The 56,189-nt window shown below is 67.0% G+C and carries 53 protein-coding genes (2 of these 53 running past the window's edge); 19 read left to right on the forward strand and 34 right to left on the reverse strand.

From position 1 onward, the window contains the following. Positions 1–842: the 5' portion of a type II toxin-antitoxin system HipA family toxin gene (locus LXT13_RS10850; protein ID WP_233371931.1), read on the reverse strand. Its footprint begins 481 nt before the window's first position; 842 of the gene's 1,323 nt are visible here — the first part of the coding sequence; its start codon is at positions 840–842; its stop codon lies beyond the left edge, outside the window. An 11-nt stretch (positions 843–853) separates the two neighbouring features. Next, positions 854–1,141 (reverse strand): helix-turn-helix domain-containing protein, encoded by a 288-nt coding sequence (locus tag LXT13_RS10855; protein WP_233371932.1) that lies wholly within the window; start codon positions 1,139–1,141, stop codon positions 854–856. 768 nt (positions 1,142–1,909) lie between these two features. Here LXT13_RS10855 and LXT13_RS10865 point away from each other — a divergent pair. The 3 genes from LXT13_RS10865 (at position 1,910) to trmL (ending at position 3,147) form a co-directional block, all read left to right on the forward strand. Next, positions 1,910–2,164: a FitA-like ribbon-helix-helix domain-containing protein gene (locus tag LXT13_RS10865; protein WP_233371933.1), complete on the forward strand. Its 255-nt coding sequence runs from the start codon at positions 1,910–1,912 to the stop codon at positions 2,162–2,164. Continuing rightward, entirely contained in the window at positions 2,161–2,580 is a 420-nt protein-coding gene (locus tag LXT13_RS10870; protein ID WP_233371934.1) for a type II toxin-antitoxin system VapC family toxin, read from the forward strand. The genes LXT13_RS10865 and LXT13_RS10870 overlap by 4 nt, the downstream gene beginning before the upstream one ends. Before the next feature lie 96 nt (positions 2,581–2,676). Beyond that, complete coding sequence (gene trmL, locus LXT13_RS10875) at positions 2,677–3,147, forward strand: tRNA (uridine(34)/cytosine(34)/5-carboxymethylaminomethyluridine(34)-2'-O)-methyltransferase TrmL (RefSeq protein ID WP_233371935.1); 471 nt, start codon at positions 2,677–2,679, stop codon at positions 3,145–3,147. Positions 3,148–3,208: 61 nt separating this feature from the next. Here the strand turns inward: trmL and LXT13_RS10880 are convergent, their stop codons facing one another. The 4 genes from LXT13_RS10880 to LXT13_RS10895 form a co-directional block, all read right to left on the reverse strand. Further along, positions 3,209–4,207: an NAD(P)H-dependent glycerol-3-phosphate dehydrogenase gene (locus LXT13_RS10880; RefSeq protein ID WP_233372000.1), complete on the reverse strand. Its 999-nt coding sequence runs from the start codon at positions 4,205–4,207 to the stop codon at positions 3,209–3,211. Between the two features lie 75 nt (positions 4,208–4,282). Further along, on the reverse strand, positions 4,283–4,759 hold the full coding sequence (secB, locus tag LXT13_RS10885) for a protein-export chaperone SecB (RefSeq protein ID WP_233371936.1): 477 nt from the start codon (positions 4,757–4,759) through the stop codon (positions 4,283–4,285). A 109-nt stretch (positions 4,760–4,868) separates the two neighbouring features. Then, positions 4,869–5,126: a glutaredoxin 3 gene (gene grxC / locus LXT13_RS10890; RefSeq protein WP_233371937.1), complete on the reverse strand. Its 258-nt coding sequence runs from the start codon at positions 5,124–5,126 to the stop codon at positions 4,869–4,871. A gap of 37 nt (positions 5,127–5,163) precedes the next feature. Beyond that, entirely contained in the window at positions 5,164–5,583 is a 420-nt protein-coding gene (locus LXT13_RS10895; RefSeq protein WP_233371938.1) for a rhodanese-like domain-containing protein, read from the reverse strand. An 88-nt stretch (positions 5,584–5,671) separates the two neighbouring features. Between LXT13_RS10895 and gpmA the strand changes: the two genes are divergently transcribed. Both gpmA and LXT13_RS10905 read left to right on the forward strand, forming a co-directional pair. Beyond that, positions 5,672–6,415, forward strand: coding sequence for a 2,3-diphosphoglycerate-dependent phosphoglycerate mutase (gene gpmA / locus LXT13_RS10900; RefSeq protein WP_233371939.1), 744 nt, complete (start codon positions 5,672–5,674; stop codon positions 6,413–6,415). A gap of 44 nt (positions 6,416–6,459) precedes the next feature. Beyond that, complete coding sequence (locus LXT13_RS10905) at positions 6,460–7,212, forward strand: hydroxypyruvate isomerase family protein (RefSeq protein WP_233371940.1); 753 nt, start codon at positions 6,460–6,462, stop codon at positions 7,210–7,212. A gap of 6 nt (positions 7,213–7,218) precedes the next feature. Here LXT13_RS10905 and LXT13_RS10910 read toward each other — a convergent pair whose 3' ends face one another. The 7 genes from LXT13_RS10910 to LXT13_RS10940 all read right to left on the reverse strand — a co-directional run bounded on the left by LXT13_RS10910 (position 7,219) and on the right by LXT13_RS10940 (position 13,354). Beyond that, positions 7,219–8,760 (reverse strand): methyl-accepting chemotaxis protein, encoded by a 1,542-nt coding sequence (locus tag LXT13_RS10910; protein ID WP_233371941.1) that lies wholly within the window; start codon positions 8,758–8,760, stop codon positions 7,219–7,221. A 134-nt stretch (positions 8,761–8,894) separates the two neighbouring features. After that, on the reverse strand, positions 8,895–9,626 hold the full coding sequence (locus tag LXT13_RS10915; RefSeq protein WP_233371942.1) for a lysophospholipid acyltransferase family protein: 732 nt from the start codon (positions 9,624–9,626) through the stop codon (positions 8,895–8,897). Beyond that, the gene (locus LXT13_RS10920) at positions 9,623–10,927 is read right to left on the reverse strand and encodes a dihydroorotase (RefSeq protein WP_233371943.1); all 1,305 of its coding nucleotides are present in this window, start codon (positions 10,925–10,927) and stop codon (positions 9,623–9,625) included. Before LXT13_RS10920 ends, LXT13_RS10915 begins: the two co-directional genes overlap by 4 nt. Before the next feature lie 3 nt (positions 10,928–10,930). Next, complete coding sequence (locus LXT13_RS10925) at positions 10,931–11,893, reverse strand: aspartate carbamoyltransferase catalytic subunit (protein WP_233371944.1); 963 nt, start codon at positions 11,891–11,893, stop codon at positions 10,931–10,933. After that, on the reverse strand, positions 11,893–12,381 hold the full coding sequence (pyrR, locus tag LXT13_RS10930) for a bifunctional pyr operon transcriptional regulator/uracil phosphoribosyltransferase PyrR (RefSeq protein ID WP_233371945.1): 489 nt from the start codon (positions 12,379–12,381) through the stop codon (positions 11,893–11,895). Before pyrR ends, LXT13_RS10925 begins: the two co-directional genes overlap by 1 nt. Then, positions 12,378–12,779, reverse strand: a complete 402-nt coding sequence (gene ruvX, locus LXT13_RS10935; protein ID WP_233371946.1) for a Holliday junction resolvase RuvX — start codon at positions 12,777–12,779, stop codon at positions 12,378–12,380. Before ruvX ends, pyrR begins: the two co-directional genes overlap by 4 nt. Continuing rightward, positions 12,776–13,354: a YqgE/AlgH family protein gene (locus LXT13_RS10940; RefSeq protein ID WP_233371947.1), complete on the reverse strand. Its 579-nt coding sequence runs from the start codon at positions 13,352–13,354 to the stop codon at positions 12,776–12,778. Before LXT13_RS10940 ends, ruvX begins: the two co-directional genes overlap by 4 nt. Before the next feature lie 24 nt (positions 13,355–13,378). On the opposite strand from LXT13_RS10940, the gene LXT13_RS10945 reads away from it, so the two are divergent. After that, positions 13,379–14,815 carry a cryptochrome/photolyase family protein gene (locus LXT13_RS10945; RefSeq protein WP_233371948.1) on the forward strand — a complete coding sequence of 479 codons (1,437 nt, stop codon included), beginning with the start codon at positions 13,379–13,381 and terminating at the stop codon, positions 14,813–14,815. Positions 14,816–15,046: 231 nt separating this feature from the next. On the opposite strand, the gene LXT13_RS10950 is transcribed toward LXT13_RS10945, so the two are convergent. From LXT13_RS10950 to LXT13_RS10995, 10 genes are all read right to left on the reverse strand, one after another. Then, positions 15,047–15,886, reverse strand: coding sequence for a response regulator (locus LXT13_RS10950; RefSeq protein ID WP_233371949.1), 840 nt, complete (start codon positions 15,884–15,886; stop codon positions 15,047–15,049). A gap of 109 nt (positions 15,887–15,995) precedes the next feature. Further along, positions 15,996–16,631: a response regulator gene (locus LXT13_RS10955; protein ID WP_233371950.1), complete on the reverse strand. Its 636-nt coding sequence runs from the start codon at positions 16,629–16,631 to the stop codon at positions 15,996–15,998. Further along, a complete protein-coding gene (locus LXT13_RS10960) occupies positions 16,628–18,025 on the reverse strand; it encodes a CHASE3 domain-containing protein (RefSeq protein WP_233371951.1) in 1,398 nt (465 codons plus the stop codon). Before LXT13_RS10960 ends, LXT13_RS10955 begins: the two co-directional genes overlap by 4 nt. Positions 18,026–18,186: 161 nt before the next feature. Continuing rightward, positions 18,187–19,224: a GGDEF domain-containing protein gene (locus LXT13_RS10965; protein ID WP_233371952.1), complete on the reverse strand. Its 1,038-nt coding sequence runs from the start codon at positions 19,222–19,224 to the stop codon at positions 18,187–18,189. A gap of 7 nt (positions 19,225–19,231) precedes the next feature. Then, entirely contained in the window at positions 19,232–25,417 is a 6,186-nt protein-coding gene (locus tag LXT13_RS10970) for a hybrid sensor histidine kinase/response regulator (RefSeq protein ID WP_233371953.1), read from the reverse strand. A gap of 11 nt (positions 25,418–25,428) precedes the next feature. Continuing rightward, the gene (locus tag LXT13_RS10975; protein WP_233371954.1) at positions 25,429–27,810 is read right to left on the reverse strand and encodes a methyl-accepting chemotaxis protein; all 2,382 of its coding nucleotides are present in this window, start codon (positions 27,808–27,810) and stop codon (positions 25,429–25,431) included. 69 nt (positions 27,811–27,879) lie between these two features. After that, positions 27,880–28,413, reverse strand: coding sequence for a chemotaxis protein CheW (locus tag LXT13_RS10980; RefSeq protein WP_233371955.1), 534 nt, complete (start codon positions 28,411–28,413; stop codon positions 27,880–27,882). Between the two features lie 8 nt (positions 28,414–28,421). Continuing rightward, positions 28,422–28,787, reverse strand: a complete 366-nt coding sequence (locus LXT13_RS10985; protein WP_255719364.1) for a response regulator transcription factor — start codon at positions 28,785–28,787, stop codon at positions 28,422–28,424. 23 nt (positions 28,788–28,810) lie between these two features. After that, complete coding sequence (locus tag LXT13_RS10990; protein WP_233371956.1) at positions 28,811–29,200, reverse strand: response regulator; 390 nt, start codon at positions 29,198–29,200, stop codon at positions 28,811–28,813. Positions 29,201–29,248: 48 nt separating this feature from the next. After that, the gene (locus LXT13_RS10995) at positions 29,249–29,401 is read right to left on the reverse strand and encodes a rubredoxin (RefSeq protein ID WP_255719422.1); all 153 of its coding nucleotides are present in this window, start codon (positions 29,399–29,401) and stop codon (positions 29,249–29,251) included. A 180-nt stretch (positions 29,402–29,581) separates the two neighbouring features. On the opposite strand from LXT13_RS10995, the gene thiD reads away from it, so the two are divergent. The 3 genes from thiD to mpl are packed head-to-tail and all read left to right on the forward strand — an operon-like array spanning position 29,582 to position 33,232. Then, on the forward strand, positions 29,582–30,523 hold the full coding sequence (thiD, locus tag LXT13_RS11000; RefSeq protein WP_233371958.1) for a bifunctional hydroxymethylpyrimidine kinase/phosphomethylpyrimidine kinase: 942 nt from the start codon (positions 29,582–29,584) through the stop codon (positions 30,521–30,523). A gap of 22 nt (positions 30,524–30,545) precedes the next feature. After that, positions 30,546–31,832 carry a glutamate-1-semialdehyde 2,1-aminomutase gene (gene hemL, locus LXT13_RS11005; RefSeq protein ID WP_233371959.1) on the forward strand — a complete coding sequence of 429 codons (1,287 nt, stop codon included), beginning with the start codon at positions 30,546–30,548 and terminating at the stop codon, positions 31,830–31,832. A 32-nt stretch (positions 31,833–31,864) separates the two neighbouring features. Continuing rightward, entirely contained in the window at positions 31,865–33,232 is a 1,368-nt protein-coding gene (mpl, locus tag LXT13_RS11010) for a UDP-N-acetylmuramate:L-alanyl-gamma-D-glutamyl-meso-diaminopimelate ligase (protein ID WP_233371960.1), read from the forward strand. Between the two features lie 193 nt (positions 33,233–33,425). On the opposite strand, the gene LXT13_RS11015 is transcribed toward mpl, so the two are convergent. Then, a complete protein-coding gene (locus LXT13_RS11015; RefSeq protein ID WP_233371961.1) occupies positions 33,426–33,887 on the reverse strand; it encodes a hypothetical protein in 462 nt (153 codons plus the stop codon). 210 nt (positions 33,888–34,097) lie between these two features. Between LXT13_RS11015 and LXT13_RS28950 the strand changes: the two genes are divergently transcribed. Further along, the gene (locus tag LXT13_RS28950; protein ID WP_419964664.1) at positions 34,098–34,271 is read left to right on the forward strand and encodes a helix-turn-helix domain-containing protein; all 174 of its coding nucleotides are present in this window, start codon (positions 34,098–34,100) and stop codon (positions 34,269–34,271) included. Positions 34,272–34,490: 219 nt separating this feature from the next. Here LXT13_RS28950 and LXT13_RS11025 read toward each other — a convergent pair whose 3' ends face one another. Continuing rightward, positions 34,491–35,636 carry an IS630 family transposase gene (locus tag LXT13_RS11025; RefSeq protein WP_233372002.1) on the reverse strand — a complete coding sequence of 382 codons (1,146 nt, stop codon included), beginning with the start codon at positions 35,634–35,636 and terminating at the stop codon, positions 34,491–34,493. Between the two features lie 456 nt (positions 35,637–36,092). Between LXT13_RS11025 and LXT13_RS11030 the strand changes: the two genes are divergently transcribed. Further along, the gene (locus LXT13_RS11030) at positions 36,093–37,544 is read left to right on the forward strand and encodes a serine hydrolase domain-containing protein (protein WP_233371963.1); all 1,452 of its coding nucleotides are present in this window, start codon (positions 36,093–36,095) and stop codon (positions 37,542–37,544) included. Positions 37,545–37,747: 203 nt separating this feature from the next. On the opposite strand, the gene aspS is transcribed toward LXT13_RS11030, so the two are convergent. The 6 genes from aspS to LXT13_RS11060 all read right to left on the reverse strand — a co-directional run bounded on the left by aspS (position 37,748) and on the right by LXT13_RS11060 (position 44,347). Beyond that, positions 37,748–39,538, reverse strand: coding sequence for an aspartate--tRNA ligase (gene aspS, locus LXT13_RS11035; RefSeq protein WP_233371964.1), 1,791 nt, complete (start codon positions 39,536–39,538; stop codon positions 37,748–37,750). 97 nt (positions 39,539–39,635) lie between these two features. Then, positions 39,636–40,307, reverse strand: coding sequence for a DUF502 domain-containing protein (locus tag LXT13_RS11040; RefSeq protein WP_233371965.1), 672 nt, complete (start codon positions 40,305–40,307; stop codon positions 39,636–39,638). An 11-nt stretch (positions 40,308–40,318) separates the two neighbouring features. Continuing rightward, positions 40,319–40,669 carry an FmdB family zinc ribbon protein gene (locus LXT13_RS11045; protein WP_233371966.1) on the reverse strand — a complete coding sequence of 117 codons (351 nt, stop codon included), beginning with the start codon at positions 40,667–40,669 and terminating at the stop codon, positions 40,319–40,321. Positions 40,670–40,736: 67 nt separating this feature from the next. Then, positions 40,737–42,200 (reverse strand): high affinity choline transporter 1, encoded by a 1,464-nt coding sequence (locus tag LXT13_RS11050; protein WP_233371967.1) that lies wholly within the window; start codon positions 42,198–42,200, stop codon positions 40,737–40,739. A 66-nt stretch (positions 42,201–42,266) separates the two neighbouring features. Next, positions 42,267–43,832 (reverse strand): ubiquinone biosynthesis regulatory protein kinase UbiB, encoded by a 1,566-nt coding sequence (ubiB, locus tag LXT13_RS11055; RefSeq protein ID WP_233371968.1) that lies wholly within the window; start codon positions 43,830–43,832, stop codon positions 42,267–42,269. Continuing rightward, entirely contained in the window at positions 43,829–44,347 is a 519-nt protein-coding gene (locus tag LXT13_RS11060; protein WP_233371969.1) for a hypothetical protein, read from the reverse strand. Before LXT13_RS11060 ends, ubiB begins: the two co-directional genes overlap by 4 nt. A 145-nt stretch (positions 44,348–44,492) precedes the next feature. Here LXT13_RS11060 and LXT13_RS11065 point away from each other — a divergent pair, with 145 nt between their 5' ends. From LXT13_RS11065 to rfbC, 8 genes are read left to right on the forward strand one after another with little or no spacing between them, the layout of a single operon-like run. Then, positions 44,493–45,881: an undecaprenyl-phosphate glucose phosphotransferase gene (locus tag LXT13_RS11065; RefSeq protein ID WP_233371970.1), complete on the forward strand. Its 1,389-nt coding sequence runs from the start codon at positions 44,493–44,495 to the stop codon at positions 45,879–45,881. A gap of 22 nt (positions 45,882–45,903) precedes the next feature. Next, entirely contained in the window at positions 45,904–47,133 is a 1,230-nt protein-coding gene (locus tag LXT13_RS11070) for a hypothetical protein (RefSeq protein WP_233371971.1), read from the forward strand. Then, complete coding sequence (galE, locus tag LXT13_RS11075; RefSeq protein WP_233372003.1) at positions 47,130–48,146, forward strand: UDP-glucose 4-epimerase GalE; 1,017 nt, start codon at positions 47,130–47,132, stop codon at positions 48,144–48,146. The genes LXT13_RS11070 and galE overlap by 4 nt, the downstream gene beginning before the upstream one ends. Positions 48,147–48,163: 17 nt before the next feature. Then, entirely contained in the window at positions 48,164–49,609 is a 1,446-nt protein-coding gene (locus tag LXT13_RS11080; protein WP_233371972.1) for a mannose-1-phosphate guanylyltransferase/mannose-6-phosphate isomerase, read from the forward strand. 3 nt (positions 49,610–49,612) lie between these two features. After that, the gene (gene rfbB, locus LXT13_RS11085; RefSeq protein ID WP_233371973.1) at positions 49,613–50,671 is read left to right on the forward strand and encodes a dTDP-glucose 4,6-dehydratase; all 1,059 of its coding nucleotides are present in this window, start codon (positions 49,613–49,615) and stop codon (positions 50,669–50,671) included. A 3-nt stretch (positions 50,672–50,674) separates the two neighbouring features. Next, on the forward strand, positions 50,675–51,556 hold the full coding sequence (gene rfbD, locus LXT13_RS11090; RefSeq protein WP_233371974.1) for a dTDP-4-dehydrorhamnose reductase: 882 nt from the start codon (positions 50,675–50,677) through the stop codon (positions 51,554–51,556). Positions 51,557–51,566: 10 nt separating this feature from the next. After that, positions 51,567–52,451: a glucose-1-phosphate thymidylyltransferase RfbA gene (gene rfbA / locus LXT13_RS11095; RefSeq protein WP_233371975.1), complete on the forward strand. Its 885-nt coding sequence runs from the start codon at positions 51,567–51,569 to the stop codon at positions 52,449–52,451. Position 52,452: 1 nt separating this feature from the next. Beyond that, positions 52,453–53,019: a dTDP-4-dehydrorhamnose 3,5-epimerase gene (rfbC, locus tag LXT13_RS11100; RefSeq protein ID WP_233371976.1), complete on the forward strand. Its 567-nt coding sequence runs from the start codon at positions 52,453–52,455 to the stop codon at positions 53,017–53,019. 65 nt (positions 53,020–53,084) lie between these two features. Here the strand turns inward: rfbC and LXT13_RS11105 are convergent, their stop codons facing one another. From LXT13_RS11105 to LXT13_RS11115, 3 genes are all read right to left on the reverse strand, one after another. Continuing rightward, a complete protein-coding gene (locus tag LXT13_RS11105) occupies positions 53,085–54,188 on the reverse strand; it encodes a nucleotidyltransferase family protein (protein WP_233371977.1) in 1,104 nt (367 codons plus the stop codon). 65 nt (positions 54,189–54,253) lie between these two features. After that, positions 54,254–55,588: a UDP-glucose dehydrogenase family protein gene (locus LXT13_RS11110; protein ID WP_233371978.1), complete on the reverse strand. Its 1,335-nt coding sequence runs from the start codon at positions 55,586–55,588 to the stop codon at positions 54,254–54,256. A gap of 65 nt (positions 55,589–55,653) precedes the next feature. Beyond that, on the reverse strand, positions 55,654–56,189 hold the 3' portion of the coding sequence (locus tag LXT13_RS11115) for an NAD-dependent epimerase (protein WP_349254833.1). The gene runs 472 nt beyond the window's last position; the window shows 536 of its 1,008 coding nt (coding positions 473–1,008); the start codon falls outside the window, past its right edge; it ends in the stop codon at positions 55,654–55,656.

The raw sequence follows: 56,189 nt of genomic DNA on the forward strand, positions 1-56,189 counted from the left end.
GCGTTGCGGAGCGCGTAGGTCAGCAGCAGCAGGTCCGCGAGGTGCGAGAGCGCTGCATTCTGTTGTTCGGCCTGAGGCGTGACGTCCTTGATGCGGCCGACAACGCGTTCCCAGGTCGATTCGTACTTCTGCTCCGGGCGTAGCGCAAGCAGACTGCACAAGTCTTCCATGCCCTTGCGCGTCATGCCGTCTGCTTCGAAATCGAACCGATGCACCACCAGTGCTTGGCCGTCGTCGGAGACCTCGGTCACGGCCGTCGGCAGCCCGGCATGGCGCGATACCTCCATGCACAGATGCTCATTGAGGGCGACACCGGGTAGCCGAGCTGTCGTGCCTTTGATGATGTAGCGCTCTGTGACCAGGGCGCCCTTGACGTGTTCCCCGAATGTGTTCGGCGAAAGGAACTTCGGAACAACGCCGGACACCCCCGACACTGCATGTCGGCGCACCAGCCCAACGAAGGCCTCTTGCGAGTTGTCTCCCCTCAGGATGCCGTTCAAATCGAAGGGAACTGGCGGTTGCGTGGGGTCTGCACCTGGCGTGGCCACCTTGACTCGGCCGATGGCGTTGCGCCCGACGACCGATAGCAGGTTCAGTGGCGATGCGCCGACATGCGGACCGAGCTGCTCCTGGAGGATCGAGAGCAGGAAGCCCTCAGGCAGGTTCATCCGGAACAGCGGATGGAGCTCCGGGTAGGCATAGGACTCCGTGCGCACAGGCATGAGCAGCGAGACGAACTGCTCTGGCCGGACGTCAGGGTGATACGCCATCACATGCCGGAAGCCATCCGTCGACTCCAGCGTTGCAACGGCTTGGTCCTGAACGTAGACGTGGAGCTTCATCGCCTCGTACCCTACCGCGGAGCACCGGGCTCACTCGACTCCTGAGCCTGCCGCTGCCGCTGCGCCAGCGCGTCGTCCAGCGTGAAGCTGCTGTTTTTGGGTGTGAACGACAGCTCGTGCCCCAGGACCTCAAGGAGGCGAAGCAGCTTTCGCGAGCCGAACTCTGCAACGCCGCCTGTCTCAAAGCGGGCAAGGGTTGACTGGCCCAAGCCCGTCAGAGCCGCAAGCTGCTTCTGGGTCATGCCGCGCTCTTGCCTGAGCCGCGCGATGGCTCGACCAACGGAATAGAGGCTGTCCATGTGCTGTATATGCTATCTATTTGGTGGGCAGAAAAACCTACCACCTATTGGAAAGTGAGAATTTTCCACTTAGTCAATATAGCAAATACAGCATTACACAAGACTCTGCGCACGAAAACAGGAGCTTGGCCTCCTTGATGTCAGCACGCGCAGACAACGGCGGCGGCCACCTTCCGCAGCCGCGCGTGGTAGCCGGCGACGCCCGACGATCAGGCGATCGCAGCCGCCGTGGCCGCCCGCGCCGATCTCATCGTATCGGGTGACCGCCGGCATTTGCTGCCTATCGGCAGCCATCAGAGCATAGCCATCGTCGAGGCTTCCGAGGCTTTGCGGCGCCTGGCTCTGACGCCCGCCGCGCCCGCCCAGGACGTCTCTTAACCCCCAGCCTTCAGCGGCTGTAGCGGGGTGGATGGGGTGTTTTTGTTGCTCCATAGACCTTCACGGCCGCCGCCATGATGCGGGGGAACTGCGGCTGGACTGCCGGTGTGGCCTGGCCCTGGCTGGCCGCCTATTGGGCCTCGCACTCGTCCTCGCTACGCGCGCGCATTCGGCAGCTTGCGCCCCGGCCGTAAGCCGTAGGAGAACCCGAGGAAGTCGGCCTCGTAGACCGCGCTCATCACCTCGGCCACCGCACCCTGGACGATTTTTGTTCCACAAGGGAATTTAGTTTGCCCCCCCCTGACGGCGTCTCAACCGCGATAAGCCAGCTCTGCCATTTGCATGCATCTCTGTAAAATGCATGCATCGCTTGCAATCGAAATGACCGCCATGGCCATGCTGACAGTTCGGAACCTTCCGGATGAAGTTCATCGTGCTTTGCGAGTCCGCGCTGCCCAGCACGGCCAGAGCATGGAGGCTGAAGTGCGCGAAATCCTGGAGGCGGCAACTAGTCCCAAGGGGCGCGTGAAACTGGGTTCGCTGATGGCAGACATCGGCCGCCAGGCGAAGCTGAGCAATGAGGAGTTTGCGGTGTTCGAGCAGGTGCGTGACAGGACGCCCGCGCGCCCGGTGAGTTTTGAATGATTCTGCTCGACACAAATGTGATGTCGGAGCCGTGGCGTCACACGCCTGAGCCGCGGGTGATCGCATGGATCGACGCCCAGCCCATGGAAACGCTGTTTCTTTCCGCGATCACCGTCGCGGAATTGCGGGCCGGGGTAGCGCTGTTGCCTGCTGGCAAGCGGCGAGCGGGCCTACAAGAAAACCTGGAAAAGCGCGTGCTGCCCTTGTTCGCCGGGCGCGTGCTGCCGTTTGACCTGGCCTGCACCCAGGCATACGCGGCGTTGATGGCTAAGGCGCGCAGTGCGGGCCTTGCTATCCCTACGGCGGATGGCTACATCGCCGCCATCGCCGCGGCCAACGGGTTTGCCGTCGCCACCCGGGATACCAGTCCCTTCGAGGCCACAGGTACGGCTGTCATCAACCCGTGGCAGTTCTGAGCGTGGGCAGGCCGTGCTCACAAGAGCGACCCGTCCGCGCTGCGTGGCAATGGGCCATGCACGACTGACCAAAGACAGGCGCGGGATACTGCGGCGATGTTCAACATCGTCCTAGTCCATCCGGAAATCCCACCCAACACGGGCAACGTCATCCGGCTGGCAGCCAACACCGGCTGCAGCCTGCACCTGATCGAGCCCCTCGGCTTCTCGATGGAAGACCGGCTGCTGCAGCGCGCGGGGCTGGACTATCACGAGTACGCGCGCGTGCAGCGGCATGCCGACTGGGCCGCTTTTCTCGCAGCGGAGTCGCCGGATCTGCAGCGGATGTTCGCCTTCACCACGCGCGGCAGCCGGCCCTTTGCCGACGTGGCGTGGCAGCCGGGGGACTGGCTCGTCTTCGGCAGCGAGACGGCCGGCCTGCCGCCCCTGCTGCGTGACGGTTTCGCCAGCGAGCAGCGCGTGCGCCTGCCGATGCGCGAAGGCCAGCGCAGCCTGAACCTGAGCAACAGCGTCGCCGTGGCCGTCTTCGAGGCCTGGCGACAAAACGGCTACGCCGGCGGCGGCTGACCCACACCTGTCCCCTCCCCCCCGGCGACTCCGGCCGTGACTCCGGCCGTGATTCCGACCGCTACTCCGGCCGTGCGTCGCGGCTCATCAGCAGTTCCACGACCTGCGTCGCCGTCACGCGGCCGTCCAGCAAGGCCACCATCGCCTCAGTGATGGGCATCTCCACGCCTGCGGCCCGCGCCCGGGCCAGCACGGTGGGCGCGCTGTAGACACCCTCGGCCACATGACCCAGCTGCTGGAGGATCTGGGGCAGCGCCCGGCCCTGCGCCAGCAGCAGCCCGACACGGCGGTTGCGGGACAGGTCGCCCGTGGCCGTCAGCACCAGGTCACCGAGGCCCGACAGGCCCATGAAGGTCTCGGCGCGCGCCCCGAGCGCCAGCCCCAGCCGCATCATTTCCGCCAGGCCGCGCGTGATGAGCGCGGCGCGGGCGTTGAGGCCCGGTGCATCCGGCGCCGCGTCGGACAGTCCGTCACACACGCCGACGGCGATCGCCAGCACGTTCTTCACCGCGCCACCCACTTCCACACCCACCGGGTCGCAAGAGGTGTAGATGCGCAGCCGCTCGCCGTGGAACGCCTCCACGGCCGCGTGCGCCAGTTCATCGTTCTCGCTGGCGGCCACCAGGGCCGTCGGCCGACCGGCCGCGACCTCCTGCGCGAAGCTCGGACCGGACAGCACGCCGACCGCCATCGACGGCTGCAGTTCGCGCGCGATCTCGTGCCCGAGCCGTCCGCTGCCCGCCTCGAATCCCTTGCACAGCCACAGCGTGCGGTGGGTGACCGGCAGCGCGGCCAGCGTCTCGCGCAGGCCGGACATCGGCGTTGCCACGATGGTGAGGCCGCCAGCCGCATGGGCAACTGCCGCGGCGCGGTCGGCGGTCAGCGCGAGCGCGGCGGGCAGTTCGCTGTCGGGCAGGTAAGCGGCATTGCGCCGGCTGGCGCGCATGGCCTCGATGGCCGCGGCGTCACGCCCCCACAGGCAGACCTCGTGCCCGGCGCGGGAAGCCTGCACCGCCAGCGCGGTGCCCCAGGCCCCGGCGCCCAGCACGCTGATTCTCATCGTCGTCATGCGGAGAAGTGTCCCTGAAAGCAAGCGCCCCGCTCGGGGCGGGGCGCCGTCAGGACGTGGGCGAGTTCAGTTGACGGCCGTGCTGCCCTGGGCCGCGCGCTGCGCCTGCTGGGCCTCGAACATGGCCTGGAAGTTCACTTCGGTCAGCAGCACGGGCGGGAAGCCGGCGCGCGTGCAGACGTCGGACACGATGGCGCGCAGGTAGGGGTAGACCATCTGCGGGCAGACGATGCCGAGGATGCCCTCGACCTGGTCCTGCGGCACGTTGCGGATCTCGAAGATGCCGGCCTGCTTGGCCTCCACCAGGAACAGCGTCTTGTCGCCCAGCTTGGTGTTGACGGTGGCCGTCACGCAGACTTCGAAGATGCCGTCGGTGACGCTCTCGGCCGACAGCGTCAGGTTGATGTCGACCTGCGGCTGCACCTGCGCCTCAACCAGGATCTGGGGGGCGTTGGGCTGCTCCAGCGACAGGTCCTTCAGGTACATGCGCTGGATCTGGAACACGGGCGTGCCGGCTTCGGCGGATTGGATGTCGTCGGCCATGAGGGCGGTGCTTTCAAACAAGAAGCCCGCAAGCGGCGTGCTGCGGGCGGCAAGGCGGATTATCAGCGGACAGCCGTGACAGCCCGATGGGGCTTGCCCGGCCTTGAAATCAGACGTCCAGCAAAGGGCGCAGGCCGCCGCGCTGGTCCAGCGCGATGAGGTCGTCGCAACCGCCGACATGGGTGTCGCCGATGAAGATCTGCGGCACGGTGCGCCGGCCGGTCCTGGCCATCATCGCCTCACGCTCGGCGGGGTTCAGATCGACGCGGATCTCCTCGATCTGCTCGACGCCACGCTGCTTCAGCAGCATCTTGGCGCGGATGCAGTACGGGCAGACCAGGGTCGTGTACATCTTGACGGCGGCCATCCAGCAATCTCCTCAGGCGTTGCAGTCCGGTGGGGGGTCAGTTCGCCGCGGCGGACTTCTCGACCGGCAGGTTGGCGTCCCGCCAGGCCTTGAGGCCACCGGTTACGGCCTGGGCCTTTTCATAGCCCAGCTTGCGCAGCATGCCTGCGGCGCGGCCGGCGCGTGCGCCGGTCGGACACACCAGCACGAGCGGCAGGGCCTTGTTGCTGGGCAGGGACTTGTGGCCCTCGATCTGGCCGAACGGGATGTTGCGCGCACCCGCCGCATGGCCCTGCGCGAATTCCTGCGGCTCGCTCACGTCGATGAGCACGCCCTTCTCGCGGTTGATCAGCCGCACCGCCTCGGCCGTGCTGAGCGCGGTGCCCTGCGCACCCGACGCCACGAGAGGCCACAGCAGCATGCCGCCCGACACGAGCGCGGCGAGGATGAGATACCAGTTCTGGAGCAGGAAGTTCAAGCAAGCATCCCGTGTAATTCAACGAAGCCCATGATTATCGCCGGGTCCGATAATCCCTGGCCTTCCACCAACCTGTGCGCTGCTGCCCATGTACAAGCTCGTCCTCATCCGCCACGGCGAATCGACCTGGAACCTGGAAAACCGCTTCACCGGCTGGACCGACGTGGACCTGACGCCCACCGGTGTCGAGCAGGCCAAGCAGTCCGGCCGACTGCTGAAGGAGGCCGGCTACGACTTCGACATCGCGTTCACGTCGGTGCTCAAGCGCGCCGTCTGGACGCTCTGGTACAGCCTGGACCAGATGGACCGCACCTGGCTGCCGGTGCGCCATAGCTGGCGCCTGAATGAGCGCCACTACGGGGCGCTGCAGGGCCTCAACAAGGCCGACATGGCCAAGCAGTACGGCGACGAGCAGGTGCTGATCTGGCGCCGGAGCTACGACACGCCGCCGCCGGCGCTGGAGGCGACCGACCCGCGCAGCGAACGCGCTGACCGCCGCTATGCCGGCCTGCAGGACGGCGAGGTGCCGCTGACCGAATGCCTGAAAGACACCGTCGCCCGCGTGCTGCCGTTCTGGAACGACACCATCGCGCCGACGATCAAGAGTGGCCAGCGCGTGCTGATCGCCGCGCACGGCAACAGCATCCGCGCGCTGGTGAAGTACCTCGACAACATCGCGGATGACGCCATCGTCGGCGTCAACATCCCCAACGGCATCCCGCTCGTCTATGAACTCGACGAGAACCTGAAGCCGATCAAGAGCTACTACCTCGGCGACCCCGAGGCCGCCGCCAAGGCGGCCGCCGCGGTGGCTAACCAGGGCAAGGCCTGAACGGCTGACCGGCTGACCGTGGGGCGGCAGGCGCGGGGCATCCGATGATTCCCGCGCACCTCGCCGCCAACCTCGACTGGCTCTACACCGAGCGGCCCTACCTGGGCCGCCCCGACGCGGCCCGGGCCGACGGTTTCTCGGCCGTCGAACTGCAGCAGCCGCACCTGCACGACACCGCGTCGCTGCAGGCGGCGCTGGCCGGCTTGCGGGTCGCCCTCATCAACGCGCCGGCAGGCGACTGGGCGGCCGGCGAGCGCGGCTTCGCCGCCCTGCCCGGCCGGGAGGCGGATTTTCGCGAGGCGACGCTGCGCGGGCTGGATCTGGCCGCGCGGCTGGGCGCCGGCCGCGTGCACCTGCTGTCAGGCCTGGCCGACGACACGCCGGCTCACCGCGCCACCTGGCTGGCCAACCTCCGCTGGGCCGCAGAGCAATCATCCCTGCCGCTGGTTGTCGAGCCGATCAACCGGCGCGACATGCCCGGCTACTTCCTGCATCGCCAGGCCCAGGCACTGGATCTGCTGGCGCAGCTGGCGAGTCCGCGCGTGACGCTGCAGCTGGACCTCTACCACTGCCGCATCGCGGAGGGCGAGTCGCTGAGCCACCTGACGCGCGCGCTGGACCTGGGTGTGCTGGGCCATGTGCAGCTGGCCGGTGTCGACGGCCGCCACGAGCCCGAGGCGGACGAGTACGCGCGGGAGCTGACGCTGCTGGCGTCGCGCGCATGGGTCGGCCACGTCGGCCTGGAATACCGCCCGCGCACCGTCACGAGCGCAGGCCTTGCATGGCTGCGCTGCTGACGACGGTCAGAGCCTGAACCGCTGCATCGCCTCGACGAGGCTCTGCGCCTGCCCTTGCAGGCTCGAGGCAGCGGCGGCGATTTCCTCCACCATGGCCGCGTTCTGCTGCGTGGAGCTGTCGATCTGCGACACCGACGACGACACCTGCGACACGCCCTGCGCCTGCTCGGCGCACGCGGCGCTGATGTCGCTCACGAGCGCACTGACACGGCGAATCGCGGCGACCACCTCATCCATCGTCGAGCCGGCATTGCTGACCAGCGCCGTGCCCGCCTCCACCTGATCCACGCTCGCGGCAATGAGCTGCTTGATCTCCCGCGCCGCCTCGGCGCTGCGCGAGGCCAGCGAACGCACCTCACCGGCCACGACCGCGAAGCCGCGCCCCTGCTCGCCGGCACGCGCCGCCTCGACAGCCGCATTCAGCGCCAGGATGTTGGTCTGGAAGGCGATGCCATCGATGACGCCGATGATGTCGGCGATGCGGCGCGAACTGCTGTGGATGCCGGTCATCGTCTTGACCACATCGGCCACGACGGCCCCGCCGCGCTCGGCAATGTCGGCCGCCGAGACGGCCAGGCGATTCGCCTCGCTGGCTGAATGGGCCGTGTTGCCGACGGTGCCATTGAGCTCGTCCATGACGCTGGCCGCGCCCTGCACACTGGAGGCGGTCTGCTCGGTGCGCTGGCTGAGGTCCTGGTTGCCGGCCGCGACTTCACGGCAGGACAGCTGGATGCTGTCCGACGAGTCGCGCACCTGAGAGATGGCGCCCTGCAGGCTCACGCGCATCTGTTCGAGCGACTCCAGCATGCCGGCGATCTCATCGCGTCCTTCCACGTCAACGCGCACGGTCAGGTCGCCGGCGGCAATGGCGCCCACCAGGCGCGACGCCTGCGACACCGGGCCGGTGACGGAACGGGTCAGGATCCACGCGCCCACGGTACCCACGGCCAAGGCCAGCGCGCCGAGCAGCGCGATCCGCCACTGCGCCGCTTCCGTGGCGTGGTCCACCCCCTTGGCCATGTCGTCGAGGATCTGGCGCTGCTGCTGCCAGTAGACCTTCATCTGGTCAAGCAGCGCCTCGGCGGGCAGGCGGAACTCGCTGTCGAAGACCTCGGCAATGCGTTTCTCGTCGCCCGCCTTCTTCAACGCCGCGATCTTGTCGCGGGCGGCCTGGTAGCGCGCGCGAGCTTCGGTCAGTTCCTTGACAACCCGCTTCTCTTCGTCGGACTTGGGCAGGCCATCCAGCGTCTTGATGATCTCGCTGCCCCGCGCACTGGCCACCTTGACGTCATTGGCGAAGTAGTCGGCCAGGCTCGGGTCGGTGCTCTTGGCGATGGCCGTGTAGCGCTTCACGCCCACCAGCGTCAGCATGTACCACTCGCTGACGAGGCGCTCCTTCTGCAGCGGCGTGGCCATCATCTCGCGGGTGTCCGCGGCTGCACGACTGAGGCTGTAGCAGCCGATGCCCATCATCAATGCGAGCAACAGCAGCACGGCGCCAAAACCGCCGGCGAGCCGGGCTGAGAGCTTGAAATCATTCAGACGCATCGGAATCCTCGGCTCGATGACAGCAACAGCAGCTGACTGTGCCGTCTGACGTGACCGCATGGCGCGTGAGAAATGATCAGGCCCGTGCAACATTCAGCAAAACGCGCGCTCGGGCGCGGTTGCCGATGCGGGCTTCACAACAACTGATGCGCGATCTCGGTGCGCAGCCGCTCAGCCAGGTCGCGGCGCTCCGCGCCAGCGGCCGTCACGGGCGGCAGGAGCTTCACCTCAATGCCAAGGCCGCGCGCCGCGGCAATGCGCCACAGGCTCTGCACCAGCGTCGTGTCGCCGATGAACTGAGCCGCGGAGCTGAAGCGCTCACCCGGCTCGTGCCAGCGCAGCGCGACGGGCAGCACCGGTGCGTCGATCGAAATCGCCGCCTGCAGCAGGTTGGCATGGAAAGGTAGCAACGCCGGGCCGGCGCCCGTCGTGCCTTCCGGAAAGACCGCGACGCAGTCGCCGGCCTGCAAGGCGGCCGCCGTCTGGTGCACCACGCGCAACGCGTCGCGCTTGCTGCTGCGCTCGATGAACAAAGTGCCCACGCCTTCGACCAGCGTGCCGACGAGCGGCCAGTGCCTCACGTCCGACTTGGACACGAAGCGCGCCTGCGGCAGCACGGCATGCACGGCGGCGATATCCAGCCACGACACATGGTTGGCCACCAGCAAGTGACCGGCGGGCAGGGCCTGGCCCTGCACCCGCTGCGTGATGCCGAGCAGCCGCAGCGTCTTCTGCGACCACCACTGGACGAGCGCCTGGCGCTCAGCGGCGCTGAGCAGCTCGAAGCGCCGCTTGACGATCCACAGGCCGTGCAGCACATGCGGCGCCAGGCGGGCGAGCCGCCAGACGGCGACCGCAGCCCTCATTGAGCCTCGTAGGCCACGTGGCCGGCCACCAACGTGCAGCGCACGCGCGCCGGGAGTTCGAAGCCGCTGGACGCATACGCGAACGGCGTGTGCTTGCCCTGGCTGGCGAGCTTGTCGGGCGTGACGGCCCAGCTGGCGCCCGCGTCGAAGACGCAGACATCCGCCACGCCTCCTTCGACAAGACGGCCGGCGCTCGCCGACAGCGACCCGAGCGCGCTACCCAGCACGCGCACCGGCTCCGCCGTGACGACCGCCAGCGCCCGCGCCAGCGGCAAGCCAGAGTCCTGCGCCCAGCGCAGCGCCAGGCTCAGCAGCAGCTCCAGCCCCGTCGCGCCCGGCGTCGCCTCGGCGAAGGGCACGGCCTTCTCGTCGGTCGTCACGGGCATGTGGTCGGACACCAGCGCATCCAGCGTGCCGTCGGCCAGGCCGGCGCGCAGCGCATCGCGGTCGCGTCCCTGGCGCAGCGGCGGCGTCAGGCGCATCGCGGAGTCGAAGTAGCCGATGTCCACGTCGCTCAGGTGCAGCGAGTTGATGGACACGTCGGCCGTGAGCGGCAGACCTTCCTGCTTGGCCGCGCGCACGAGCGCCACGCCCGCGGCGCTGGACAGCCGGCACAGGTGCACGCGGGCGCCCGTCGCTCGAACCAGCTCGAAGATCGTGTGCAGCGCGACCGTCTCGGCGCTGACCGGCACACCCGACAGCCCCAGCCGCGTGGCGACCGAGCCGCTGGCCGCCACGCCGCCGCCGAGCCACGCATCCTGCGGGCGCAGCCAGACGGTGTAGCCGTAGGTGGCCGCGTATTGCAGCGCGCGGTGCAGCACCTGCGTGTCCTTGATCGCCACCTCGGCCTGAGAGAAGCCGATGCAGCCGGCCTCGGTCAGCTCGGCCATCTCGGTGAGCGCAGCGCCATCCAGCTGGCGCGTCAGCGCGCCGAGCGGGAACAGCCGGCAGCGGCTCAGCTTGCGGGCACGGAACTTCAGCATCTCCACCAGCCCGGGCTCGTCCAGCACGGGGTCGGTGTCGGGCGGGCAGACGAGGCTGGTGACGCCACCGGCCGCCGCAGCGGCGAGTTCGCTTTCGAGCAGACCTTCGTGCTCATGGCCCGGCTCGCGCAGGCGGGCGCACAAGTCGACGAGGCCCGGCGCGACGATGAGGCCGGCGGCATCGATGGTGCGGTCGGCGCCGAAGTCCGACACGTCGCCCAGGTGGACGATGCGACCGTTGGCGATGGCGACATCGCCGACACGGTCGAGGTTGGAGGCCGGGTCGATGAGGCGGCCGTTCTTGATCAGGATCTTCATGTGTCAGGCCTCATTCCCAGCCAGGATCGCCATCACCGCCATGCGCACCGCGATGCCGAAGGTGACCTGCGGCAGGATCACGCTGCTCTTGCCGTCCGCCACTTCGGACGCGATTTCCACGCCGCGGTTGATGGGGCCGGGGTGCATGACGATGGCGTCGGGCTTGGCCAGCGCGAGCTTCTCCGGCGTCAGCCCGAAGTGCTTGAAGAACTCCCCGCTGCTCGGCAGCATGCCGCCGTTCATGCGCTCGTTCTGCAGGCGCAGCATGATGACGACGTCGGCGTCCTTCACGCCCTCGGCCATGTCGTGGCAGACGCGCACGCCCATCTCGCGCAGGTCGCCGGGCACCAGCGTCTTGGGGCCGACGGCGCGGATCTCGGGCACGCCGAGGATGTTCAGCGCGTGGATGTCCGAGCGCGCCACGCGCGAATGGACGATGTCGCCGACGATCGCCACGGTCAGGTTGCGGAAGTCCTTCTTGAAGTGCCGGATCGTGTACATGTCCAGCAGGCCCTGCGTCGGGTGCGCATGGCGGCCGTCGCCGGCGTTGACGACATGCACATGCGGCGCACAGTGCTGGGCGATCAGGTGCGGCGCGCCACTTTCGCTGTGGCGCACGACGAACATGTCGGCGTGCATGGCGCTGAGGTTGGCCACCGTGTCCAGCAGCGTCTCGCCCTTGGCGGTGGAGCTGCGCGCGATGTCGAGGTTGATGACGTCGGCGCTCAGGCGCTTGGCGGCGATCTCGAAGGTGGTGCGGGTGCGCGTGCTGTTCTCGAAGAACAGGTTGAACACCGACTTGCCGCGCAGCAGCGGCACCTTCTTGACCTCGCGGTCGTTGACGGACAGGAAGCTGCCGGCGGTGTCCAGGATCTGCTCGATGACCGCGCGCGGCAGGCCTTCGATGGACAGCAGGTGGAGCAGCTCGCCGTGCTTGTTCAGTTGGGGATTTCGTTTGGACAGCATCACTTCACCTCAAAGCGGAAGCGACCGTCGTCGCCGCGCGCCAGCCGCAGCTTTTGGTCGGCGCCCAGCGTCACGCGCGCCGCGGAAAACGCCGGCTCGATGGGCAACTGCCGGCCACCGCGGTCCACCAGCACGGCCAGCTGCACGCTGGCCGGGCGGCCGAAGTCGAACAGCTCGTTGAGCACCGCGCGCGTCGTGCGGCCGGTGTAGAGCACGTCGTCGATCAGCACCACGTCGCGGCCATTCACATCGAAGGGCAGCGAGGTGTGGTCGGCCTTGGCCAGGCCGCGCGAACCGAAGTCGTCGCGGTGCATGACGCTGGAGATCGTGCCGGCGTCCGGCACGCCGAGGTCGGCGGCGAGGCGTTCGGCCAGCCAGGCACCGCCGCTCCAGATGCCGACAAGGGCGGTGTCGGCGGTCAGCAGGCGCTGCACGCCGCGCTTGAGCTCGAGGTACAAGGCCTCGGCATCGAGCTTGAGGTCGCTCATGGGTGTTCCCTGAAGAATTGTTCGAGGATGAGGGCCGCCGCGGCAGCGTCCACGTCGTGGGCGCCTTCGCTTTCGGCCTCGACGCTGGTGTAGCGCTCGTCCACTTCGAAGACCGGCAGGTGGTAGCGCCCGGCCAGGCGGCGGCCGAAGTTCTGCGCCTTGCCGGTCATCTCGTGGGCCGCGCCATCGGGATGGCGCGGCACGCCGATGACGAGGGCGTCGGGCTGCCAGGTGCGGATGAGGGCCGCGATGGCGTCGAAGTCGCCGCCCTTGACGGTGCCGCGCGGCTCGGCCGCGCCCAGCAGGCGCGTGCCGCTGGCCACGCCGATGCGGCGAAGGCCGAAATCAAAAGCAAGAAAGGACTGCAGGGTCGACGCGGCCCGGCGCTCAGCGCTCACGCGTGCCCCGCGTCTGCGCTGAGCATGCGCGGATCGATACCCAGCAGGCCCAGGGCTTTCTCGTAGCGCAGTTCGACCGGCGTGTCGAAGATGATGGCCGGCGAGGCGTCCACGTTGAGCCAGCCGTTGCGGCCGATCTCTTCTTCGAGCTGTCCGGCGGCCCAGCCGCTGTAGCCCAGCGTGACCAGCAGCTTGCGCGGGCCGGCGCCGTTGGACAGCGCCTCCAGCACGTCGCGGCTGGTCGTCATCTCCAGGCCGCCCGGCACGGCCAGCGTCGCGTTGTAGTGGCCGCCCTGCTCGTCCAGCGGCTCGTGCAGCACGAAGCCGCGGTCGGTCTGCACCGGGCCGCCGTAGTAGACCGGCGTCTCGGCCAGCGGGTCGGCGGGCGGGCTCAGCTCGACTTTTTCGAACAGCGTGCCCAGCGTCAGCGAGGTCGGCTTGTTGACGACCAGCCCCAGCGCGCCGTTGTCGTTGTGCTCGCACAGGTAGACGACGGTTCCCGCGAAGGCCTCGTCGGCCATGCCGGGCATGGCGATGAGGAACTGGTTGGTCAGGGAAATCCGGTCGGCGGCCATAAGAGGCATTTTATTCTCTGGGCCATGTCCGCCCCTTTCGACCGTGCTCTTGTCTGGTTCCGCCGCGACCTGCGCGTGGAGGACCAGGCCGCTCTCCACCACGCGCTGCGCAGCGCGAAGCAGGTGTTCTGCGCCTTCGTGCTGGACCGCGACATCCTCGACGCCCTGCCCCGCGCCGACCGCCGCGTCGAGTTCATCCTCGGCGCGCTGCAGGTGCTGGACGACGACCTGCGCCGCCTGGGCGGCGCGCTGATCGTCCGGCATGGCGTTGCGGCGGACGAGATCCCGAAGCTGGCGGCCGAGCTGGCCGTGCAGGCCGTGTTCGCGAACCACGACGACGAGCCGCAGGCACTGCAGCGCGACGCCCGTGTGGCGGACCGCCTGAAATCGTTCAGCGCCGAACTGCGCACATTCAAGGACCATGTCGTCTTCGAGCGCCGCGAGGTGCTGACGGCCACCGGCGGCGCCTACGGCGTCTTCACGCCATACAAGAACGCCTGGTTGCGCAAGGTGGACGACTTCTACCTCAGCCCCTACCCCGTCGAGCGCCACGCCGCGGCGCTTGCGCCGAGCCCGCTCGCGACGGGCGTGCCGACGCTGCAGGCCATCGGCTTTGAGCCGGCCGGACTGACACCGCATGTCGGCCGGGGCAGCCGCGGCGCCGAGGAACTGCTGGACGATTTCCTCGACCGCATCGACCAGTACCACGAGAAGCGCGACTTCCCGGCCGTGAAGGGCCCCAGCTACCTCAGCGTCCACCTGCGCTTCGGCACGGTCTCGATCCGTCGCCTCGCGCGGCTGGCCCACGCCCGCGCGACCGGCGGCGACCGCGGCGCGGAGGTCTGGCTGTCCGAGCTGATCTGGCGGGACTTCTACCACCAGGTCATGCACCACCATCCGCACGCGATGACCTCGGCCTTCCGACCCGAGTACGACGCCATCGCCTGGGAGACCGGCGCGCTCGCCGACGAACACTTCGCGGCCTGGTGCGACGGCCGCACCGGCTTCCCGCTGGTGGACGCGGCGATGCGCCAGCTGAACCAGACCGGCTACATGCACAACCGGCTGCGCATGGTGACGGCCAGCTTCCTGACCAAGGACCTGGGGCTGGACTGGCGGCGCGGCGAGGCCTGGTTCGCGCAGCAGCTGCTGGACTTCGACCTCGCTGCCAACAACGGCGGCTGGCAATGGGCCAGCAGCAGCGGCTGTGACGCGCAGCCCTATTTCCGCATCTTCAATCCGACGAGCCAGAGCGAGAAGTTCGACCCCCAGGGCCGCTTCATCCGCCGCTACTGCCCCGAACTGGCCGAACTGGACGACAAAGCCATTCACGCGCCGTGGGAGCGGGCGCCGCTGGCGATGCAGGGCGGCGGCTACCCGCGCCCCGTCGTGGACCATGCGGTCGCCCGGGAACGCACGCTGGCGCGCTACGCGGTCGTCAAGAGCCGGGCCGTGCGGTGACGATGCGGACGGGTGGTACGCGGCCGTCGACTCTGCCGCCTTGCTCCCAGGTGTCGGCCATCGACCCCGGACCGGCGCCTCTGACCGCGTAAGACCAGACGACCAGCAGCAGGCACAGGGCCAGCAGTCGGACGACGCGCGGCATCGTGAGCCCTCGTCAGCGGCAGACGACCGCGGCGGCGCCGAGGCGTGACGGAGACCTCGAAGGCGTCATGCGCGGGCTCCGGCGCTTCACATGGCGCCGAAGGCGGATGCCTCGGCCAGCGTCAGCAGTGACCGCGGCGCGACGGCATCGGCGGGGAACAGCGCCATGCCGATCTCCATCTTCAGTGCATGAGCGCGGCCGTCATGGCGGAACGGCTCGGCCATCAACGCGGCCAGGCTGCGCGCATGGGCGGCCGCCTGCTCGGCGTGGGCCAGCCGCGTCAGCACGACGGCGAACCGGTCCGCAGCGCTGCGGGCGACGATGTCGGCCTCGCCGCTGGCATCGCACAGCCGGCGCGCCACCTGGCAGGCGAGCGCATCGGCGACGTCGGGCGGCAACGCCGACAAGCCCTCCACACGCAGCACGAAGACGGCCAGGTCCACGCCATCGCGGCCGGCGGCGCGCGCCGCCTGGTCGAGCCGCTCGTGCAGCGCGGCCTCGTTGAACAGCCCCGTCAGGCCATCCCGAAGGCGGGCTGCCGGACGGTCTTCGGAGACTGCCGGGTCGTGCGCGGCGAGATCGCCAAGCTCGTCAAACAGGGTGTCCAGCTCGCTGGCCTTGTCGTAGAAGGCATCGGCACCGGCACCCAGGCACGCACTGCGGTACACGTCGGCGTCGCGCGAGGTCAGCACGGCAATCCGCCCGGCAAAGCCCGCCGTGCGCAGCCGGCCGACGAGGTTCAGCCCCGAGCCGCTGGACAGCGACAGGTCCACCAGCACGGCATCGGGCCGGGCCCAGCGGATCAATGCAAACGCCTGGCGCTCGCCGGCCGCCTCGCCGACGACGCGCATGCCGGGAAGGGCTTCCAGCCGGCGCACCAGCAAGCGGCGGATGGCCACGGAGTCTTCGACAAGGAATATGTTCATGGCCACCATCGTCAGCCTCCGCGGGGCCGCAAGGCAGCGGGTCTGGCCGTTAGCAGCGCAGCGCATTCGCCGCCAATTCGTGTAGGTGAGTTGCCTACACGCCCGGACATCAGAGCGCGGTCAGCCCGTGCTGCACGCAGTACTTCGTCAGCTCGGTGTTGTTGGCCCAGCCGGTCTTCTCGAGGATGCGAGCCCGGTAGCTGCCGACGGTCTTGACCGACAGGTGCATGGTCTCGGCGATCTGCGCCGGTGTCTGGCCGGCGGCGATCAGCAGCATGACACGATGCTCCTGCGTGGACAGCTGTTCGTGCGGCAGCGCCTGCGGCGCCTTGCCGCTGAGCAGGCCCAGCAGGTGATCGGCCATCTCGGCAGTGACGTAGCGTCCGCCGTCGACCAGGCGCCGCAAGGCGGCACGCAGTTCGTCGGGCGCGCGATCCTTGGGCAGGTAGCCGCTGGCGCCCATCTGCATCAGCCGCGCGGCATAGGCGGCCTCGGCATTCAGGCTCAGAACCAGCAGCGGCACGCCGGGCAGCACCCGCAACAGGCGGCTCGCGCCCTCGGTGCCCTGCGCATCGGGCAGTGAGAGGTCCAACGTGACGAGGTCCGGCTTCGCCGCGGCGATGCGCGCCAATGCCTCGGCCAGCGTGGACGCCTCGTCGACGATGGCCTCCGGCCATTCCTGCCGGACCAGCTGGATGACGCCCATGCGCATCAGCGGATGGTCGTCGATGATGAGCAGCCTCATGCGTCCCCCCCTGACGGCACAGGCGTCGCCACGGGCGTGGACGTCTGCAACGGCAACCACACGCGCACCCGCGTGCCGCCCCCTTCGGCGGGTTCGAAGTCGAGGTCACCGCCCGCCAGCGCAGCGCGTTCGCGCATGCCGCGCAGGCCGGAAGCGCCGACCCGCATGCCGCCCGGACCACGGCCGTTGTCGATGACCTCCAGCTCGTAGCCCAGCTTGCCGGCGTGGGCCCAGGGGCGCCCCTTCACCTGCAGCGCCGTTGCGCCCGCGTGGCGCAGCACGTTGATACAGGCCTCCTGCACGATGCGGAACAGTGGCGTGGCCTGATCCGCCGACAGCCGCGCGGCGTCGATCAGTTCAAGCGCCGTCGACACGCCCGACTGCCGCTCCAGCGCCAGCAAGTAATGCGACAGCGCCGGCTCCAGACCCAGCTCGTCCAGCAAGGGCGGCCGCAGCTCCGCCGAGATCTGCCGGGCAGACCGGATGGCCTCGTCGGCCAGCGTCACCAGCTCGTCGAGCTGCGAGGCCTCGTTGACGGGCAGGTTGCGGCGCAGTGACGTGACGAGCATCTTCATCGCCGTGCCGGCCTGACCGATCTGGTCATGCACTTCCCGCGCCAGGCGACGCCGCTCCGCTTCCACACTGCGATCGAGCTCACTGGCAAAACTGCGGATGCGGTCCAGCGCCCGGCTCAACGCCTCGGTACGCTGCGCCACCTGTTGCTCCAGCCCGGCATTGACCTCGCGCAACGCCACTTCCGCGCGGTCACGCAGGCGTCGCTCGCGGAACATCAGCATCAACGCCACCGACACCATCACCAAGCCGATGCCGGGCAGCAACCGCGTCAGCCGCGTGGTGCGCTGCTGCACATCCTCGGTGGCGGCATCGGCCGCGGCGATGTGGCGTTGCTGCTCGCGGCCGAGCTGGTCGATCTCGAAGCGCAGGTCGTCCATCACGCGCTTGCCCTCGGCATAGGCGCCGATGTCGCGCATGACGGCCTCGCCGAGCGCCGTGCGGCGCGCGATCGTCTGGCGCACCTGCTCCACGCGCATCTGCACGAGCTGGTCGAGCCTGAGCAGCGATGAAGCAGGCGTGCCAGTGGCGGCCAGTTGCCCACGCAGCCGCGCATGCAGCGCGCCGAGCTCGCTCATGGCCTCCTCGTAGGGCCGCAGGAAGGGCTGCTGTCCGGTGATGATGAAGCCGCGCTGGCCCGTCTCGATGTCGACCAGCAATGTCTTCAGGCGCTGCAGGTCGGTCTGCGTGCGCAGCGACTGGCTGCGCTCGGCATCACGCAGCAGCAGCTCGGCCAGGCTTTGCGAAGCGCCGACCGCGGTGCCCACAAAGCTCAGGCAGGCGGCAATCAGAAGGCTCAGTGGAAGCCACGAATAGCGCATGCATTGATGACAGCGAAGACCCCGAACCCTTACCCGGTTGCCGGCGACATCGTCTCGAAGCGCGTTCGTCCGGCGGTGATTAGGCTATGGTGGCTCAACCGAAAAAGCAAGTCGGCCGCTTGCAGGGACTCGTCGAACCGGGGCGTTAGCCCGGCAATCGGTCAGAACAGCTCGATGTCGCTGTGCTGAGCGGCTTCCTGGATGATGCCGCTGGCCACCAGTGCCGCGTAGTTGTGCACCTGGTTGCGACCGTGCGCCTTCGCGTGATAGACGGCCTTGTCGGCGCGCTCGAAGGCGGCGGCCGGCGCATCGCCGGCCCGCACCTCGGTGAAGCCGATGCTGACGGTGATACGGCCCACCTGCGGGAAGGCATAACGCTCGGTGTTGACGCGCAGCCGCTCGAAGGCTTCGCCGGCATGCGCCTCTTCGTCACAACGCATCAGCACGACGAACTCCTCGCCGCCGAAGCGGTAGAGCAGGTCGTGGAAGCGGAACGATCCGCGCATCAGCCGCGACAGCAGCAGCAGCACTTCATCCCCGATCAGGTGACCGAAGCGGTCATTGACGGACTTGAAGTGGTCGATGTCGATGACGCCCAGCACATAGTGCGGCGTCGACGAGTCGTGCCGCCGGTCATCGGCCTCGTGCAGGGCCGCCGGCCGCGCCGGGATCTCGGAGAGCACCTTCAGGAAACTCTCGTCGAAGGTCTTGCGGTTCAGCAGGCCGGTCAGCGTGTCGCGCTCGGAATAGTCGAGCAGGCCCTGGAAGTTGTGATAGATCCGCAGCACGCTGCTGACCAGGCGCTGCGAGCCCGTGCCCAGGCGCTTGGTCGACAGGATCTCGATAACGCCGACGACATCGCGGTCCGTCGCGATCGGGAACAGGTAGAGCCACTGCCCGCCCTGCGCCACCTGCGTCACGCTGCGGCTGCGCATGGCCTCCAGACGCAGCGGATGGGATGCCACCAATGGCAGCGTCTCCGGCTTGGCCCACAGCGGGTCAGCCGACGCGACAGCGTCGCCGGCACGCAGGTGCGCCCGCGTCAGCCAGCGCTCCTGGCCCGGTTCACCTGCCGTGCGGTAGATGGCCACGGACTCGGGCTCCAGCAGGTCACGCAGCGCCATGACCAGCGTGACGTCCATGACGTCACGATCCCGGAATCCGGTCAGCTCGGCGAGGTGGTCGACAACCTGGGACATGGGGCGCCTAGGCGGAGACCGGCTGACGGGCGTACTGGCGGATCAGCCCAAGCAGATGCTCTTCGTCGTAGGGCTTGCCAAGGTAGTGGTCCACCCCGAGCTGGGCGGCGTAGTCGCGGTGCTTCTGGGCGATGCGCGAGGTGATCATGATGACGGGCAGTCCGGCCAGTCTCGAATCGGCGCGCATGTTGCGCACCAGGTCGAAACCGTCCATGCGTGGCATTTCGATATCGGACAGTACCACTGAAGGCAGCTCGTCGCCCGACAACTTCTCCATCGCATCGAGGCCATCCTTGGCAAGCATCACGCGCAGGCCCACGCGCTCCAGCAGGCGCTGGGTCACGCGGCGCACGGTCAGCGAGTCGTCGACAACCAGCACCAGCGGCGCCTGCGTCGATTCCTCCACCACCGGCGCCACAGGCGTCGGCATGTGGGACTCGGCCTCCACCATCGCCAGGCGAGCACGGGCGTCAGCACCGTACCAGTCCGCCAGCGCGACGACGTTGTAGATCAGCGCCACTTCACCCGAGGCCAGCAGGCTGATGCCGGCCAGGCCAGGCACGCGGTTCAGCTGCGCACCGAGGTTCTTGACGACGACTTCCTGGTTGCCGACCACTTCATCGACATGCAAGGCCAGCGCTGCCTGGGCGCTGCGAACCAACACCACCGGCGCATGGCGGCCATGGGCATGGCCCCGGCCAGCGTGGCCGAGCAGGCCGCCCAGCCAGTAGAACGGCAGTTCGGTGCCGCCATGCTGGAGCTTGCCGGTCGCGTAGGCAGCATCAACCGCCTCCACGGGCACGCGCTGGACGGACTCCATCAGCGCCGCCGGCACGGCGACGACCTGGTCGCCGCTCTTGAGCAGCACGATCTGCGTCAGCGCCGTGGTCAGCGGCAGGCGCAGCAGGAAGCTGGTGCCCTGCCCCGTCGCCGACGAGGTTTCGATGCTGCCACCCAGCGTGCCGACCTCGGCCCGCACGACGTCCATGCCGATGCCACGGCCGCTGAGCTCGGTGATCTGGCTGGCCGTCGAGAAGCCCGGCGCAAAGATCAGGCGGCGCAACTGAGCCTCGTCGGGCTGGCTGTCCGGTGCGATGAGACCCAGCTGCAGGCCGCGCTCGCGGATGCGGTCCAGGTTCAGGCCGGCGCCATCGTCGGAGAAGTTCAGCAGCACCTCGTTGCCATGCTGGCTGACTTCGATGCGCAGGGTGCCGACGGCATCCTTGCCAACGCTCGTGCGCAGGTCCGGCATCTCGATGCCGTGCGCCACGCTGTTGCGCAGCAAGTGCTCGAAGGCGCCCGCCGTCCGCTCCAGCACGGAGCGGTCCAGTTCGGTCTGCCCGCCGACGATCTCCAGGCGCACCTGCTTGCCGGCATCACGGGCGGCCTGCCGCACGACGCGGTGCATGCGCTCGCCGATGCTGTCGAAGTCGACCAGTCGGGTGCGCAGCAGGTCGTCCTGCAGCTCGCGCGTCAGCCGGGATTGCGCGGCCAGTTCGTCTTCTCCCGTCTGCACGTTGCGGCTGAGGGTGCGCTGCAACGTGGCCACGTCGCCGACCGACTCGGCCAGCATGCGGGTCAGTTCCTGGAAGCGGGTGTAACGGTCGAACTCCAGCGGGTCGAACTCGCGGCCGCCCTGCTGCGCCATCTCCTGCTGGATGTGCATCTGGGCCTCGGCCTGCAGCTCCAGCTCGCGCAGTTGCGTGCGCAGGCGCTCCAGGTTGTCGTCCAGGTCGAGCAGCGCGCCCTTCATCTGCGCCAGCTCGGACTCCATCCGCGCGCGGCGGATGCTGACCTCGCCGGCCTGCGTGGCCATGCGCTCAAGCAGGCTGCCACGCACGCGGACCAGCGCCTGGCCGATGGCGAGGTTCTCCGCCCCGGCTTCCACCTCGGCGTCGTCGACGAAGCGGCTCCAGTCGATCTCGCGCGACGGCTCGGTCGTCGCCTCGTTGGCCGCGGGCGCAATGCCGGCGAAGCGGGCCAGCGGCTCCGGACGGGGCTCGGCGACCGGCACGGGTGCCGGAGCTGCGGCCACCGGGGCAGCCGTGGGCGTCGGCGCAGAGACGCTGGCCGCCGGCGCGGGCGCCTTCAGGCTGCGGCCCAGGGCCTCGAACGCCTGTTCCAGCGCATCGCCTTCGTTCTGCAGCGCCTGGACCTGGCCGACGTCGGCCGTGCCGGCATGCAGCAACGCCTCGATGGCCGATTCCAGATTGTGGGCCTGCTCACCCAGGCGCATGGCGCCAGCCAGGCGGGCGCCGCCCTTGAAGGTGTGCAGCGCACGCATGCAGGCATCCGAGCGGCCCATGTCGGTGGGCTCGGCCAGCCAGTCGCGCAGCGACGCATGCAGTTGCTGCAGCAGGTCGCGACCTTCTTCCTCGAAGATCGGGTACAGCTCGGGTTCGATGGCGTCCGGCAGGCCGGCTTCGGGCTCTGTCTCGGCTGCCGCGGCCATGAGCGCTGCCGGCGAGGCAGCAAGCTCCGGTTGCGGCTCGGGAGCGGCAGGCGTCAGAAGCTCGGGCTCAGGCTCGGGCGCCGATGCGGCGATAGCGGGCGCGGGCTCCGCCCAGTCGGCCAGTTGGGTCGGCTGCGCATCGAATTCGGGCACATCGCGCGCGTCGAGCTCGATTGCGTCGGTCGCGATGACCGGCGCGGCAAGCTCGGCGGCTGCCGGCTCGACATCATCCAGCGGCGCCGGCTCCGTGATCGGGCCTTCGGCGTCCACCAACGGTGCGGCGACCGTCACTTCGGCATCCTGCGGCAGCGCATCCAGGTCCAGCGACGGCAGGTCGCCGGGCAGCGCCAACGCTTCGTCCAACGCCGATGCGGCAGTCTCGGACTCTTCCTGCGGCTCGTAGGCGTGCAGGCGGGCGATGACGTCCGGGTCGTTCGGCTTCAGGAAACCAGCGGCGAACTGATGCAGCAGATGACGGATGTCGTCGGCGGCACGCACGAAGAGCTGCGCATCGGCTTCATCGTGGCGGACGGCACGGCGCGCGCGGCCCAGCGCATGCTCCAGCTCGCGGGCGAGGCTGGACAGGTCTTCGTAGCCCACGGTACCGGCATTGCCGGCCAGCGCGTGAGCCTGCACCTCGCAGCTCTGCGGCATCGGCTGGCTCAGGTCGGCAGACCATTCGGCCAGACCCATCGACAGCTTGCGCGACAGCTCGTCGGCCTCATTGAGGAAGATGTTGAACAGCGCGATGCTGATGCGCAGCGGACCGATGAGCTTGTAGCCCTCGTCGCTGTCGGACAGCGACTCTTCCGGTGTCGTTTCGACGAGGTGCAGCGCCGGTTGGGCCTCGGCAGCTGGCTCGAAGACGGGTTCCGGCGTCGGCTCGGCCACGGGTTCGGCCGTCCACAGCGGCTCGGCCGGCTCCAGCGCCGGGATGGCTAGCGTCGTTTCCTCGGGGCGCTGCGGCAGCTCGCCCACGAGCGGCAGCTCGGGCGGCGTTTCGAGGGGTTCGTCGAGGTCGAGCTCCAGGCGGAAGTTCGCCAGGGTCTCTTCCTCGTGAACGTCCGGCAGCGGCGCCGGCGCGGCGTGCACCTCCGGCTCTGCGGGCGCGTCGAGTTTGAGCGTCGGTTCGTCGTCGAAGTGGGCCGCCGGGGCAGCGGCGATATCCGGCACGAAGTCCTGGACGGCGGGCGCCACCTCGGGCTCCAGCGCGGCCATGTCGATCGACTCCGGCAGCGGCACTTCCGTGTCGGCGAACTCGATGACCTCCACCTCGGGCATGGCGATCTCGTCCAGCACCAGGTCGGCCGCGGGCGGCTCCTCGGGTACGGCAGCGGTGAGCGGCAGGCGCTCGCCATTCAGGCGCAACGCGTCGGCGCTGCGGCGCAGCGGTTCCGGCGAGCTGGTGCCCGGCGCCTGGCCGGCGATCTGCTCGCGCCACTGCGCGAAGTAGTCCAGCGCTTCGGCCGTGAAGCCTTGCAATGCGGCGTCAGCCTGCGGATGGGCGTCGGCGAGACGGGCGTTGTACAGCTGCTCGCAGGCCCAGGCCCCCTCGCCGAAGTCGGTCAGGCCGACCATGCGGGCGCTGCCCTTGAGCGTGTGGAAGGCCCGGCGCACGATGGTGAGCTGGCCGTGGTCGGCGGGCGACTCCTGCAGCGCTTCCAGCGCGGCCCGCGCGTTGCCGATGACTTCCTCGGCCTCTTCCAGGAAGATGTCGCGCATCTCCGGATCGTCGTCGACGCTCGGCGCGGCAACGGGCGCTGCGACGGGCACAGGGGCCGGCGTGGGCGCGGGCGTGGCTGCCGGCGCAGGAGCGGGCTCGGACAGATCGAGGTCGGGCAGGCTGAGGTCGGGCAAGTCCAGCGAGGCGATGTCGACGCGCAGCGGCTGCGTCGCTTCCACGTCGAGCGAGGTTTCGATTTCGGGTTCGAGATCGACATGGAAGCCGCTGGCTTCGAAGTCGGGCAGTTCGACGGCGCCATCATGGCGACCCATGACGGCCTCCAGCCGGCCGCTGGTCTCGTCGAAACGGAACATGCGCTTGGCCAGGGCCGGCTGCACGCTCAACATATCGATGAGGAAGCCCAAAGCGCCCAGGTTGGTGGCCAGGCGCTCGAAGCTGTCCCGCGCACCGGGACGGTTGAAGTCGATCTCGGTGTTGGCGAGGCCGTCGATCTCGTCGCGCATGCGAACGGTGGCATGCGCGGCCTGATCCAAGCCCAGCACGCTGAGCACGCCGCGCATGGCCTGCAACTGGCCCGGCACGGGGATCAGCACCTTGCGCTCGACCGGGTTGCGGAAGTACTCGTCGCACTGGCGCTCGATCTCGGACAGGCTGGCACGCAGCTCGTGCACGACGCTACCCAACGTCTGCCGGTCCGACACACGCCGGTACAAGTCCTCCATCCAGTCTTCCAGCGGCTCGGCCGGCTGGCCATGCCCGACGGCATCGACACGGCGCGCCAGACGGCGCACGCGATCGGCCTGCTCGGGGCGGTCGAAGGCCTCGTCCTCGAGGGCAGCCTCGACATAGAGCAGGCTGGTGGCGACTTCCATCGCCAGCTCAGGCGGCGGCGTGCTGCGCGAGCGCAGCGTCGCCACGACGGCGCGCTGCAGCGTCTGTGCCAGGACTTCGCCGCTCGGGAACAGGCGGGTCAGGGATTCAGCCAGCGCGGCGAACTGCTCGTCCAGGCTGGCCAGGCGGTGCTGGTCGCCTTCGGCAGCGCTGGACCAGCTCTCTTTGGCCGACACCACGCGCCGCTTGGCCTGAGTCACCCAGGCCGGGTCGATGCTGCCGAGACTGGCGTCCTCGTAGTCGCCGATGAGTTCATCACTCAGGCGATAAGCCTCATGCACGGCCTGCAAGCGCGGGCCGGCGCCCTGGGCCGGACGGCATTGCGCGCAGAAGAACAGCAGGTCCTGCGCGAGACGGTCACGCTGGGGATCGTCCTGGCCGGTGCGGCCGACGATCCGGAGCTCGTGCAACAGCTTGGAGCCCAACCGCTTCGTGTAGGCATCCGGGCGGAGCAGCTTCAGCGCCAAGCCTTCGAAAACGGCGGCAGCCAGCTGCCACAGCGTGCGGCCCTGGCCGTTCGGCAGCGTCGCGGCGAGACCGGCGCACAGGCCCGACAGATTGGCTGCGTGCCCGGTGTTGGGCTCGCGCATCTGGCGCAGCAGCGCGGCCTCGAAAGGTGCGCGCACGGCCTCCGCCGAGCGCGGCGTCACGCCCTCTTCGAGCGGGATGTTGCGCCAGGCCCAGTCGTAGGACCACAGGTCGGCCGGATGGATGCGCTCGGCGCGGTTGAGCTGCTGCAGGTCGCGATAGCTCGGGTACAGCGCCAGCGTCGACGTCTTGTTGCCGGCCAGCAGCCGGGCCACATAGGCCAGCAACGCAAAGTCGGCGCGCTCGATGGTGTCGACGACGCTGCCTTCCACTTCCAGTGGATGCTCGGCGAGACGGGCGACCGCCGTCTCGGCCGCGCGCAGCACGGCGGCGCCGGCCGGCAGACCGACGACGGACAGCACACCGCTGACCTGGTGCAGCTGGGCAGCGGCCTGCTGCAGCGGGACGCTGGGCTGGGCATCGACGCCAAGCGCGGCGACGCGGTTGTCATTGCCGTCCCGCACGAGGCGGCGCAGCGTCTTGTGCACCGACTCCAGCGAGCGGCGCAACTCCTCCTGCACCCAGGCGAGTGGACTGAGGTCGGCAGGAAGTTCGGGATCTCGCAGGGCGGCGTCCATGCGTGCGCTCGTCAGGCGACCTTGAATCGGGACACGGAAGCGCGCAGCGCCTCAGCGGAACGGGACAGCTCATGCACCATCTGTGCGGTGGAGCGCGTGCCCTCGGACGTCTGCTCGGTCACGGCGAAGATGTGCTGAATGTTGGAGGCCACTTCGTTGGCGTGGGCGGCTTCCTGCTGGGCTTGCGACGAGATGCGCACGATCAGCTGGTCCAGCTGGCGGGACACCGCGTCGATGTCTTCCAGCGCCTTACCGGCCGCGTCGGACAGCTGCGTACCTTCCACCACACCGCGCGTCGAGCGCTCCATGGCGGCCACGGCGTCGTGGGTGTCGGTCTGAATGGTCTTCACGAGCGCGGCAATTCGGCGCGTCGCGTCGCCGGAGCGTTCCGCCAGGCGCTGAACTTCTTCCGCAACGACCGAGAAGCCGCGGCCCGCTTCGCCGGCGGACGCCGCCTGGATGGCAGCGTTCAAGGCCAGCACGTTCGTCTGTTCGGTAATGTCCGAGATCAGTTCCGTGATCTCACCGATTTCCTGAGACGACTCGCCCAGCCGCTTGATGCGCTTGGACGTCTCTTGAATTGAGTCGCGGATCGCGTTCATACCGGCGATGTTGTTCTGCATCGCGGCCAGACCTTGCTCGGCGGCTTCCCGGCTGCGGCGCGCCACCTCGGCGGTCGTCTGCGCTTGCGCGGACACCTCGGTAATGCGGTTCGCCATGCCCAGCACGGCCTCGCCGGTCGCGCGGATCTCGTGCAGCTGTTCCTTCGAAGCGGCCAGCAGGTCGGTGGACGTCTGGTCCACCGCGCCGGTCGTGTCCGTCACGCGGGCTGCCGTGGCCTGCACCTGGCCGACCAGGTTGCGCAGCTCTTCCACCGTGTAGTTCACGGAGTCGGCGATCGCGCCGGTGATGTCTTCCGTCACCGTCGCCTGTTGCGTCAGGTCACCTTCAGCGACCGTGGCCAGTTCGTTCATCAGCCGCAAAATGGCCGCCTGGTTCGCGTCGTTGACGCGCTTGGCCTCGGCCTCCTCGGCCTCGGCGCGTTGCTTCTCCGCCTCGGCGAGTTCCGCACGGCGGGACTGGTCAGCCAGGTACAGGCGCAGGAAGCCGACCGCACCGCCGACCAGCGCAGCCAGCGACACCAGCATGAAGAGGATGAGGCCAATGCCCGCGCCACCCGATTTTTCGAGCTGGGCGGCTGCTTCTTCCAGGTTCTTGCGCAGCGGTTCCGAGTCGTTGAGGATGGCCGTCTGCGCCTCACGCGCAGACACCAGGCCCTGCAGGTTGCTCAGAATGGCAGAGGCCTGCGTACGCGTCTGCTCGTACTGCTTGAGCAGCGTCTGCAGCCGTTCCTTCATCTGCGGGTCTTTGGCCGCATTCAGACGCAGTTCCGGGCTGCCGTTGATCAGCGCCTCGGTGATGAGCTTGAAGGAGTTCAAGTCCTTGCCCAGCAGGAACACCGCCTCGGGGCTCACGCCTTCCTGCGTCAGGAACTCGTTGGCGCTCTTGCCGATACGCTGCGTCAGCATCACCAATTGACCCACTGCGGACACCTCACCGGCGGACGCGTTGATCTGCAGTGCCTGGGACGACACGGCTTCGGCGGACTCCAGCAGATCGCTGGACTGTCGGTTGATCGCGCGCAGCGCGGAACCGACCTGCGTCAGGATCTTTTCCTGCGACTGGACGATCTTGCCGTTCTTCTCGGCACGCTCGACCAGCGGCTTCAGCACTTCCAGCGTCGGCTGCACGGCGGCCGGTGCGACGGCCAGCGTACCCTCACCGGTGCGCAGGTTGGTGACGACATCGCCGAGCGTCCCCACCGACTCGCGCAGTTCTCCGAACGCGGCCGGATTGCCCACCAACGCGGCGGACACCGACTTGGCCATGCGCTGCGAGTGCATCAAGGCCTGACCGGCGGCACGCACCTGCGCGGCGCTGCGACTGGAGCTGACCAGCACGAGACTGACCGAGACGGCGGTACCGACCAGGCCCAGCGCAACCAGGCCCGTCAGCACGCGCTGGCTGTGACGACCGAAGATGTTGGCGATGCGCTCGGCACCGGTGGTGGGCTGTGACGCCTGCGTGGGGTCGGAGAACTGCGTCGTCTGCGCGAAGTTCATCGAGCTCGGCGGGAACTCGCTGTTGGGGCCGGGCTCCGTGGGCACAGCCTGCGAGATGATGGACGCCGGCGCAGCCGAAGCCGTCGGCACATCCATGCGCGCGAAAGCCTCGGTACGTGGCATCTCGGCGCCGACGAGCGTGGAGTCGGCCGGGCGCGTGCCGTCGAAGCCTGCGCTCTGAGAGTCGAATGTCGTGTCGGCCGCCTCGGGAACTGCCAGCGGCAGGTCATCGGTTTCGGACTTTCCCCTGATCTTGTCCAGCAGGCTCATCTCACCCTCGTCCTTCAGTGTTTGTGGTGCCCGCGCGCCAGCGCAGACTGTGCGGCCGGGAAATACGGTTTACGCGACGATGTGCAGGAAGTTTTCCTGCCTCGACAACGCTTCGAGATTGATTTCTTGCCAAGTGCGGCCGGCCTCGTCTCGACGCAGCGTGCCGGCGAATCGCGGGCGCACGCCGGTGGGCTGCTCGGCCGCAAGCGGCACTTGTTCGTCGCTTCGCAACCCCGCCAGCCGATCCACCAGCAGCGCGCAATTCAGGTTCAGCTCGCTGCTCAGCGAGACCAGCCGCGCCTGTGGCGACACGGCACGTCCAGGTGCCGCAGACTCCCGCAGCCCCAGATACACCGACATGTCGACGACAGTGAACAGGCCGCCGCGAAGATTGGCCACGCCGGCCAGCCAGGGCTTGGCGTAGGGCACCGGCTTGATCGGCACCGGCGCGAAGATTTCGTTGGCCTGCTTCAACGAGAACAGCAGGCCCACGCCCGCGCATTCCACGGCCAGCCACTTGGCGATCAGCGTGGTCTCGCGAGCCACCTGCATGCGCTCGGCCAGGCGCTGCTGGAGCTCACGGAGGGCGGTCTTGTTCGACATGGCGCGGGTCAGCCCAGTGCTTTGATCTTGGCGAGCAGCTCTTCCGCCTTGACGGGCTTCACGACGTAGTCGCTGGCGCCCTGGCGCATGCCCCACACGCGGTCGGTTTCCTGACCCTTGCTCGTGCACATGATGACGGGCACGCCGACGAAACGCTCGTCGCGCGTGATCGCGCGGGTCAGCTGGAAGCCGTTCTGGCCGGGCATCACGACGTCCATCAGGATCAGGTCGGGCTTGGCTTCGGCCAGGCGCTTCATCGCCTCTTCGCCGTTCTCGGCCGTGCGCACGTTGTAGCCGCGCTTGATCAGCATCTCCGAGAGGGCATGCAGTTCGGTCTTCGAGTCGTCGACAAGCAGGATGTTTTGGATGCTCATGGCTGTCTCTCTTTCAGGACTTCTTACGGCCGGTGCTGTAGCACCGCTTGAAGCAACTGATCCTTGGTGAAAGGTTTGGTCAAGTAGTCCTGCGAACCCACCATGCGCCCGCGCGCCTTGTCGAACAGCCCATCCTTGGAGGACAGCATGATGACCGGCACGCCGGAGAACTCCGGGTTGCGCTTGATGATGGCGCAGGTCTGGTAGCCGTCGAGCCGCGGCATCAGGATGTCGCAAAACACCAGATCGGGTTGGAAGTCCCCCAGCTTGGAGAGCGCATCAAAACCGTCCTCGGCGAGGGCCACCTCATGCCCGCCCTGCTTCAGGAAGATCTCGGCGCTGCGGCGAATGGTGTTGCTATCGTCGATGACGAGGACACGCGTTCGTCCTGTACTGGAAACTTGCTCGCTCAAACCATGTCTCCTAGGAACTTCAGCTCGGGTCTTGGCCGGTCAGGCGCTTCAGATGCGCACCATCTCGAAGTCCTCTTTGCGTGCGCCGCAATCGGGGCAGGTCCAATTCATGTCCACGTCTTCCCATTTCGTGCCAGGGGCGATGCCGTGGTCGGGATCGCCCGCAGCTTCGTCATAGATCCATCCGCAGATCAGGCACATCCAGGTGCTGGGTTCGCTCACGTTGCTTAAAGTGCTCACTACAATCGATTCATTCTAGCCAGGGCCCGAGAGCGCAATGCTGAGGGCAAACGCCTGTGCTTTGGGCGTCGGAAACGCCCTTTTAGCGGCAGACTCCACGCTTTACGGCAGCTCTTCGGCCGCGACCGCCACGACTTCCCCATGAGCCCAACTTCCCTCCCCCCTGACCCCGAGGTCGACGAGCCTCAGGACGAGCTGGACAGCCCGCCGCCAGCCTGCGTGCTGAGCTTCAATGCCAGCGATGCGACGGGCGCAGGCGGCCTGGCGGGCGACATCGCCACCATCGCGGCGATGGGTGCGCACTGCCTGCCCGTCGTCACCGCCGTGGTGCTGCGCGACACCGCCGAAGTCTTCGAGCACGAGAACCTCGACCCGGACACGCTCGCCGAGCAGGCACGGCACATCCTGGAGGACGTGCCCATCACGGCCTGGAAGGTCGGCTTCCTCGGCAACGCGGAGGGCGTCAGCGCCGTCGCCGAAGTGCTGAGCGACTACCCAGATGTGCCGCTGGTGACCTACCTGCCGTCGGTCGCCTGGATCGACGAGGACGAGCAGCAGCAGTACCTCGACGCCCTGCGTGAGCTGGTGCTGCCGCAGACGGCCGTGCTCGTGGGCAACCACAAGACGCTGACGGACTTCCTGCTGCCCGACTGGGACAGCGAGCGTGCCCCATCGGCGCGAGAGCTGGCCGTCGCCGCCGCGCAGTCCGGCGCGCAACACGTGTTGGTGACCGGCATCCAGCTGCCCAACCAGTTCGTCGACAACGTGCTGGCCAACGCACAAGGACCCATCGCCGGCGAGAAGTTCGAGCGCTTCGAGACGGCCTTCGTCGGCGCGGGCGACACCTTGTCCGCGGCGCTGGCGGCGCTGCTGTCGGTCGGCGCCGAACTGCACTCGGCGGTCAGCGAAGCGCTGTCCTTCCTCGACCAGTCGCTGGACGCGGGCTTCCGCCCCGGCATGGGCAACGTCGTGCCAGACCGCTTCTTCTGGGCGCTACCGCCGGCCGATGAAGAGGGCAGCGAGCCCGCCTTCGACGAACCCGAACCCGAGCTGCCGCCCAAGACGCCGCGCCGCATGCACTGAACTTTTGATTGCACTTGTTTCCATGGCTAGCAATTCCGAGCTGTTCGAACGCGCCGCGCGTGTCATTCCCGGCGGTGTGAACTCCCCCGTGCGCGCTTTTCGCGCCGTCGGCGGCACGCCACGCTTCATCGCCCGTGGCGACGGCGCGTACATCTTCGACGCCGAGGGGCGGCGCTACATCGACTACATCGGCTCCTGGGGCCCGATGATCCTGGGCCACGGACACCCCGCCGTTCTTGAGGCCGTCACGAAGGCCGCCACCGAGGGCTTCTCGTTCGGCGCGCCGACGGAGCGCGAGATCGAACTGGCCGAGGAGATCTTGAAGCTGGTCCCCAGCATGGACCAGGTGCGCCTCGTCAGCTCCGGCACCGAGGCGACGATGAGCGCCATCCGCCTGGCGCGCGGCGCCACGGGCCGGCCCAAGTTCATCAAGTTCGAGGGCTGCTATCACGGTCACACCGATGCGCTGCTCGTGAAGGCAGGCTCGGGCCTGGCCACCTTTGGCCACCCGACCAGCGCCGGCGTCACACCGGGTGCTGCGGCGGATACGGTCGTTCTGGAATACAACAACGTCGAGCAGCTGGAAGCGGCGTTCGCCGAGCACGGGGCCCAACTGGCCTGCGTCATCGTCGAGCCCATCGCCGGCAACATGAACTTTGTGCGCGCTTCGGTGCCGTTCATGACGGCAATGCGCCGGCTTTGCACGCAGCATGGGGCGCTGCTGGTGCTGGACGAAGTGATGACGGGCTTCCGTGTCGCCCTCGGCTCCGCACAGTCGCATTACGCGACGCTGATCCCCGGCTTCGCGCCCGACATCTCAGTCTTCGGCAAGGTCATCGGCGGCGGCATGCCGCTGGCCGCCTTCGGCGCCAAGCGCGAAGTCATGCAGCACCTGGCGCCTCTCGGCGGCGTCTACCAGGCCGGTACGCTGTCCGGCAACCCGGTGGCCACGGCATGCGGGTTGGCGACGCTGCGCGAGATCCAGAAACCCGGCTTCTTCGATGCGTTGTCGGCCAAGACGCGGCAACTGGTCGATGGCCTGAAGGCGGTGGCCGCCGAGAACGGCGTGCCGTTCAGCGCCGACTGCCAGGGCGGCATGTTCGGCTTCTTCCTGCTGCCCGAGCTGCCGCAGAACTACACGACCGTGATGACCACGGACAAGGAGCGCTTCAACCGCTTCTTCCACGCGATGCTGGAGGCCGGCATCTATCTTGCTCCGGCGCTGTACGAGGCCGGCTTCGTGTCGGCGGCGCACAGCGAGGCCGACATCGCCGCCACGCTGGACGCCGCCCGCCAGGCCTTGCGTTGACCCTGGGGGGCCGCCTGGCGGCCTGACAAGCCATGCATCTTCACATCCTCGGCATCTGCGGCACCTTCATGGGCGGTCTGGCCGCGCTGGCCCGCGAGGCCGGCCACCGCGTGACCGGCTGCGACGCCAATGTCTACCCGCCGATGAGCACACAGCTCGAGGCACTGGGCATCGAGCTGATCGAGGGCTTCGGCGCCGAACAGCTGGAGTTCAAGCCCGATGTCTTCGTCATCGGCAACGTCGTCACGCGCGGCGAGCGCTTCCCGCTGATGGAGGCCATCCTCGACGCCGGCCTGCCCTACGTGTCCGGTCCGCAATGGCTGGCCGAGCATGTGCTGCAGGGCCGTCACGTGCTGGCGGTCGCCGGCACGCACGGCAAGACGACGACGACCTCCATGCTCGCGTGGATCCTGGCGCACGCCGGGCACCAGCCCGGCTTCCTCGTCGGCGGCGTGCCGCAGAACTTCGGCGTGTCGGCGCGACTCGGCGAGGGCCAGCCGTTCGTCATCGAGGCAGACGAGTACGACACCGCCTTCTTCGACAAGCGCAGCAAGTTCGTGCATTACCGGCCGCGCACGGCGGTGCTCAACAACCTCGAGCACGATCACGCCGACATCTTCCCGGATCTCGCCGCCATCGAGACCCAGTTTCACCACCTAGTGCGCACCGTGCCCGCCAGCGGCCGTCTGGTCGTTAATGCGCGCGAGGAGGCGCTACAGCGCGTCATCGCGCGCGGCTGCTGGAGCGAGGTGCAGCGCTTCGGCGCGAAGAAGGAAGAAGCCGGCATGCTGCGCGCCCGCGGCGAGCCGCAGGCCTTCGACGTGCTGCGCGGCAGCTTGAAGGTGGCCCGCGTCGAATGGGGGCTGATCGGCGAGCACAACCAGCTCAACGCGCTGGCCGCCATCGCGGCAGCCGAACATGTCGGCGTCTCACCCGAACAGTCGGCCGCAGCGCTGGCCGAATTTCAGAACGTGCGACGGCGCATGGAGTTGCGCGGCGAGGTGCGCGGCATCAAGGTCTACGACGACTTCGCCCACCACCCGACGGCCATTCGCACGACCATCAACGGCCTACGGCGCCGCATCGCGCCGGCTGAGCGCATCCTGGCCATCTTCGAACCCCGCTCCAACACGATGAAGCTCGGCACGATGAAGGCGCAGCTGCCATGGGCCCTGGAGGAGGCGGACCTGGCGTTCTGCAACCAGCAGGGCTTGAGCTGGGATGCCAAGGAGGCGCTGGCGCCGATGGGTGCACAGGCCATCGTTGGCGCCAATGTCGACGATCTCGTGGCCGCCGTCGTCAAGGCGGCCAAGCCAGGCGACCACCTGCTGTGCATGAGCAACGGCGGCTTTGGCGGCATTCACGACAAGCTGCTGCAAGCCTTGCCCGCCCGGGCCTGAGCTCCGAGGGCGGCATTCGCGACGCACCATCCAGGCGGCTGGCCGGGCAGCTCTGCCGCTCCGCAAACGCGAGCGCCGGCAAGACGAGATAACGCCCATGACCGGGGCCTCGCCGCAACCGACGGCCTCGCGCGGGGCTTTTGAGCGGTCGGACTCTGCGTCAGACTGCAAGCCCCGCCTGAAGGACTCCGCCCTATTGGAGATCAGCAGCGTCCTGCATCACAGCATGGACCACCGCGGCATCACCTCGCCGCGCAGAATCGTCATCAAGGCCATTCAAGACAGCGCCAGTGGGAACGCCCCGCTTATTGGCAGGTCGCACCAACTCGCGAGCCTCAGACACCCGAGCACTTGCCGCCCTCAGGAACTCTCCCGCGATCGTGGCCGCGTAGAGCTGATGCCTGGACGCCTGCATTTCCAACCCGAGAAGGTCGACGATGGCTTCGGCGCGGACCAAATCATTCGACGCCTCATCGAGGAAGTTCCAGGCCTCGTGTAGGCGGGCGGACTTGTCGTCCCGGTTTTCCTCATCGCTGGGGTGAGAGGTTGGCGCCGGCGCCTCTCGGCGCGACTTTGAAAGACGATTTGCCATGTCTTGCTCCTTCGAGACGACGAGGGTCGGTCGGCCGTACACCACACCATTAGCGGCAGGCATGCGAACTCACTTCATGCCGAACGACTGAATGATAGTGGATTTTGTATTTAATTAAATATTGTTTTAAAAATATCATCGGCCGACGCTTCTGGCATGGCAGTCAGCAAGAACGTCGTGAGGAGAGGTCGCCCTTCAGGATCGCAGTCGACCGATCCGAAAGTCGCAGCGGCGCTTGGGAAGGCCATCGCTTCGGTGAGAGTGGCTCAAGGCATGTCGCAGGAGGCGCTGGCCCTAGCGTCCAACGTGGGACGCTCCAACATTTCAATGATTGAGACTGGTCGAACCGCCCCGAATTTCGTGGGTGTCGTCAGGATTGCCGCCGCCTTGAACTGCAGCCTGCCAGTGCTGATGAGAGAGTTCGAACACCATTACGTGGAGCGCTAAGAGGCACTGACACTCGCAAATCCGAAAGGGCGTTGGCTGCTTGGCCTGGCGTACGTAGATGGCGACCTTGCGGCGCAGCACAACGGCAGGCAGTTCATGTTGGACATCGTCAGCCTCCGGCTCACTAACGCCGCTGGCCTGCGTCAGCACCGCGATGAGCACAGGCGTCGCCCCGGCACTTCTCCGGCGTCATTCCCATGAGTACCTAGGTCTCGAACGCTATGCAAAGCTTACGCGGGTGCGCAGCGAGTTGTTTTGCATTGCGCTCCCTTCCTGGGGTCCTGTCCCGCCGATACGCGAGCAAAGTCGATGCAGCTTTTGGAAGATTGAGTCTGCAGTAGCGGTCCACTTGAACGGCTGGCAATTGGCGTTGTGCGCCGCGACGAAGTGGTCGATGCGCTGCACGAGTTGCTTGACGCTGGTGAACGAGCCGCGGCGGATGGCCTTGTCGGTGATCAGCGCGAAGAAGCGCTCGACCTGGTTCAGCCACGAGCTATAGGTCGGGATGAAGTGCATGTGCCAACGTGGCCTGGTGGCCAGCCAGGCCTTGATCTTCGGGTGGCTGTGGGTGGCGTAGTTGTCGCAGAGGCAGTGGACGTCCAATTCGGCCGGCACCGCCTTGTCGATCTCGCGCAGGAAGGACAGGAACTCCTGGTGCCGGCGACGCGGCTTGCAGGCGGCCAGCACGGCGCCATTGAGCACGTTCAGCGCTGCGAATAGCGTGGTCGTGCCGTGACGCTTGTAGTCGTGCGTGACGCCCTCGACGTAGCCGAAGCCCAGAGGCAGCATCGGCTGCGTGCGCTCCAGTGCCTGGCACTGGCTCTTCTCATCCACGCAGATGACCAGCGCGTTGTCCGGGGGGCTCAGGTACAGACCCACCACGTCGCGCAGCTTCCCGATGAAGAACGGATCGTTGGACAGCTTGAAGCTCTCGGTGCGATGGGGCTGCAGCCCGAAGAGCTGGAAATAGCGCTGCACGCTGGTCTTGGAGATGCCGGTCTCGGCGGCCACGGTGCGCACGCTCCAGTGAGTCGAGCCATTGGCCGGCTTGGTATGCAGCGTGGTCTTGATCAACTGCGCCACACGCTCATCGTCGATCGTGCGGGGCTCGCCAGGGCGCACGTCGTCGTACAGCCCGGCAATGCGTCGCTCGATGAACCGCGTGCGCCACTTCCCCACAGTGGCCTGGGTGAGCTTCAGGCGCGCGGCAATGGCGCTATTGAGTTCGCCGTCCGCGCTGCTGAGAACGATGCGTGCCCGCGTGCTCAACGCAGCAGGCAGCGAGCGGCTGTGAGCAAACGACGGAAGCTGTGTGCGCTCCTCGTCAGCCAGCAGCAGTTCAACCTTCGGTCGGCCCGTCCTCATCGCGGCATCTCCAGTTCCAAGATACCGCAATGGCACGCAGGATAAATGCCAGGAACTAACGGGACAGGACACTAGCTGCCCGCCGGGTGATGTGCAATGAGCTGGGATGAGCCCTGTCGCGGGCAGGCGATCACGGCACGGGTCGGCAAGGCCCACTCCGGCCTCCGGCGGTCTGTGTCGCGAGGCGGGTCACCCAACCGGCTCCATAGCAGGGTCATCAGAGTCGCCATGTACGGAATCTGACTACGGATTCCGACACTCAAAACGAGCGCCATCCGCGCAGTTCCGCAACCGATAGGACGAGTCCTTCCGCCAACGCGATTTTTGATAGACCTCCGCTCCCGGAACTCCCACCATCCGCGCCATTCAAATGTTCGTTGGCTTTTGTTGAGGAGCGATGGGATGGCTAATGCCTTACAGGCAGCCGCGAGCCGCGGCACGTGCTTCTGGGCTTTGTTGGCAGCACTGGCCGCACAGCCGGCGCTGGCGGACCTGCCGCTGTCCGGAACGTACGTCCCGGAACTCTCCGCGGTCGATTTGCTGATGCAGAACTCGATGGGCGTCTGGAATATTCCGGGTGCAACGCTGGCCATCACGCACGGCGGTTCGGTCATCTACGACCGCGGCTTTGGCTACAGCGATGCAGCGCTCAGCGTGCCGATGCAGGAGACGGCGCAGATGCGATTGGCGAGCGTTTCCAAGCCGATCACGGCCTCGGCAATCCAGCAGCTCGCCAAGGACGGCCGGCTCGGCCTGGACGACAGGGTGTTCAACATCAACGGCAACGGCGGCATCCTGAACGTCTCGCCGTACAACGGCACGCTGGGCGACGCTCGCCTGGCCGACATCACCGTGCGGGAACTGCTGCAGCACAAGGGCGGCTGGAACCGCGACACCGCCGGAGACCTGGCGTTCCGCGACGTGCAGATTGCCAGCGCCATGGGTTTGAAGAGCCCCCCGGGCATCGGCGCGACTGCCAGCTACATCCTCAGCCAGCCGCTGCAGTTTCAGCCTGGAACCTCGTCGGCCTACTCCAACATCGGCTACATGTTCCTTGGCATGGTGGTCGAGGCTCGTTCGGGGCAGGGCTACGAGAGCTATGTCGACAGCCATGTGCTGGCACATGCCGGAATCCCCGCCTGGGAGGTCGACGCCGGACGTACCTTCGCCGCGGACCAGAGTTCGCGAGAGCCGTCCTACAGCAGCCCTTACAAGTCCCCGAACGTCTTCGACCCGAGCGGACCTTACGTGTCTAACCCGTACGGGTCCTGGGACCAGGAGAAGGCGCTGGCGTTTGGTGGGCTGGTGGGCTCTGCCAAGGCCATCGCTCTACTTGCCGTGGATCGCATCGCCGCTGGCCCCGAGATCGGCACGCTGCGCGCCGACTACACGACCTACAAGGACTACGGGTGGTACCACACCGGCTCGCTCGACGGCACGGACACGTTGATGCTGCAGGCCAGCTGGAAGGACTGGACGTATTCCATCCTCTTCAACCAGCGGCCCGGCAATGGCTCCTATTCGGAGTCCTTGGTGAACAGCATGCAATCGATCCTCGAGGGGATCGGCAAATGGCCGGCGGCGCTGACGTATGCCGGCGACTTCACGGGTGATCAGTGGCTGAAGTCAGACGACATCAAGCTGTTCAAGGACGCCGTTGCTCTGGGAAGCAGTTCAGCCTTTGGTCTGGCTCACCCGGGCGCTCGCTATCTCGCGGGCGACTTCGACGGCAACGGCATCGTCAACGGACTGGACGTGGCGGGTTTCACCGGTGCGCTGGAACATGCCGGTGTACCGGCCGCCTTGATCTCCCAGGTGCCGGAGCCTGCCCCCGTGTCACTGGGCGTGGCGGGCGCCCTGTTGCTGATCTTCTGGTCGCGCCGGCGGACAAACGAAGCTCCGCGGTGACCGCTTCGCCAAGTCCGCGGATCGCAAGGGGCGGCCGGCCGGCCCCTCTAGCAGCTTGTCGTGGATGCCTCCGAAGCGCTGTGGCACATGAACAGCAGGTGATCGCTGCGCTTGGCTGCCCGATCGTTCATGAGGGTGGCCTCCGAAAGCGACAAAGCCCCGCAGTGCGGGGCTTTGTCTTGAGTGCCTAACGGGCGTGTCGATCAGGCCGCCGGCGTCGCGTTCCTAAGGCGGATGTGCAGCTCGCGCAGCTGCTTCTCGTCCACCAGCGACGGGGCACCCGTCAGCAAGTCTTGAGCGCGCTGGGTCTTGGGGAAGGCGATGACGTCGCGGATGGACTCGGCCTTGGTCATCAGCGTGACGAGACGGTCCAGACCGAAGGCCAGGCCGCCGTGCGGGGGTGCGCCGTACTGCAGCGCATCCAGCAGGAAGCCGAACTTGATGCGCTGGTCCTCGGCGCCAATGTTGAGCGCGTCGAACACCTTGGCCTGGACTTCGGCGCGGTGGATACGCACCGAGCCACCACCAAGCTCCCAGCCGTTGAGCACCATGTCGTAGGCCTTGGCCACGCACTTGCCCGGGTCGGTCGTCATGAAGTCCTCATGACCGTCCTTGGGCGCCGTGAACGGGTGGTGCACCGCGTTCCAGCGGTTGGCGTCGTCGTCGAACTCGAACATCGGGAAGTCGACCACCCACAGCGGCGCCCAGCGATCTTCGAACAGGCCGCTGGCCTTGCCGAACTCGCTGTGGCCGATTTTCAGGCGCAGCGCACCGATGGCATCGTTGACGACCTTGGCCTTGTCCGCGCCGAAGAACAGCAGGTCGCCGTCCTTGGCTCCGGTGCGCTTGAGCACCTCGGCAATGGCCTCGTCGTGCAGGTTCTTGACGATGGGCGACTGCAGGCCCTCACGGCCCTTGGCGACCTCATTGACCTTGACCCAGGCCAGACCCTTGGCGCCGTAGATCTTGACGAACTCCGTGTAGGCGTCGATCTCGCCACGGCTCATGGAGCCGCCGCCCGGCACGCGCAGCGCGACGACGCGGCCGCCCGGCGTCGTGGCCGGGCCCGAGAAGACCTTGAAGTCCACGGTGGTCATCGCGTCGGTCAGCTCGGTGAACTCGAGCTTCACGCGCAGGTCGGGCTTGTCGGAGCCGAAGCGGTGCATCGCCTCGGAGTACTTCATGACCGGGTAGTCACCCAGCTCGACGTTCATCGTCTTGCGGAAGACGTGGCGGATCATGCCCTCGAACATCGAGCGGATCTCTTCCTCGGTCAGGAACGAGGTCTCGATATCGATCTGCGTGAACTCAGGCTGGCGGTCAGCGCGCAGGTCCTCGTCGCGGAAGCACTTCGTGATCTGGTAGTAGCGGTCGAAGCCCGCGACCATCAGCAGCTGCTTGAACAGCTGGGGCGACTGCGGCAGCGCGAAGAAGTGGCCGTCGTGCACACGGCTGGGCACGAGGTAGTCGCGCGCGCCTTCGGGCGTGCTCTTGGTCAGCATCGGCGTTTCGATGTCGACGAAGCCGTGCTCGTCCAGGAACTTGCGCACTTCCATCGCGACGCGGTAGCGCAGCATCAGGTTGTTCTGCATGTAGGGACGGCGCAGGTCCAGCACCCGGTGCGTCAGGCGCGTCGTCTCGGACAGGTTGTCGTCGTCGAGCTGGAACGGCGGCGTGACGGACGGGTTCAGCACCTCGATCTCGTGGCACAAGATCTCGACCTTGCCGGAAACGAGGTTGGCGTTGTCGGTGCCGGCCGGGCGCGCACGCACCTTGCCGACGATCTTGAGACAGAACTCGTTGCGGACTTCTTCCGCCACCTTGAACATGTCGGGGCGGTCCGGGTCGCAGACGACCTGCACGAGACCTTCGCGGTCGCGCAGGTCGATGAAGATGACGCCGCCGTGGTCACGGCGGCGATGGGCCCAGCCCATCAGGGTCACGGTCTGGTCCAGCAGCTTCTCGCTGACTTGGCCGGCATAGCAGGTACGCATGGAGGTTCTCCGGAATTCTTGGCAGGGGTGTTCGGTGAGGCGCGGATGAGCTCGCTGGGCTCTCAGGATTGGGCGCCAGCCATGGCGCCCAACCCCGTCAATTTCGGCCGGGGAGCGCGGCGCCTTCGACGGGGGCGCCCGGATGCGGCAGCGGGGCGACAGTGCCCATCGAGATGATGTACTTCAGCGCTTCGTCCACCGTCATGTGCAGCGGCTTGATGTCGGCCGTCGGGACGATGAGGAAGAAACCCGACGTGGGGTTGGGCGTCGTCGGCACGTAAACACTGGTGTGCTCGCCGTCGAGATGGCAGGCGACTTCGCCGCTGGGCGTACCGGTCACGAAGGCGATGGTCCAGGACCCGGCGCGCGGGTATTGCACCAGAACGGCCTCGCGGAAGGCGTTGCCGCTGCTGGAGAACAGCGTGTCCGACACCTGCTTGACCGAGCTGTAGATGCTCTTGACGATGGGGATGTGGGACATCAGCCGGTCCCACTGCCGCAGCAGCCACTGGCCGAAGATGTTGGCCACGAAGACGCCCGTGACGAGCAGGCCGCCGGCCAGGATGACCACGCCTAGGCCCGGCACATGCCGCAGTTCCAGCAGCCCCTCGCGCAGCGAAGCCGGCACGATCAGCGACAGCGCCGTCAGCAGCGATGCGAAGACGCCGTTGATGACATCCAGCGCCTGCGACAGCACCCAGACGGTGATGGCAAGCGGCAGCCAGACCAGCAGGCCGGCAACGAGGTACTTGCGAAGTGAGGCGCCCACGTCGATCCGATTCAGTGGCAGGCGCAGGAGCCGCCGCACGCCGCGGACGGCGCGGCCGAGGACTCCGTCGAGCCGCCGCTGGCGGACTCGCTCTTGGCAGCGTCACCCTTCGCAGCTTCGCCCTTGGCCGGCTCGGCCGCGGGCGTCGATCCGCCCCCCGAGGCGGCGCCGGCGTTGCTTCCGCCGCGGAAGTCGGTCACGTACCAGCCCGAGCCCTTGAGCTGGAAGCCGGCGGCGGTGACCTGCTTGCCGAAGGCCTCGGCCCCGCAGGACGGACAGGTGGTTAGAGGTGCGTCAGAAAGCTTTTGCAGCACGTCCTTGGCATGGCCACAGGCGCTGCAGCGGTAGGCGTAGATCGGCATGGTGGTGCAAAAGAGTGGGCAAAGCCCGTGATTTTAGGGCCCCCGCGCCGACTTCAAGCCGCCTTCGTCAGCCGTGGGGCTGCAAATGATGGCTGACGTGCTCATGGCGGTTCGTCAGCACCTGCGGCGCGAGCGACCCGACGACCATGCCCAGGAGCGCCGCCAGCAGCCCGGCCAGTTGCCCCGGAAACAACTCACCCCAGGTCGTCACCTGCGGGAAGAAGACCACCCAGACCGCCACGCCGGCGCCGATGGAGAACACCGCGCCCTGCGTCGTCGCACGACCCCAGTACAGGCCGAACACCAGTGGAACGAAGGCCGCCACCAGCGTCACCTGGTAGGCGGCGCTGACCAGGTCGTAGATCGGCGTGCCTTGCAGCGCGATGGCGTAGGCCAGCACGGCGAAGGCGAAGATAACGAGGGTGACGCGCATCGCGACGAGTTGCTGCTTGTCGCTCATGCCCGGGCGGATCTGCTTGAGGATGTTTTCGACGAAGCTGGTGGTCGGCGCCAGCAGCGTGGCCGAGGACGTGCTCTTGATGGCCGACAGCAGCGCGCCGAAGAACAGGATCTGCATGAACAGCGGCATGTGGCCCATGACGAAGCTGGGCAACACGCGCTGGTAGTCGTTCTGCGCCAGCTCCAGCGCCTTGTCACCCATGACGGCCACGGCAGCCAGCACGATGAACATCGGCACGAAGGCAAACGCGATGTAGCTGAAGCCACCGATCATCGCGCCGGCCTGGGCGGTGCGGGCATCCTTGGCGGACATGACGCGCTGGAACACGTCCTGTTGCGGGATGGAGCCCAGCATCATCGTCAGGCCCGAGCCGATGAACATGGCCAGTTGCGTGAAGCTGGGTTCGGGCAGAAAGCGTCCGAGGTCGCGGCTTTTGGCCAGGTCCAGCACCTTGCCCGTGCCGCCGGCCAGGTCCGCCGCGAAGATGGCGATGATGCCCAGCCCGACGACCAGCACGATCATCTGGATGAAGTCCGTCCAGGCCACGGCCAGGAAGCCGCCGATGACAACGTAGACCAGCACGGCCAGCAGGCCGACGATCATGCCGGTCTGCGGACTCATCGCGCCGTCGGTCAGGATGTTGAAGACCAGGCCCAGCGCCGTCACCTGCGCAGCCACCCAGCCGAGATAGCTCAGGATGATGGCCAGCGAGCAGAAGATCTCGACACCCTTGCCGAAGCGCTGGCGGTAGAAGTCGCCGATGGTCAGCAGGTTCTTCTGGTACAGCTTGGCCGCGAAGAACGCGCCCACGAGCACGAGGCACAGGCCCGCACCGAACGGATCCTCGACAACCGCGTTCAAGCCCCCCTGCACGAACTTGGCCGGCAGGCCCATGACCGTCTCGGCGCCGAACCAGGTCGCGAACGTGGTCGTGATCACCATGACCAGCGGCAGGCTGCGGCCGGCGACGGCGAAGTCCGACGTGTTCTTGACCCGCGTGCCCGCCCAGACGCCGATGCCCAGCGTGCCGAGCAGGTAGAGCACGACGAAGACGATGAGCGTGGTGTTCATGGTGTCGAGGTAGCGAGGGGCCGGAAAAAGTGGCGCGGATTATGGAGTCGCCACGCCGGCGCTCGGTCAGTAGACGGGGGCCAGAAAGCGCAACGCCAGCCACGCAAGGGCGATGCCAAGCGCAAAGCCCGCAGCGCCCCACAACAGGCCCGACAGCAGCCGGTTCGTGCTGCGCAGCTCGCGCACCAGCGCACGCAGCTCAGCGCTTCCGCCATCGCGGCGAGCCTGCGACTTGAGCGCGTCATGCAGCAACCGCGGCAGCTCCGGCACCAACTGCGCAAAGCGCGGCGCTTCCTTCATCAGCTGCTTCTGGAACGCCGGCCAGCCGACCTGCTCGTTCATCCAGCGCTCCAGGAAGGGCTTGGCCGTGGCCCACAGGTCCAGTTCGGGGTCGAGCTGGCGGCCCAGCCCCTCCACATTGAGCAGCGTCTTCTGCAGCAGCACCAGTTGCGGCTGGATCTCGACGTTGAAGCGGCGCGACGTCTGGAACAGCCGCATCAGCACCTGCCCGAGCGAGATGTCCTTCAACGGCCGGTCGAAATGAGGCTCGCAGACGGCGCGGACGGCACTTTCCAGGGCATCGACCCGGGTTTCTGGCGGCACCCAGCCGGACGCGATGTGCAGCTCGGCCACCCGCTTGTAGTCACGCTGGAAGAAGGCGATGAAGTTTTGCGCCAGGTAGTCCTTGTCCACCTCGGTCAGCGTGCCGATGATGCCAAAGTCGAGCGCGATGTAGCGGCCGAAGGTCTCGGGCGCCAGGCTGACCTGGATGTTGCCGGGGTGCATGTCGGCATGGAAGAAGCCGTCGCGGAACACCTGGGTGAAGAAGATCGTCACGCCGTCGCGGGCGAGCTTCTTGATGTCGATGCCCGCCTCTTCCAGCACGGGGCGCTGCGAGATCGGCACGCCCTTCATGCGCTCCATGACGATGACCTGCGGGCTGCACAAGTCCCAGTGCATCTCCGGCACCATCACGAGGCCCAGCCCCTCCATGTTGCGGCGCAGCTGGGCGGCGTTTGCGGCCTCTCGGACGAGGTCCAGCTCGTCGTGCAGGTACATGTCGAACTCTGCGACGACCTCGCGCGGCTTCAGGCGCCGGCCGTCTACCGAGAAGCGCTCGATCCAAACGGCGAGTTGGCGCATCAACGCCAGATCGTCGTCGATGACGTCCAGCATGCCGGGGCGCAGCACCTTGACGGCGACCTCGCGGCCATCCTTCAGCGTCGCGAAATGGACCTGGGCGATGCTCGCGCTGGCCACCGGCTCCGCATCGAACGTGGCGAACAGCGCTTCCAGCGGCTGGCCGAACGCGCGCTCCACCATCTCACGCGACAGCGCCGCGGGAAACGGTGGCACCCGGTCCTGCAGCTTGGCCAACTCCAGTGCCACGTCAGCCGGCAGCAAGTCGCGCCGCGTCGACAGGACCTGCCCGAACTTCACAAAGATGGGGCCCAGGCGCTCCAAGGCGAGGCGCAGACGCACGCCGCGAGGCTCCTGCCAGCGGCGACCGAGCCGCGTGACACGCCTCAACACCTGAAAACGGCGGCGTTGCAGGCCGGACAGCGCCAGGTCATCGAGGCCGAAGCGCCAGATCGTCCAGAGGATGACCAGCAGCCGGGAAACGAACCTCATGCGCCGGTACCGGACGTCGACGGCGTCAGGCGCTGCGCCATGCCGGCCAGCGTGCGCCGGACAGCACGGGCGAACTGCCCCAGCTGACGCGCCGCCAGAGGCCCGACGATGCCGGCCAGGTCGTCTTCGACATCCCACCGCAGGTTGTCCATGAGCCAATGCATCTCGCCCGCGAACGCGGCATCCCCCTGCACGTGGACGCGAGGTGCCTCACCACTGAGCACGCCCAGCGCCAGGCGCGCGGGATTGGACGCGTCGAGCTCCACGCGCAGGCCCGCAGCGCCGGTCGACAACGCGTCAAACCGCTCGAACAAGCCGGCAGGCGTGACGATCAGTATCAAATCCGGTGCCGCAGGTAACAGCGTCGGCCATCCTTGCAGGTGAACCACCAGCTCCCGACCCGCCCAGGGCCGCAGCCGCTGAACGGCGATGGGCTCCCTAGACACGACATGGTTAATGAGCAGGACGAGGCGGTCCTGCAGAGCAGGCACCAACAGCGGCGACAGGGGGGGCATGGGCCAGGAAACAGGCATGCTCAAGATTGTAGGCAGCGGACCCTGAACAGGGGACGGACCCCGTCCAGTTGTCAAAATTGTTGGGAGAGAATCCCGGATCGGTTTTTGCAAGCCCTCTCCCATCAGGGCCAACTCCAATACCAAGATGTTCGAGGATCGCAGCTACAAGAGGACGTTCTACAGCGCGCCGCAGTCGGTCGAATCGCTGATCGCGGCCTTCCTCGAGCCCGGCATCATCGTCCTCACGTTCCTGGCCGTGAACGGCCATTTCGACGAGCCGATCCTGCGGCCCACGCTGACGCTGTGCCTGCTGGTCTTCGCGTTGACCTTTCCGGGCCGCAATCGCTTCAGCGAGCACCCCGCCAGCGCCATCGTCGACGTCGTGTCGTCCTGGCTGGTGCTGCTCGGCATCCTGCTGCTGTGCGGCTACGCGACGAACAGCCTGCACTACTTCGAAGACGAGGTGCTGATCTGGTGGGCGGTCATCACGCCCCTCCTGCAGATCGCGGCCGTTGAGGCGGGTCGCCGCGTGCAACGCTGGCGAGCCCGCGACCCGAGTGCCCGTCGTACCGCCGTCATCGTCGGCGCAGGCCCACTGGGCCACAAGGTGGCGCGAGCACTGCGCGACAGCCAGGGCGTCATCTGCCTGGGCTATTTCGATGACCGCAACCGTGAGCGGCTGCATCCGGACGCCGGCGCGGAGTTGCTGGGCACGCTGCCCAAGCTTAGCGAATTCGTCCGCGAGAAGGGTGTGCGGGAGGTGTACATCACTCTGCCGCTGGGTTCCCAGCCCCGCATTGTGGAACTGCTGGAACAGGTGCAAGGCACGACGGCGTCGTTGTTCTTCGTACCGGACGTGTTCGGCATCAGCATCATCCAGGGCCGCTTGCAGGATGTGTCCGGCGTGCCAGTCGTCGGCATCTGCGAAACGCCGTTCACCGGCACGAACCAGCTCGCCAAACGCATCAGCGACATTGTGCTGGCGTCCATCATCCTCGTGCTGATCTCGCCCATCCTGCTGGGGCTCGCAATCGGCGTGAAGCTGAGCTCGCCGGGTCCAATCATCTTCAAGCAGCGCCGCAACGGCCTGGATGGTGAGGAAATCATCGTCTACAAGTTCCGCTCGATGCGGACACAGGACAACGGCCCCGTCGTCAAGCAGGCGACCAAGGGCGACCCGCGCATCACACCGTTCGGCGCATTCATCCGCCGCACGTCACTGGACGAGCTGCCGCAGTTCATCAACGTACTGCAGGGCCGCATGAGCATCGTGGGGCCGCGGCCCCATGCCGTCGCGCACAACGAGGAATACCGCAAGCTCATCAAGGCCTACATGGTCCGACACAAGGTCAAGCCGGGCATCACCGGCTGGGCTCAGGTCAACGGGCTGCGCGGTGAGACCGAGACCGTGGACAAGATGGCCGCGCGTGTCGAATACGATCTGGAATACCTGCGCAACTGGTCGCTGGCCCTCGACATGCAGATCATCCTGCGGACAGTGAGGCTGGTGGTGTTCGACCGACATGCCTTTTAAGCCTCCTTTCTCGCAAGGCCGCGTGCCACTGGCCTTGGCTACCGCGCTCGCCGCACTCGCCGCTCCGGCCAGCGCCCAAACGGACGACACAGCGCCCTTCTACGCCGGCGGCTCGCTGGGCGTCACGCGCGTGTCCAACGTCTACCGCCAGGCGACAGATGCCAAGGACGACAGCGTCACCAGCGTCGGCCTTCTGGCGGGGCTGGACCAGCGCTACGGCCGCCAACATGTGACGCTGGACGGCTCCCTGCAACAGAACCGGTATTCAACCAACCAGGACCTGAATTACCGGTCCCACAGCCTGCGCGCGGCGCTCAACTGGCAAACGGTGGGCGATCTGTCGGGTGTCCTGAGCGCCAAGTCGGACCAGTCGCTCGCGGATTTCAACCTCGGCGCCGGGGTCAATCCCGTGCTGAAGAAGAACATCGAGACCAACGACGAGTACCAGGCCACCGCACGCCTCGGCCTCGCGACGCGGTACATACTGGAAGCAGGCTGGAACCATCGAAGCCGCAACTTCTCGGCGGAGGAGTACGACCGCTTTGTCTACCGGCAGGATACTGGCTCATTGGGCCTCTACGCGACGCCAGCCGGAAATGTGAAGCTGGGCTTGGCGGTGCGCCACACCAAAGGCCAGAACCCGCGATATCCGGTGGGCGTGGCACTGCAACCTGATCCTTTAGACCCCACCAAACCGCAGTTGGTGGTTGTTTCCCAACCCAACGACTACTCTCGCAACGACGTTGACTTCACGACGCGCTGGGCTGTCGGTGGCCACAGCACCGTGAACACCCGCATCAGCCGCAGCCGAACGAAGAACTCGCTAGACGATATTTTGCGCGACTTCAGCGGCACGACCGGTTCGGTGGGCTGGAACTGGGACGTCTCCCGCAAACTGCAACTCAGCCTCCAGTACTCTCGCGATACCGGTCAAGAGAGCGTTGTTCGCAGTGCCGACCTGAATCGCGTTTACACATCGTGGCAGCTCACCAGCAATTACGAGGTGACCGGCAAGATCAGTCTGAACGCCAATGCGAGCAGCCGTAAAGGGCGGCGCACCAGTTCGACGGGCGCTGTCGTACCGGATGCCATTGACAACACCGACTCCTACGGCTTGGGCTTGCGCTGGGCCTTCTCGCGGTCGCTGATCCTGTCGTGCCAGTACGACCACGTGAACCGCGACAACAGCGTGCCGCAATACGTCTTCAACGCCAGCAGCTACGGCTGCAACGGGCAAGCAATCCTTTACTGATGACCGTCGTCCTCCTCACTGGTGCCACCGGCTACATCGCCTCCCACACCTGGCTGGCTCTCCAGCACGCCGGCTTCCGCGTCGTCGGCATCGACAACTTCTCCAACAGTTCGCCCAAGGTACTGGAGCGGCTGGCAGAGCTCGCTCCGGCAGCGATCGAGTTTGAAACCGGCGACGTCTGCGACAGCGCTCGCATGAACGAGGTCTTCGACCGCCACCGCCCCGCCGCGGTCGTTCACTTCGCCGCCTTCAAGGCCGTCGGCGAATCTGTCAATCAGCCGTTGGCCTACTACCGCAACAACCTGGGCGGCCTGGTCAACACCTGCGAGACGATGAAGCGCCACGGCTGCTCCCGCATCGTCTTCAGCTCTAGCGCTACGGTCTACGGCGCACCCGAGCAGTTGCCCCTGCGCGAGGATGCCGCCACGTCCGCCACCAACCCCTATGGCGCAACCAAGCTGATGGGCGAGCAGATCCTGCGCGACATAGGCGTGGCCGACCCGAGCTGGCAGACGGCCTGCCTGCGTTACTTCAACCCCGTCGGGGCGCATGAAAGTGGTCGTATCGGCGAAGACCCGCGCGGTACACCGAACAATCTAATGCCCTACGTCGCCCAGGTCGCCGTCGGCCGTCGCGCCAAGCTATCGGTTTTCGGGGACGACTACCCGACTCCGGACGGCACCGGCGTACGGGACTATATCCACGTCACCGACCTCGCCGAAGGCCATGTCGCCGCGCTGCGCTGGCTCCTCGACAATGCTGGCTCGCTGACGGTCAACCTCGGCACGGGCCAGGGCTACAGCGTTCTGGACCTCGTCCGCGCCTATGAGGCGGCCAGCGGCCGCAGCATCCCCTACGAGATTGTCGCCCGCCGCGCCGGTGACGTGGCGGCCTGCTGGGCAGACCCGGCACTGGCTCGCGAGTTGCTTGGCTGGGAGGCCAAGTTGAATCTGGCTCGCATGTGCGAGGACAGCTGGCGGTGGCAACACACAAATCCTCAAGGTTTCAACTGAAGAAAAGCAGAAGCTTGATGCCTTCCGACAAGACTTCGATCCTGCCCGTCATCATGGCCGGCGGTTCAGGCACTCGCCTGTGGCCGCTGTCGCGCGCTGGTTATCCCAAGCAATTCCTCGTGCTGTCCGGCAACGAAAGCCTGTTCCAGTTGGCGGCGCGCCGTCTGGCCGATCTGGCTGCGCCCGATTTCGATGTGAGCGCGCCCTGCATCGTCGGCAATGACGAGCACCGCTTCCTCGTGCTGGATCAGCTGCGCGAAATCCGCCAGGAGCCCAGCAGCGTGCTGCTGGAGCCGAAGGGCCGAAACACGGCGCCGGCGCTGACGCTGGCCGCGCTGGCGGCGCTCGAAGGCGGCGACGATCCGGTCCTCGTCGTCACGCCGGCGGACCAGACCGTGACCGACGCCGCGGCCTTCAAGGCTGCGCTGCAGGACGCTGTTCGCATCGCCGCTGAAGGCGCCATCACCATTCTGGGCATCACACCCGACCGGCCCGAAACCGGCTACGGCTATGTCCGAACCCAGGCCGAGGCCGGCGGTTTGGCCGTGGCCCAGTTCGTCGAGAAGCCCAACCTCGAGACCGCACAGCGCTACCTTGCCGAGGGTGGCTACTACTGGAACAGCGGCATGTTCGTCCTGCGTGCCAGTGTCTGGGTGAAGGCGCTGGAGCGCTTCCGCCCGGACATCCTGGCCGCCACTCGCGCTGCCTGGGACGCCCGCAAGACCGATGACAAGTTTGTGCGCCCGGGCAAGGCCGAATTCGCGGCGGTGCCTAGTGAGTCCGTGGACTACGCCGTCATGGAGCGCTGCCCCGGCACGGACATCCCGCTGCGAATGGTGGCGCTGGATGCCGGCTGGAACGACCTCGGCGCCTGGGAGGCCGTCTGGCAGGTCGCCGAGAAGGACGAGGCCGGCAACGCCTTCGTTGGCGATGCGCTGATCGCCGACAGCAGGAACACGCTGGTGCATGCAACCAGCCGCTTGGTGGGTGTTGTGGGCCTGACCGATATCGTTGTCGTCGAGACGGCGGACGCGGTGCTAGTGAGCGACCGCGCCCGCAGTCAAGAGGTCAAGCAGATCGTCAACCGCCTGGGCGCGGAGCAGCGCGGCGAACAGGCTTTGCACCGCAAGGTCCATCGCCCCTGGGGCTGGTACGACAGCATCGACAACGGTCCGCGCCACCAGGTCAAGCGCATCATGGTCAAGCCCGGTGCTTCCTTGAGCCTGCAGATGCACCACCACCGCGCCGAGCACTGGATCGTCGTCAGTGGCACCGCCGAGATCGTCAACGGCGACAAGACCATCCTGCTGACCGAAAACCAGTCGACCTACATCCCTCTGGGCCAGACTCACCGTCTGGCCAACCCGGGCAAGGTGCCGCTGGAGATCATCGAGGTCCAGTCCGGCTCCTACCTCGGCGAGGACGACATCGTCCGTTTTGAAGATACCTACGGCAGGACCTGAACCATGACCATCCTCGTCACCGGCGGCGCCGGCTTCATCGGCAGCAACTTCGTGCTGGACTGGCTGCGCCAGTCCGATGAACCCGTCGTCAATCTCGACGCACTGACCTACGCCGGTAACCCCGAGAACCTGGCCTCTCTCGATGGCGACGCCCGCCACATCTTCGTCAAGGGCGACATCTGCGATCGCGCCCTCGTCGACACGCTGCTGTCGGCGCACAAGCCGCGTGCCATCGTCCACTTCGCGGCGGAGAGCCATGTGGACCGATCCATCCACGGGCCGGGCGCCTTCATCAAGACCAACGTGGACGGCACCTTCACGCTGCTGGAAGCCGCCCGGGCCTACTGGGGCGCGCTCGAAGGTGACGCCAAGGCTGCGTTTCGCTTCCACCATGTCTCGACCGACGAGGTCTACGGTTCCTTGACGCCGGCCGACCCGCCCTTCGCCGAGACCAACCCCTACGAGCCTAACAGTCCCTACTCGGCCAGCAAGGCCGCCAGCGACCATCTCGTGCGCGCCTGGCATCACACCTACGGGCTGCCTGTCGTCACGACCAACTGCTCCAACAACTACGGGCCCTATCACTTCCCTGAGAAGCTGATCCCGCTGATGATCGTCAACGCACTGGCCGGCAAGCCACTGCCCGTCTACGGCGATGGTCAGCAGATCCGTGACTGGCTGTTCGTGACCGACCACTGCAGCGGCATCCGCGCCGTGCTGGCCGGCGGCAAGCTGGGCGAGACCTACAACATCGGCGGCTGGAACGAGAAGGCCAACATCGACATCGTCAAGACGGTCTGCGCGCTGCTTGACGAGCTCAAGCCCTCGGCCGAAGGCCCCTACTCTCGCCTGATCACCTACGTGAAAGACCGCCCGGGCCACGATCGCCGTTACGCCATCGACGCCCGCAAGATCGAGCGCGAACTGGGCTGGCGCCCGGCCGAGACCTTCGAGACCGGCATCCGCAAAACCGTGCAGTGGTACCTCGACCATCCCGAGTGGGTCGCCCGCGTCCAGAGCGGCGCCTACAAGGACTGGGTCTCCAAGCAATACAACGGCTGAGCCATGAAGATTCTTCTGCTCGGCAAAGGCGGCCAGGTCGGCTGGGAACTGCAGCGCTCGCTGGCCCCCTTAGGCGACGTCGTTGCGCTGGACTTCGACGACGGCGGCGACTTCACGCAGCCCGAGAAGCTGCTCGCCCGCGTGCAGGCCATCGCGCCTCAGGTAATCGTCAATGCCGCGGCCCACACTGCCGTCGACAAGGCCGAGAGCGAGCCGGAGCTTGCGCGCCAGATCAACGCCAAGACGCCCGCCCTGCTCGCCATTGAGGCCAAGCGCCTGGGCGCGCTGTTCGTGCACTACTCCACCGACTACGTCTTCGACGGCAGCGGTGACCAGCCGCGTGACGAGGAAGCCCCCATCGCGCCGCTGAGCGTCTACGGTGCGACCAAGGCCGAAGGCGAGGACGCCATCCGCGCCAGTGGCTGCCAGCACCTGGTTCTGCGCACCAGTTGGGTTTATGCGGCTCGGGGCGGCAACTTCGCCAAGACCATGCTGCGGCTGGCCGCTGAGCGCGACCAGCTGAAGGTCATCGCCGACCAGATCGGTGCGCCGACCGGCGCGGACCTGCTGGCCGACCTGACGGCCCACATGCTGCGCGCCGCCCGCGTAAATCCGGCCCTGACCGGCACCTATCACGCGGTGGCCGGCGGAGAGACGAGCTGGCATGAGTACGCCCGCTTCGTCATCGAATTCGCACGCGCGCAAGGGAAGCCTGTGAAGGTGGCCACGGACCAGGTCCTGCCCATCCCCACCAGCGACTACCCCACGCCCGCCAAACGCCCGCTGAACTCCCGCCTGTCAACCGGCAAGCTGCAGCAGCGCTTCGGCCTGGCGCTGCCCACCTGGCAACAGGGCGTCGAACGCATGCTTACCGAGATCCTCTGAAAGGCCTGCCATGAAGAACCGCAAGGGCATCATCCTCGCCGGGGGTTCCGGCACCCGCCTGCACCCTGCCACGCTGGCTGTCAGCAAGCAGTTGCTGCCGGTCTACGACAAGCCGATGGTGTACTACCCACTGAGCACCCTGATGCTGGCTGGGATCCGTGACATCCTCGTCATCAGCACGCCGCAGGACACGCCGCGCTTCGAAGCCCTGTTGGGCGACGGCGCCCGCTGGGGGCTGAACATCAGCTACTGCGTGCAGCCGAGTCCCGACGGCCTCGCCCAGGCCTTCATCCTCGGCCGCGAGTTCATTGGCGGCGCGCCCAGCGCGCTGGTGCTCGGCGACAACATCTACTACGGGCACGACTTCGCCGCCCTGCTGCACAACGCGACGAACCAGACCACTGGCGCGAGCGTGTTTGCTTATCACGTGCACGACCCGGAACGCTACGGCGTCGTCGAGTTCGACGCGCAGCAACGCGCGCTGTCGATCGAAGAAAAGCCCAAGGCGCCCAAGAGCAACTACGCTGTCACGGGGCTGTACTTCTACGACGAGCAGGTCTGCGACATCGCGGCGAACATCAAGCCCAGCCCGCGCGGCGAGCTCGAGATCACCGACGTCAATGCGCAGTACCTGAAACAAGGTCAGCTCAGCGTCGAGATCATGGGCCGCGGCTACGCCTGGCTGGACACCGGCACCCACGACAGCCTGCTCGAAGCCGGCCAGTTCATCGCCACGCTGGAAAAGCGCCAGGGCCTCAAGGTCGCCTGCCCGGAGGAAATCGCCTACCGTGCCGGCTGGATCGATGCCGCACAGCTGGAGGTGCTCGCCAAGCCGTTGGCCAAGAACGGCTATGGCCAGTACCTGCAGAAGCTGCTGACCGAGAAGGCCTTCTGACATGCTGTTGAAGCTGACCCCCACGGCGCTGCCGGAAGTGCTCATCGTCGAGCCCAAGGTCTTCGGCGACGCGCGTGGCTTCTTCACCGAAAGCTGGAACGAAGCCCGTTTCAACGAAGGCCTGGGCTACGACGTGCACTTCGTGCAGGACAACCACTCCCGCTCGTCGCGTGGCGTGCTGCGTGGCCTGCACTACCAGCTCGATCCGCATGCGCAGGGCAAGCTGGTGCGTTGCGTCAACGGCGCCGTCTTTGACGTGGCTGTCGACATGCGCCGCTCCAGCGCCAATTTCGGCAAATGGGTCGGCGTGGAGCTGACCGCCGAGAACCAGCGCCAGCTGTGGATTCCGCCGGGCTTCGCTCACGGATTCGTCGTCCTCAGTGAGACGGCCGACTTCCTCTACAAGACCAGCGGCCGCTACGCCCCGGAATGCGAAGGCGCCGTACGTTGGGATGACCCCGCTGTCGGTATCGACTGGCCTCTGGACCGGCTCCTGGGCGTCGCTCCGCAGCTGTCGGCCAAGGATGTGGCCGCACCCCTGCTGGCAGACGCGAAGACCTTCGCCTGACACCACCTGCTCCATGCAAAACGCCCTCCAACGGAGGGCGTTTTGCTTCGCTGCGTGAGCTGCGATCAGGCGCGGGCATCGCCCCAGCGCAACGGCCGGGCCTCGTCGCCCACGTAGCTCACCTCGCCGGCGCGGTTCACGCAGTACTGGGGCGACATCACCATCTCGCTCACCGTCATGCCTTCGCCGACGCGCGTGTGTTCGAACAGGACCGAACGCTCGACCGTGCAGCCCGCGCGCAGGTGCGAGCCATGGCCGATCCACGTCGGGCCAATGACGCGGGCGCCCTTCTCGATGCAAACGTTGGAGCCGATGTAGACCGGGCCCTCGATATGCACCGAGTCCCAATCGACGGACGTGTTCAGGCCGGTCCACACCTGCGGACGCACCTGGCGCCCCGGCACGTGCATTTGCGCCACCTCACCGGCCAGCACGCGCTGGGTGACGGCCCAGTAGTCGGTCAGGCGACCGATGTCGATCCAGTTGAACGGACGGTTTTGCGCGTAAAACGGCAGGCCCTTCTCCACGAGCAGCGGGAACAACTGGCTGCCGATGTCGAACTCCTTGCCCGGCGGGATCAGGTCCAGCACCTCGGGCTCGAAAATGTAGATGCCGGTCGAAGCCAGCGTGCTCAGCGCCTCGGCGGGCTTGGGCTTCTCCTGGAAGGACGTCACGCGGCCATCCGGATCCGCCACGACGATGCCGTAGTTCTTGGTGTCCTCGCGAGGCACGTCCAGCGTCACAACGGTGGCGATAGCGCCCTTGGCCTTGTGCTCGGCGATGGCAGCTGTGATGTCCATGTCGATGATGGCGTCACCGCACAGCACCAGGAAGGTCTCGTCGAAGAAGCCGCCGAAGTCCTGGATCTTGCGCATGCCGCCGGCGGAGCCGACCGGCTTGCACACCACCTCACCCTGCTCGCGCACTCCCTCGTAGGAGTAGCCCAGCTCGACGCCCCAGCGCTGGCCGTTGCCGAAGTAGTTTTCGATCTTCCAGTGCAGGAAGGCCACGTTCACCATGATCTGCTTCACGCCATGCTGCGCGAGCAGTTCGACGAGGTACTCCATCACCGGCTTGCCGAGGATGGGCACCATCGGCTTGGGCGTGAACTTGGTCAACGGACGGACGCGGGTGCCTTGGCCGGCGGCCAGGATCATTGCTTTGGTCATATGCAGTACTCGGTTATTCGTTGGAACGCTCAGGAGACAAGCAAAGTTCAAGCCGACTGCGCGGCTCAAGACGCCGCTGGGCGGCCGATGCCGTGATGCTCGATGCCGAGCGTCTTCATCAGCTTGGGTTCGTAGAGGTTGCGGCCATCGAAGACGACCGGCGCCTTCAGCGCGGCCTTGATGCCGTCGAAGTCGGGCGTGCGGAACTCTTTCCACTCGGTCACGATCAGCAGTGCATCGGCGCCTTGCAGTGCTGCCTCGGCGCGCTGCACGAGAGTCACGTCGTCACGGGCGCCGAGCACGCGGGCCGTCTCGGGCATGGAAACCGGGTCATAGGCGGCCAGCGTCGCGCCGCGCTTCGTGAGCTCGTCGATGATGACCAGCGAAGGCGCCTCGCGCATGTCGTCGGTGTTGGGCTTGAAGGCCAGGCCCCAGATCGCGAAGCGCCGACCCTTGAGATCATCGCCGAAGCGTTCCACCACCTTGTCCACCAGCACACGCTTCTGGCGCTCGTTGGCCTCTTCCACGGCCGTCAGCACCTTCAGCGGGATGCCGGCATCCGACGCTGCCTTGACCAGCGCCTTCACATCCTTCGGGAAGCAGGAGCCACCGTAGCCCGCGCCTGCGTACAGGAACTGGTAGCCGATGCGCGGATCGCTGCCAATGCCGCGGCGCACCAGCTCGATGTCGGCGCCGACCTTCTCTGCCAACAGCGCCAGCTCGTTCATGAAGCTGATACGCGTGGCCAGCATCGCGTTGGCGGCGTACTTCGTGAACTCGGCGCTGCGCACATCCATGACCAGCATGCGGTCTTGCGTGCGGTTGAACGGCGCATAGAGCGCGCGCATCAGCAGCGTCGCCTGCTCGTCGTCCGAGCCCACGATGATGCGGTCAGGCTTCATGAAGTCGTCGACCGCCGCCCCTTCCTTCAGGAACTCGGGGTTGGAGACCACCGCATAGGCCATGTCGCCCAGCCCGCGCTTCACCAGCTCTTCCTTGACCGCAGCGCGCACCTTGTCGGCCGTGCCAACCGGCACCGTGCTCTTGTCGACGATGACCTTGTAATCCGTCATGCGCTGGCCGATGGAGCGCGCGGCAGCCACAACATATTGCAGGTCGGCCGAGCCGTCCTCATCCGGAGGCGTACCGACACCGATGAAGAGAATGGTGCCGTGCTTTACCGCCATGTCCACGTCGGTCGTGAACTGCAGACGGCCAGCGGCGACGTTGCGACGCACCACTTCGAGCAGGCCAGGCTCGTGGATGGGGATCTCACCGTCATTGAGGATGCGGATCTTCTCGGGGTTCACATCCAGGCAAACCACGTGGTTGCCCATCTCGGCCAGGCAGGCGCCGGTGACAAGACCGACGTAACCGGTGCCGATGGCGGTGACTTTCATGCTGTGTCCTTGCTCAGAATCGGTTCACGCGTTTGTAACTCAGGGGCGTGACAGCGCCGTGGAGGTCAGACCTTGTAGTAGTCCCGATACCAGGCGACAAAGCGCTGGATGCCTTCTGGTACTGGCATGGCAGGCCGAAAGCCCGTCCACGCGGCCAGTTCTTCCACATCCGCGTGCGTAGCCGGCACGTCGCCATCCTGAAGCGGCATGAAGTTCTTCACGGCCTCCCGACCCACGGCCTGCTCGATGGCTTGGATAAAGCTCATCAGCTGAATGGGCGCGTGGTTGCCGATGTTGAACACGCGATACGGCGCGCTCGACCGTGCGGGGTCGGCCTGATCCGGGTCGTAGCCTGGATCGGCTGTCGCCGCGCGATCCAGCACCCGAACGACACCTTCGGCGATGTCGTCGATGTAAGTGAAGTCGCGAATCATCTTGCCGTGGTTGAACACGTTGATGGGGCGCCCCTCGATGGTGGCCTTGGTGAACAGGAAGAGCGCCATGTCGGGCCGGCCCCATGGCCCGTAAACCGTGAAGAAGCGCAGGCCCGTCGTTGGCAACCCAAAAAGGTGCGAGTAGGTGTGCGCCATCAGCTCGTTCG

This window comes from Pelomonas cellulosilytica (assembly GCF_021353265.1).
Taxonomy (GTDB): Bacteria; Pseudomonadota; Gammaproteobacteria; order Burkholderiales; family Burkholderiaceae_C; genus Pelomonas; species Pelomonas cellulosilytica.

What these genes read in the sequence shown, in the direction of transcription:
- LXT13_RS10855 (WP_233371932.1), bottom strand. Translation starts at nt 1,141, where the DNA reads ATGGACAGCCTCTATTCCGTTGGTCGAGCCATCGCGCGGCTCAGGCAA.
- LXT13_RS10865 (WP_233371933.1), top strand. Translation starts at nt 1,910, where the DNA reads ATGGCCATGCTGACAGTTCGGAACCTTCCGGATGAAGTTCATCGTGCT.
- LXT13_RS10870 (WP_233371934.1), top strand. Translation starts at nt 2,161, where the DNA reads ATGATTCTGCTCGACACAAATGTGATGTCGGAGCCGTGGCGTCACACG.
- trmL (WP_233371935.1), top strand. Translation starts at nt 2,677, where the DNA reads ATGTTCAACATCGTCCTAGTCCATCCGGAAATCCCACCCAACACGGGC.
- LXT13_RS10880 (WP_233372000.1), bottom strand. Translation starts at nt 4,207, where the DNA reads ATGAGAATCAGCGTGCTGGGCGCCGGGGCCTGGGGCACCGCGCTGGCG.
- secB (WP_233371936.1), bottom strand. Translation starts at nt 4,759, where the DNA reads ATGGCCGACGACATCCAATCCGCCGAAGCCGGCACGCCCGTGTTCCAG.
- grxC (WP_233371937.1), bottom strand. Translation starts at nt 5,126, where the DNA reads ATGGCCGCCGTCAAGATGTACACGACCCTGGTCTGCCCGTACTGCATC.
- gpmA (WP_233371939.1), top strand. Translation starts at nt 5,672, where the DNA reads ATGTACAAGCTCGTCCTCATCCGCCACGGCGAATCGACCTGGAACCTG.
- LXT13_RS10905 (WP_233371940.1), top strand. Translation starts at nt 6,460, where the DNA reads ATGATTCCCGCGCACCTCGCCGCCAACCTCGACTGGCTCTACACCGAG.
- LXT13_RS10910 (WP_233371941.1), bottom strand. Translation starts at nt 8,760, where the DNA reads ATGCGTCTGAATGATTTCAAGCTCTCAGCCCGGCTCGCCGGCGGTTTT.
- LXT13_RS10915 (WP_233371942.1), bottom strand. Translation starts at nt 9,626, where the DNA reads ATGAGGGCTGCGGTCGCCGTCTGGCGGCTCGCCCGCCTGGCGCCGCAT.
- LXT13_RS10920 (WP_233371943.1), bottom strand. Translation starts at nt 10,927, where the DNA reads ATGAAGATCCTGATCAAGAACGGCCGCCTCATCGACCCGGCCTCCAAC.
- LXT13_RS10925 (WP_233371944.1), bottom strand. Translation starts at nt 11,893, where the DNA reads ATGCTGTCCAAACGAAATCCCCAACTGAACAAGCACGGCGAGCTGCTC.
- pyrR (WP_233371945.1), bottom strand. Translation starts at nt 12,381, where the DNA reads ATGAGCGACCTCAAGCTCGATGCCGAGGCCTTGTACCTCGAGCTCAAG.
- LXT13_RS10940 (WP_233371947.1), bottom strand. Translation starts at nt 13,354, where the DNA reads ATGGCCGCCGACCGGATTTCCCTGACCAACCAGTTCCTCATCGCCATG.
- LXT13_RS10945 (WP_233371948.1), top strand. Translation starts at nt 13,379, where the DNA reads ATGTCCGCCCCTTTCGACCGTGCTCTTGTCTGGTTCCGCCGCGACCTG.
- LXT13_RS10950 (WP_233371949.1), bottom strand. Translation starts at nt 15,886, where the DNA reads ATGAACATATTCCTTGTCGAAGACTCCGTGGCCATCCGCCGCTTGCTG.
- LXT13_RS10955 (WP_233371950.1), bottom strand. Translation starts at nt 16,631, where the DNA reads ATGAGGCTGCTCATCATCGACGACCATCCGCTGATGCGCATGGGCGTC.
- LXT13_RS10960 (WP_233371951.1), bottom strand. Translation starts at nt 18,025, where the DNA reads ATGCGCTATTCGTGGCTTCCACTGAGCCTTCTGATTGCCGCCTGCCTG.
- LXT13_RS10965 (WP_233371952.1), bottom strand. Translation starts at nt 19,224, where the DNA reads ATGTCCCAGGTTGTCGACCACCTCGCCGAGCTGACCGGATTCCGGGAT.
- LXT13_RS10970 (WP_233371953.1), bottom strand. Translation starts at nt 25,417, where the DNA reads ATGGACGCCGCCCTGCGAGATCCCGAACTTCCTGCCGACCTCAGTCCA.
- LXT13_RS10975 (WP_233371954.1), bottom strand. Translation starts at nt 27,810, where the DNA reads ATGAGCCTGCTGGACAAGATCAGGGGAAAGTCCGAAACCGATGACCTG.
- LXT13_RS10980 (WP_233371955.1), bottom strand. Translation starts at nt 28,413, where the DNA reads ATGTCGAACAAGACCGCCCTCCGTGAGCTCCAGCAGCGCCTGGCCGAG.
- LXT13_RS10985 (WP_255719364.1), bottom strand. Translation starts at nt 28,787, where the DNA reads ATGAGCATCCAAAACATCCTGCTTGTCGACGACTCGAAGACCGAACTG.
- LXT13_RS10995 (WP_255719422.1), bottom strand. Translation starts at nt 29,401, where the DNA reads ATGTGCCTGATCTGCGGATGGATCTATGACGAAGCTGCGGGCGATCCC.
- thiD (WP_233371958.1), top strand. Translation starts at nt 29,582, where the DNA reads ATGAGCCCAACTTCCCTCCCCCCTGACCCCGAGGTCGACGAGCCTCAG.
- hemL (WP_233371959.1), top strand. Translation starts at nt 30,546, where the DNA reads ATGGCTAGCAATTCCGAGCTGTTCGAACGCGCCGCGCGTGTCATTCCC.
- mpl (WP_233371960.1), top strand. Translation starts at nt 31,865, where the DNA reads ATGCATCTTCACATCCTCGGCATCTGCGGCACCTTCATGGGCGGTCTG.
- LXT13_RS11015 (WP_233371961.1), bottom strand. Translation starts at nt 33,887, where the DNA reads ATGCCTGCCGCTAATGGTGTGGTGTACGGCCGACCGACCCTCGTCGTC.
- LXT13_RS28950 (WP_419964664.1), top strand. Translation starts at nt 34,098, where the DNA reads ATGTCGCAGGAGGCGCTGGCCCTAGCGTCCAACGTGGGACGCTCCAAC.
- LXT13_RS11025 (WP_233372002.1), bottom strand. Translation starts at nt 35,636, where the DNA reads ATGAGGACGGGCCGACCGAAGGTTGAACTGCTGCTGGCTGACGAGGAG.
- aspS (WP_233371964.1), bottom strand. Translation starts at nt 39,538, where the DNA reads ATGCGTACCTGCTATGCCGGCCAAGTCAGCGAGAAGCTGCTGGACCAG.
- LXT13_RS11045 (WP_233371966.1), bottom strand. Translation starts at nt 40,669, where the DNA reads ATGCCGATCTACGCCTACCGCTGCAGCGCCTGTGGCCATGCCAAGGAC.
- LXT13_RS11050 (WP_233371967.1), bottom strand. Translation starts at nt 42,200, where the DNA reads ATGAACACCACGCTCATCGTCTTCGTCGTGCTCTACCTGCTCGGCACG.
- ubiB (WP_233371968.1), bottom strand. Translation starts at nt 43,832, where the DNA reads ATGAGGTTCGTTTCCCGGCTGCTGGTCATCCTCTGGACGATCTGGCGC.
- LXT13_RS11060 (WP_233371969.1), bottom strand. Translation starts at nt 44,347, where the DNA reads ATGCCCCCCCTGTCGCCGCTGTTGGTGCCTGCTCTGCAGGACCGCCTC.
- LXT13_RS11065 (WP_233371970.1), top strand. Translation starts at nt 44,493, where the DNA reads ATGTTCGAGGATCGCAGCTACAAGAGGACGTTCTACAGCGCGCCGCAG.
- LXT13_RS11080 (WP_233371972.1), top strand. Translation starts at nt 48,164, where the DNA reads ATGCCTTCCGACAAGACTTCGATCCTGCCCGTCATCATGGCCGGCGGT.
- rfbB (WP_233371973.1), top strand. Translation starts at nt 49,613, where the DNA reads ATGACCATCCTCGTCACCGGCGGCGCCGGCTTCATCGGCAGCAACTTC.
- rfbD (WP_233371974.1), top strand. Translation starts at nt 50,675, where the DNA reads ATGAAGATTCTTCTGCTCGGCAAAGGCGGCCAGGTCGGCTGGGAACTG.
- rfbA (WP_233371975.1), top strand. Translation starts at nt 51,567, where the DNA reads ATGAAGAACCGCAAGGGCATCATCCTCGCCGGGGGTTCCGGCACCCGC.
- rfbC (WP_233371976.1), top strand. Translation starts at nt 52,453, where the DNA reads ATGCTGTTGAAGCTGACCCCCACGGCGCTGCCGGAAGTGCTCATCGTC.
- LXT13_RS11105 (WP_233371977.1), bottom strand. Translation starts at nt 54,188, where the DNA reads ATGACCAAAGCAATGATCCTGGCCGCCGGCCAAGGCACCCGCGTCCGT.
- LXT13_RS11110 (WP_233371978.1), bottom strand. Translation starts at nt 55,588, where the DNA reads ATGAAAGTCACCGCCATCGGCACCGGTTACGTCGGTCTTGTCACCGGC.